Source organism: Microbacterium sp. MMO-10 (assembly GCF_037148715.1).
In the GTDB taxonomy this organism is placed as follows: Bacteria; Actinomycetota; Actinomycetes; order Actinomycetales; family Microbacteriaceae; genus Microbacterium.
Window position 1 is genome coordinate 732,754 of the sequence record NZ_JBBCSV010000003.1, and the last position, 55,108, is coordinate 787,861.

The 55,108-nt window shown below is 72.3% G+C and carries 51 protein-coding genes and 1 pseudogene (2 of these 52 running past the window's edge); 25 read left to right on the plus strand and 27 right to left on the minus strand.

The window, feature by feature from the left end; translation table 11 throughout:
* The 4 genes from WFJ17_RS12190 to WFJ17_RS12205 form a co-directional block, all read left to right on the plus strand.
* Positions 1–882: the 3' portion of an ABC transporter permease gene (locus tag WFJ17_RS12190; protein WP_336648554.1), read on the plus strand. The gene continues 120 nt to the left of window position 1, outside the view; the window shows 882 of its 1,002 coding nt (coding positions 121–1,002); its start codon lies beyond the left edge, outside the window; the stop codon is at positions 880–882.
* Between the two features lies 1 nt (position 883).
* The gene (locus WFJ17_RS12195; RefSeq protein WP_251438586.1) at positions 884–1,783 is read left to right on the plus strand and encodes an ABC transporter permease; all 900 of its coding nucleotides are present in this window, start codon (positions 884–886) and stop codon (positions 1,781–1,783) included.
* Positions 1,780–3,549, plus strand: a complete 1,770-nt coding sequence (locus WFJ17_RS12200) for an ABC transporter ATP-binding protein (protein WP_336648555.1) — start codon at positions 1,780–1,782, stop codon at positions 3,547–3,549. Before WFJ17_RS12195 ends, WFJ17_RS12200 begins: the two co-directional genes overlap by 4 nt.
* A gap of 80 nt (positions 3,550–3,629) precedes the next feature.
* Positions 3,630–4,088 carry a cupin domain-containing protein gene (locus tag WFJ17_RS12205; RefSeq protein WP_336648556.1) on the plus strand — a complete coding sequence of 153 codons (459 nt, stop codon included), beginning with the start codon at positions 3,630–3,632 and terminating at the stop codon, positions 4,086–4,088.
* Positions 4,089–4,118: 30 nt separating this feature from the next.
* Here WFJ17_RS12205 and WFJ17_RS12210 read toward each other — a convergent pair whose 3' ends face one another.
* A complete protein-coding gene (locus WFJ17_RS12210) occupies positions 4,119–5,066 on the minus strand; it encodes a GNAT family N-acetyltransferase (protein WP_336648557.1) in 948 nt (315 codons plus the stop codon).
* 162 nt (positions 5,067–5,228) lie between these two features.
* On the opposite strand from WFJ17_RS12210, the gene WFJ17_RS12215 reads away from it, so the two are divergent.
* Positions 5,229–5,738, plus strand: coding sequence for a phosphoribosyltransferase (locus WFJ17_RS12215; protein ID WP_251438582.1), 510 nt, complete (start codon positions 5,229–5,231; stop codon positions 5,736–5,738).
* A 41-nt stretch (positions 5,739–5,779) separates the two neighbouring features.
* On the opposite strand, the gene WFJ17_RS12220 is transcribed toward WFJ17_RS12215, so the two are convergent.
* A complete protein-coding gene (locus tag WFJ17_RS12220; RefSeq protein ID WP_336648558.1) occupies positions 5,780–6,568 on the minus strand; it encodes an IclR family transcriptional regulator in 789 nt (262 codons plus the stop codon).
* Positions 6,569–6,847: 279 nt separating this feature from the next.
* On the opposite strand from WFJ17_RS12220, the gene dhaK reads away from it, so the two are divergent.
* Genes dhaK through ptsP form a run of 3 tightly spaced genes read left to right on the plus strand, consistent with a single transcriptional unit; the run spans position 6,848 to position 11,277 of the window.
* Positions 6,848–7,843, plus strand: coding sequence for a dihydroxyacetone kinase subunit DhaK (gene dhaK, locus WFJ17_RS12225; protein ID WP_251438580.1), 996 nt, complete (start codon positions 6,848–6,850; stop codon positions 7,841–7,843).
* A gap of 43 nt (positions 7,844–7,886) precedes the next feature.
* Positions 7,887–8,525, plus strand: a complete 639-nt coding sequence (dhaL, locus tag WFJ17_RS12230) for a dihydroxyacetone kinase subunit DhaL (RefSeq protein ID WP_251438579.1) — start codon at positions 7,887–7,889, stop codon at positions 8,523–8,525.
* Positions 8,526–8,553: 28 nt separating this feature from the next.
* The gene (gene ptsP / locus WFJ17_RS12235) at positions 8,554–11,277 is read left to right on the plus strand and encodes a phosphoenolpyruvate--protein phosphotransferase (protein ID WP_336648559.1); all 2,724 of its coding nucleotides are present in this window, start codon (positions 8,554–8,556) and stop codon (positions 11,275–11,277) included.
* Here ptsP and WFJ17_RS12240 read toward each other — a convergent pair.
* Positions 11,264–12,610: an MFS transporter gene (locus WFJ17_RS12240; RefSeq protein ID WP_251438577.1), complete on the minus strand. Its 1,347-nt coding sequence runs from the start codon at positions 12,608–12,610 to the stop codon at positions 11,264–11,266. The genes ptsP and WFJ17_RS12240 overlap by 14 nt on opposite strands.
* Before the next feature lie 21 nt (positions 12,611–12,631).
* Entirely contained in the window at positions 12,632–13,711 is a 1,080-nt protein-coding gene (locus WFJ17_RS12245; protein ID WP_336648560.1) for a C45 family peptidase, read from the minus strand.
* Between the two features lie 157 nt (positions 13,712–13,868).
* Between WFJ17_RS12245 and WFJ17_RS12250 the strand changes: the two genes are divergently transcribed.
* Positions 13,869–14,897, plus strand: coding sequence for a LacI family DNA-binding transcriptional regulator (locus tag WFJ17_RS12250; RefSeq protein WP_336648561.1), 1,029 nt, complete (start codon positions 13,869–13,871; stop codon positions 14,895–14,897).
* On the opposite strand, the gene WFJ17_RS12255 is transcribed toward WFJ17_RS12250, so the two are convergent.
* Positions 14,884–15,534, minus strand: coding sequence for an HAD-IA family hydrolase (locus tag WFJ17_RS12255; protein ID WP_251438574.1), 651 nt, complete (start codon positions 15,532–15,534; stop codon positions 14,884–14,886). The two genes, WFJ17_RS12250 and WFJ17_RS12255, sit on opposite strands and share 14 nt — an antisense overlap.
* Positions 15,535–15,644: 110 nt before the next feature.
* Between WFJ17_RS12255 and WFJ17_RS12260 the strand changes: the two genes are divergently transcribed.
* Positions 15,645–16,757, plus strand: a complete 1,113-nt coding sequence (locus WFJ17_RS12260; protein WP_251438573.1) for a DUF998 domain-containing protein — start codon at positions 15,645–15,647, stop codon at positions 16,755–16,757.
* 64 nt (positions 16,758–16,821) lie between these two features.
* Here the strand turns inward: WFJ17_RS12260 and WFJ17_RS12265 are convergent, their stop codons facing one another.
* The 4 genes from WFJ17_RS12265 to WFJ17_RS12280 all read right to left on the minus strand — a co-directional run bounded on the left by WFJ17_RS12265 (position 16,822) and on the right by WFJ17_RS12280 (position 19,621).
* Complete coding sequence (locus WFJ17_RS12265; RefSeq protein WP_336648562.1) at positions 16,822–17,376, minus strand: hypothetical protein; 555 nt, start codon at positions 17,374–17,376, stop codon at positions 16,822–16,824.
* Positions 17,377–17,641: 265 nt separating this feature from the next.
* Positions 17,642–17,869: an HNH endonuclease gene (locus tag WFJ17_RS12270; RefSeq protein WP_336648563.1), complete on the minus strand. Its 228-nt coding sequence runs from the start codon at positions 17,867–17,869 to the stop codon at positions 17,642–17,644.
* Positions 17,866–18,978 carry a DUF222 domain-containing protein gene (locus WFJ17_RS12275; RefSeq protein WP_336648564.1) on the minus strand — a complete coding sequence of 371 codons (1,113 nt, stop codon included), beginning with the start codon at positions 18,976–18,978 and terminating at the stop codon, positions 17,866–17,868. Before WFJ17_RS12275 ends, WFJ17_RS12270 begins: the two co-directional genes overlap by 4 nt.
* Positions 18,979–19,318: 340 nt before the next feature.
* Positions 19,319–19,621: a hypothetical protein gene (locus tag WFJ17_RS12280; protein ID WP_336648565.1), complete on the minus strand. Its 303-nt coding sequence runs from the start codon at positions 19,619–19,621 to the stop codon at positions 19,319–19,321.
* 172 nt (positions 19,622–19,793) lie between these two features.
* On the opposite strand from WFJ17_RS12280, the gene WFJ17_RS12285 reads away from it, so the two are divergent.
* On the plus strand, positions 19,794–21,218 hold the full coding sequence (locus tag WFJ17_RS12285) for an aldehyde dehydrogenase family protein (RefSeq protein WP_251439358.1): 1,425 nt from the start codon (positions 19,794–19,796) through the stop codon (positions 21,216–21,218).
* 3 nt (positions 21,219–21,221) lie between these two features.
* Positions 21,222–22,706, plus strand: a pseudogene (locus tag WFJ17_RS12290) (GMC family oxidoreductase).
* Here the strand turns inward: WFJ17_RS12290 and WFJ17_RS12295 are convergent.
* Complete coding sequence (locus WFJ17_RS12295; protein WP_251438568.1) at positions 22,703–23,326, minus strand: TetR/AcrR family transcriptional regulator; 624 nt, start codon at positions 23,324–23,326, stop codon at positions 22,703–22,705. The pseudogene WFJ17_RS12290 and the gene WFJ17_RS12295 sit on opposite strands and share 4 nt — an antisense overlap.
* Positions 23,327–23,545: 219 nt before the next feature.
* On the opposite strand from WFJ17_RS12295, the gene WFJ17_RS12300 reads away from it, so the two are divergent.
* The 5 genes from WFJ17_RS12300 to WFJ17_RS12320 are packed head-to-tail and all read left to right on the plus strand — an operon-like array spanning position 23,546 to position 29,260.
* On the plus strand, positions 23,546–24,550 hold the full coding sequence (locus WFJ17_RS12300; protein ID WP_251438567.1) for an ABC transporter substrate-binding protein: 1,005 nt from the start codon (positions 23,546–23,548) through the stop codon (positions 24,548–24,550).
* A complete protein-coding gene (locus tag WFJ17_RS12305) occupies positions 24,547–25,338 on the plus strand; it encodes an ABC transporter permease (protein ID WP_251438566.1) in 792 nt (263 codons plus the stop codon). Before WFJ17_RS12300 ends, WFJ17_RS12305 begins: the two co-directional genes overlap by 4 nt.
* Entirely contained in the window at positions 25,335–26,171 is an 837-nt protein-coding gene (locus tag WFJ17_RS12310; RefSeq protein ID WP_292881826.1) for an ABC transporter permease, read from the plus strand. The genes WFJ17_RS12305 and WFJ17_RS12310 overlap by 4 nt, the downstream gene beginning before the upstream one ends.
* The gene (locus WFJ17_RS12315) at positions 26,168–26,950 is read left to right on the plus strand and encodes an ABC transporter ATP-binding protein (RefSeq protein WP_336648566.1); all 783 of its coding nucleotides are present in this window, start codon (positions 26,168–26,170) and stop codon (positions 26,948–26,950) included. The genes WFJ17_RS12310 and WFJ17_RS12315 overlap by 4 nt, the downstream gene beginning before the upstream one ends.
* Positions 26,951–29,260, plus strand: coding sequence for an arylsulfatase (locus WFJ17_RS12320; RefSeq protein ID WP_336648567.1), 2,310 nt, complete (start codon positions 26,951–26,953; stop codon positions 29,258–29,260).
* Between the two features lie 48 nt (positions 29,261–29,308).
* On the opposite strand, the gene WFJ17_RS12325 is transcribed toward WFJ17_RS12320, so the two are convergent.
* A complete protein-coding gene (locus tag WFJ17_RS12325) occupies positions 29,309–29,983 on the minus strand; it encodes a winged helix-turn-helix transcriptional regulator (RefSeq protein ID WP_336648568.1) in 675 nt (224 codons plus the stop codon).
* 93 nt (positions 29,984–30,076) lie between these two features.
* On the opposite strand from WFJ17_RS12325, the gene WFJ17_RS12330 reads away from it, so the two are divergent.
* The gene (locus tag WFJ17_RS12330) at positions 30,077–31,570 is read left to right on the plus strand and encodes a DHA2 family efflux MFS transporter permease subunit (protein WP_336648569.1); all 1,494 of its coding nucleotides are present in this window, start codon (positions 30,077–30,079) and stop codon (positions 31,568–31,570) included.
* A gap of 114 nt (positions 31,571–31,684) precedes the next feature.
* On the opposite strand, the gene WFJ17_RS12335 is transcribed toward WFJ17_RS12330, so the two are convergent.
* The 4 genes from WFJ17_RS12335 to WFJ17_RS12350 form a co-directional block, all read right to left on the minus strand.
* Entirely contained in the window at positions 31,685–32,857 is a 1,173-nt protein-coding gene (locus WFJ17_RS12335; protein WP_336648570.1) for an acyl-CoA dehydrogenase family protein, read from the minus strand.
* The gene (locus tag WFJ17_RS12340) at positions 32,854–34,134 is read right to left on the minus strand and encodes a beta-ketoacyl-[acyl-carrier-protein] synthase family protein (RefSeq protein ID WP_251438559.1); all 1,281 of its coding nucleotides are present in this window, start codon (positions 34,132–34,134) and stop codon (positions 32,854–32,856) included. Before WFJ17_RS12340 ends, WFJ17_RS12335 begins: the two co-directional genes overlap by 4 nt.
* Positions 34,131–35,642: a class I adenylate-forming enzyme family protein gene (locus WFJ17_RS12345; RefSeq protein WP_336648571.1), complete on the minus strand. Its 1,512-nt coding sequence runs from the start codon at positions 35,640–35,642 to the stop codon at positions 34,131–34,133. Before WFJ17_RS12345 ends, WFJ17_RS12340 begins: the two co-directional genes overlap by 4 nt.
* Before the next feature lie 93 nt (positions 35,643–35,735).
* The gene (locus tag WFJ17_RS12350) at positions 35,736–36,317 is read right to left on the minus strand and encodes a TetR/AcrR family transcriptional regulator (protein WP_336648572.1); all 582 of its coding nucleotides are present in this window, start codon (positions 36,315–36,317) and stop codon (positions 35,736–35,738) included.
* Positions 36,318–36,426: 109 nt separating this feature from the next.
* On the opposite strand from WFJ17_RS12350, the gene WFJ17_RS12355 reads away from it, so the two are divergent.
* From WFJ17_RS12355 to WFJ17_RS12370, 4 genes are all read left to right on the plus strand, one after another.
* Positions 36,427–37,674, plus strand: coding sequence for an FAD-dependent monooxygenase (locus WFJ17_RS12355; protein WP_336648573.1), 1,248 nt, complete (start codon positions 36,427–36,429; stop codon positions 37,672–37,674).
* A 137-nt stretch (positions 37,675–37,811) separates the two neighbouring features.
* Positions 37,812–38,174, plus strand: coding sequence for a PadR family transcriptional regulator (locus WFJ17_RS12360; RefSeq protein ID WP_251438555.1), 363 nt, complete (start codon positions 37,812–37,814; stop codon positions 38,172–38,174).
* A complete protein-coding gene (locus WFJ17_RS12365; RefSeq protein ID WP_336648574.1) occupies positions 38,171–38,812 on the plus strand; it encodes a hypothetical protein in 642 nt (213 codons plus the stop codon). The genes WFJ17_RS12360 and WFJ17_RS12365 overlap by 4 nt, the downstream gene beginning before the upstream one ends.
* Positions 38,813–38,942: 130 nt before the next feature.
* Positions 38,943–39,389 carry an NUDIX hydrolase gene (locus WFJ17_RS12370; protein ID WP_336648575.1) on the plus strand — a complete coding sequence of 149 codons (447 nt, stop codon included), beginning with the start codon at positions 38,943–38,945 and terminating at the stop codon, positions 39,387–39,389.
* A 78-nt stretch (positions 39,390–39,467) separates the two neighbouring features.
* Here the strand turns inward: WFJ17_RS12370 and WFJ17_RS12375 are convergent, their stop codons facing one another.
* Genes WFJ17_RS12375 through WFJ17_RS12385 form a run of 3 tightly spaced genes read right to left on the minus strand, consistent with a single transcriptional unit; the run spans position 39,468 to position 43,467 of the window.
* Entirely contained in the window at positions 39,468–41,117 is a 1,650-nt protein-coding gene (locus WFJ17_RS12375; RefSeq protein ID WP_336648576.1) for an amidohydrolase, read from the minus strand.
* Position 41,118: 1 nt separating this feature from the next.
* Positions 41,119–41,979: a MoaF C-terminal domain-containing protein gene (locus WFJ17_RS12380; RefSeq protein WP_336648577.1), complete on the minus strand. Its 861-nt coding sequence runs from the start codon at positions 41,977–41,979 to the stop codon at positions 41,119–41,121.
* 42 nt (positions 41,980–42,021) lie between these two features.
* Positions 42,022–43,467: an APC family permease gene (locus WFJ17_RS12385; protein ID WP_336648578.1), complete on the minus strand. Its 1,446-nt coding sequence runs from the start codon at positions 43,465–43,467 to the stop codon at positions 42,022–42,024.
* 264 nt (positions 43,468–43,731) lie between these two features.
* Here WFJ17_RS12385 and WFJ17_RS12390 point away from each other — a divergent pair, with 264 nt between their 5' ends.
* Positions 43,732–44,478 (plus strand): SDR family NAD(P)-dependent oxidoreductase, encoded by a 747-nt coding sequence (locus WFJ17_RS12390; protein ID WP_336648579.1) that lies wholly within the window; start codon positions 43,732–43,734, stop codon positions 44,476–44,478.
* A 37-nt stretch (positions 44,479–44,515) separates the two neighbouring features.
* The gene (locus WFJ17_RS12395) at positions 44,516–45,322 is read left to right on the plus strand and encodes an SDR family NAD(P)-dependent oxidoreductase (RefSeq protein WP_251438548.1); all 807 of its coding nucleotides are present in this window, start codon (positions 44,516–44,518) and stop codon (positions 45,320–45,322) included.
* A gap of 71 nt (positions 45,323–45,393) precedes the next feature.
* On the opposite strand, the gene WFJ17_RS12400 is transcribed toward WFJ17_RS12395, so the two are convergent.
* Positions 45,394–46,173, minus strand: coding sequence for a potassium channel family protein (locus WFJ17_RS12400; RefSeq protein ID WP_336648580.1), 780 nt, complete (start codon positions 46,171–46,173; stop codon positions 45,394–45,396).
* A 92-nt stretch (positions 46,174–46,265) separates the two neighbouring features.
* Between WFJ17_RS12400 and WFJ17_RS12405 the strand changes: the two genes are divergently transcribed.
* On the plus strand, positions 46,266–46,784 hold the full coding sequence (locus WFJ17_RS12405; RefSeq protein WP_336648610.1) for a DUF3465 domain-containing protein: 519 nt from the start codon (positions 46,266–46,268) through the stop codon (positions 46,782–46,784).
* Positions 46,785–46,943: 159 nt separating this feature from the next.
* Here the strand turns inward: WFJ17_RS12405 and WFJ17_RS12410 are convergent, their stop codons facing one another.
* The 8 genes from WFJ17_RS12410 to WFJ17_RS12445 form a co-directional block, all read right to left on the minus strand.
* A complete protein-coding gene (locus WFJ17_RS12410) occupies positions 46,944–47,636 on the minus strand; it encodes an ABC transporter ATP-binding protein (protein WP_251438545.1) in 693 nt (230 codons plus the stop codon).
* Positions 47,633–49,444, minus strand: a complete 1,812-nt coding sequence (locus WFJ17_RS12415) for a branched-chain amino acid ABC transporter ATP-binding protein/permease (RefSeq protein ID WP_336648581.1) — start codon at positions 49,442–49,444, stop codon at positions 47,633–47,635. The genes WFJ17_RS12410 and WFJ17_RS12415 overlap by 4 nt, the downstream gene beginning before the upstream one ends.
* Positions 49,431–50,291 carry a branched-chain amino acid ABC transporter permease gene (locus WFJ17_RS12420; RefSeq protein WP_292881769.1) on the minus strand — a complete coding sequence of 287 codons (861 nt, stop codon included), beginning with the start codon at positions 50,289–50,291 and terminating at the stop codon, positions 49,431–49,433. The genes WFJ17_RS12415 and WFJ17_RS12420 overlap by 14 nt, the downstream gene beginning before the upstream one ends.
* A gap of 225 nt (positions 50,292–50,516) precedes the next feature.
* On the minus strand, positions 50,517–51,689 hold the full coding sequence (locus WFJ17_RS12425; RefSeq protein ID WP_292881766.1) for an ABC transporter substrate-binding protein: 1,173 nt from the start codon (positions 51,687–51,689) through the stop codon (positions 50,517–50,519).
* Positions 51,690–51,756: 67 nt separating this feature from the next.
* The gene (locus WFJ17_RS12430; RefSeq protein WP_251438541.1) at positions 51,757–52,146 is read right to left on the minus strand and encodes a nuclear transport factor 2 family protein; all 390 of its coding nucleotides are present in this window, start codon (positions 52,144–52,146) and stop codon (positions 51,757–51,759) included.
* Positions 52,147–52,220: 74 nt separating this feature from the next.
* Entirely contained in the window at positions 52,221–53,015 is a 795-nt protein-coding gene (locus tag WFJ17_RS12435) for a MoaF C-terminal domain-containing protein (RefSeq protein ID WP_251438540.1), read from the minus strand.
* Positions 53,016–53,418: 403 nt separating this feature from the next.
* Positions 53,419–54,375, minus strand: coding sequence for a helix-turn-helix domain-containing protein (locus WFJ17_RS12440; protein WP_251438539.1), 957 nt, complete (start codon positions 54,373–54,375; stop codon positions 53,419–53,421).
* Positions 54,376–54,622: 247 nt separating this feature from the next.
* Positions 54,623–55,108, minus strand: the end of a protein-coding gene (locus WFJ17_RS12445) for an FAD-binding protein (protein WP_251438538.1). It continues 1,281 nt past the right edge of the window; 486 of the gene's 1,767 nt are visible here — the last part of the coding sequence; its start codon lies off the right edge, out of view; it ends in the stop codon at positions 54,623–54,625.

Here is a 55,108-nt window from a genome sequence, read left to right on the forward strand (position 1 = left end):
CTGGTGGCGGTGTGCGTCTTCTTCGCGACGCAGATCATGCCCGGCAACGCCGCAACGGTGCTGCTCGGCACGCACGCCACCCCCGAGCGGGTGCACGCGCTGTCGCAGCAGCTGGGCCTGAACGACCCGGTGCTCGTGCAGTTCGGCCGCTGGTTCGGCGGCGTGCTGCACGGCGACTTCGGCATGTCGCTGGCCGGCGACCGGCCGGTCGTGCAGATCCTCGCCGCGCCGCTCGGCAACAGCCTGTTCCTCGCCGCCGTCGCGGTGGCGATCATCCTGCCGCTGTCGCTGCTGGTCGGCGTGCTCGCCGCCCGGTACCGCGACGGGTGGTTCGACCGCGCCTTCCTCGGCGGATCCATGGTCGCCAACGCGCTGCCCGACTTCATCATCGGCACGCTTCTGGTCTTCCTGTTCGGCACGACCGTGTTCCGGATCCTCCCCGCCGTCTCGATCATCCCGATCGGCTCGCACCCCTGGGATCAGCCCGCCAAGCTCGTGCTCCCGGTGCTCACGCTCGTGATCGGCGGGGTGATGTACCTCGGCCGGCTCGTGCGCGCGGCGGTGATCGACGTGCTCGGCAGCGAGTACGTCGAGATGGCCGAGCTCAAGGGCGTGGGACGCTGGCGGATCCTGCTGGTGCACGCCCTGCCCAATGCGCTCGCGCCCGCGATCCCGGCCGCGAGCCTGGTCGCCGCGTTCACGGTCGGTGGCGTCGTGGTCACCGAGTACGTCTTCAACTACCCGGGGATGGGCGTGCTGCTGCTGCGCTCGATCGGGGCGCGCGACATCCCCATGATCCAGGCGATCGTGCTGATCATCGCCGCGATCTACTTCGTGTTCAACTTCGTCGCGGATCTGGTCCGCGTGGGCGGGAGGGGCTGACATGGCCATCGAGATCCCGATCGCGGCCGCCGCGGCGGAGGCGGCCGCGGCCGTCGTGCCGCAGCGCCGGGCGCGCCGTGGGCCGCGCCTGCTGCGCTCCGGCCAGGTGCGGGCCGGCCTCGTGCTCATCGTGGCCATGCTGCTCGTGGCGCTGCTCGGCCCGCTCGTGGCGCCGAACGATCCGGCGCGCACGATCGCGCGTCCGTTCGCACCGTCCGGCGCCGGCCTCCCGTTCGGCGCGGACTACCTCGGCCGCGACGTGCTCTCGCGGGTGCTCGCCGGCGGTGTGAACCTGGCCTGGATGGCGCCGAGCGCCGCCCTGCTCGCGGTGCTCCTCGGCGCGCTCGTCGGGGTCGGCGCCGCCTACGCGGGCGGCGCGGTCGACGTGGTGCTGATGCGCTTCATGGACGTGCTGCTGGCCTTCCCCGCGCTGCTGTTCACCCTGCTGTTCGTCTCGGTGATCGGGCCGGAGCCGTGGCTGCTGGTCGCGCTCGTCGCGATCGGGCTCACCCCGGGCGTCTCCCGCGTGCTGCGGGGAGCCGCGATCCCGCTCGTCGATCGCGAGTTCGTGCGCTGGTCGCGGGCGACGGGAGTGCCGACCCGGCACATCCTGGCGCGCGAGATCGTGCCCAACCTCGTCTCGCCGCTCATGGTCGAGCTCGGCATGCGCCTGATGTGGGCGGTCGGGATCCTCGCCTCGATGAGCTTCATCGGCTACGGGATCCAGCCGCCGACCCCCGACTGGGGTCTCATGATCAGCGAGAACCGCAACGGGCTCGCAGGCCAGCCGTGGGCGGTCGTCGCGCCCGTGCTCTGCGTGGTGCTGTTCACGGTCGGCGGCAACCTCATCGCCGAAGGCGCCGCCCGCGTCGTGGCGCGCACGGAAGGAGCCGCGCGATGAGCGCACTCGTGGTGCAGGACCTCCGGGTCGAGCTCTCCGACGGCAGTCGTCTCGTCGACGACGCCTCGCTGCGGGTCGAGCCGGGCCGGGTGCTCGGCGTCGTCGGCGAGTCCGGCTCGGGCAAGAGCACGCTCTCGCTTGCCCTGCTCGGGCATGCGCGTCCCGGCGCCCGGATCACGGGCGGCTCGGTGCGGATCGGCGACGTGGACATGCTCGCGCTCGGCGACCGCGAGCGCCGCCGTGCCCGCGGCGGTCTCATCGCCTACGTGCCGCAGGATCCGGCCGCGGCCCTCAACCCGGCGCTGGCACTGCGCACCCAGCTCGAGGAGGCGATCACCGCCGGTGCCGAGGAGCGTCGGGAGCGCATCGCGGAGGTGCTCCGGGCCGTGGACCTGCCCGCCGACGCGGCGTTCCTGAAGCGCCGGCCGGGGCAGCTGTCCGGCGGGCAGAAGCAGCGGGTCGGCATCGCGATGGCGATCGTGGGCCGGCCCGACGTGCTCGTGCTCGACGAGCCGACCACCGGCCTCGACGTCACGACCCAGGCGAAGGTGCTCGCCCTCGTCGCCGAGCTGTGCCGCAGCCGGGACATGGCCGCGGTGTACATCTCGCACGACCTGGCGGTGATCGCCGACGTGGCGGACGAGGTCGCGGTGATGTACGCCGGGCAGGTCGTCGAGACCGGATCCGCGGCGCGGCTCGTGCTCGCGCCGCGGCACCCCTACACCCGCGCCCTGCTCGGGTCGGTGCCGGACAGCCGGGTGCGCCTGCGGCTGCAGGCGATCCCGGGCCGCGCGCCGGCCCCCGCCCCTCCCCGGCAGAGCTGCCGGTTCGCAGATCGCTGCGGCTTCGCGACCGACGCCTGCCGCAGCGCGGCGCCGCGGCTCGTCGCCCTCGACGCCCCCGGCGGGCGCACGGCCGTGCGCTGCCTGCGCGCCGAGGAGCTCGGCGCCGCCGGGACCGTGCGCGTCGCGGCGCCGCGTGCCGAGGCTGCGCCCGGGGATGCCGCGCTGCTGGCCGTACGCGGCCTCACCGCCGCGTACGGGCGCCGCCCCGTGCTCTTCGACGTGGACCTGCGGGTGCGCCCCGGCGAGTGCGTCGCCGTCGTGGGGGAGTCGGGATCGGGCAAGAGCACGCTGTCGCAGTGCATCGCCGGCCTCCGGGAGCGCACCGGCGGAGAGGTGCTGCTGGACGGCGCCGCCCTCGCTCCCGCGGCGCGACGGCGCGACGCCCTGCAGCGGCGCGAGGTGCAGTACGTGTTCCAGAACCCGTACGCCTCGCTCAACCCGAGGGCCACGGTGGGCCGGAGCATCGGCGTGCCGTTGCGGTACTTCGCCGGGCTCGGCGCCCGCGCCCGGCGCGGCAGGGTCGCCGAGCTGCTGGAGCGGGTCGAGCTGCCGGCGGCGGTCGCCGACCGCTACCCCGGGGAGCTCTCCGGCGGGCAGCGCCAGCGCGTGGCCATCGCCCGCGCCCTCGCGAGCGATCCGAGGCTGCTGATCTGCGACGAGGTGACCTCCGCGCTCGATGTCAGCGTGCAGGCCGCGATCGTCGAGCTGCTGCGCGGCCTGCAGGCCGACGGGCTCAGCATGCTCTTCGTCACGCACAACTTCGCCGTGGTGCGCAGCCTCGCCGACTCGGTGACCGTGCTGCGCGGCGGCACGGTCGTGGAACAGGGCGCGACGGATCGCGTGCTCGACCACCCGGAGCACGAGTACACCGCGGCGCTGCTCGCCGACGTGCTCGATGTGCCGCTCGCCGCTGCGGGCTGAGACGCAGGACTTCCGGATCCGATCGGCGCCAGCGGATCGGATCCGGAGGAGGAAGACCCGACCAGGAGAAGGAGAACAGCATGGGTGCGCACGACAGGCTCTTCGTGAAGGAGCTCTGGGACAGCAGCGAGTCGTTCACGTACGAGGGCGACGCGGTACGGGACAAGGCCGACGTGCCCGCGAACCTCGGGCATCCGTACGGCCTGATGCGACCGGCGGAGGTGCCGGAGTCGCAGGTGCACATGGGCTACTGCTGGATCACCCCCAGCGACGAGGCCGCGACCTGGGTGCATCCGCACGTGCACCGCGACCACGACGAGGTGCTCATCTGGATGGGGAACGATCCCGAGAACCCCAGGGATCTCGGCGCCCGGCTCGTGATGGAGATCGACGGCGAGCGGCACGTGCTCACCACGACGGGGTCGGTTTTCATCCCGCGCGGCACCGTGCACTGCCCGCTGGGCTGGGAGAGCGTCGAGCGCCCGTTCCGGTTCATCTCGCTGTTCCTCGGGCCCGAGTACGAGGCCGACGACGAGTGAGCCGCGCGGGCCGATCGTGACCGAGGCGGCTCAGACCGCGAGCACCGCGGGACGGCGCTGCCACTCGGTCACGATCGGCCGGTAGCCCATGCGCGACCAGAACGGCCCGGAGCGGGGGTTGGCGACCGCGTAGCTGAGCAGCGTGTACGGGGACCCGGACGCGTCGAGCAGCGCATGCGCGATCTCGCAGAACGCCGCACCGGTGCCGGAGCCGCGCTCGGACTCGTCGAGGTACATCACCACGAGGTACTGGCCGCCCGAGTCGGCGAGGGCCAGGGTGCCCGGCTCGGGCGATGCCGCGTCGGGCATGACGTGCACGAAGCCGGTGATCCTGCCCGGGCGCTCCAGCACCCAGGTGGTGTCGGGAGCCGCGCGCAGCCGGCTGCGGTAGGCCTCGGCGAACATGCCGGCCGCACCCGGGCGCTCCGTCACGCTCGCGAAGTGCGCGTCGAGCGCGAGCAGCCGCGCATCGAGGGCGCCCAGCGCCGGCGCGTCGTCGACGGTGGCGATGCGCACCCGGCCGCCGTCGAGCGCGATCGGCAGGACGGGAGCTGCGGCCGCGGTCCCGCGGGGCCGAGGCCGCACGGCCCTGATCCCGTTGGGCGAGAAGCCGCGCTCGGTCAGCGCCCGCACCAGCGCGATGTCCCGCGAGGGCACGTTCACCCGGGCCGAGCTGTCCGCATCTCCCGGGCGCTCCCGCTCGGCGAGGCCCTGCAGCCACTGATCCAGGATCCGGCCGAGTGCGGGGGCCGGATCCTCGCCCGCCACCCGCAGATCGAGCTCGTGACGGCGCAGGGCGCCCCAGACCGCGTCGGGGGACGCGGCGTCGAACGCGGCGAAGCGGGCCACGCCGGCGGCTGCGCCCCGCTCGTCGACGGCCTCGAGGTAGGCGGGATCGGCGGCGTCCAGGGCCGGGGCATCGGCGAGCAGCGGATCGAAGCGGCGCTGCCGGGCGTTGTGTCCGATCGTGATGTCCATGCGCGGATCCTCTCGGCGTCGAGTCGCTCCCAGCCTAGGAACGCCGCTGCCGGAGCAGTTGACCCACCGTGCGGCGCCGTTGCGCACCGCCGCACGCCTGCGGGACGGGGCGGCGGTGCGGCCGGGGCGCGGATCCGGGCCGGGGCACGGCAGAATGGATCCATGACGGATGCGGCGATCGAGCGCGAAGTGCTCACGTGGGACGGTTTCGGCGAGGCGATGCGGGATCTGGCCCGCAACATCCTGGACTCGGGGTTCGAGACCGAGGTGGTCGTCGCGATCGCCCGCGGCGGGCTGCTGCCGGCCGGCGCCATCGCGTACGGCCTCGGCGCGAAGAACTGCGGCGCGATCAACGTCGAGTTCTACACGGGCATCGGCACGGTGCTCGACGCCCCCGAGGTGCTGCCTCCGGCCCTCGACATGGACTACCTGAACGGCCGCCGCGTGCTCCTCGTCGACGACGTCGCCGACTCGGGCCGCACGCTCGCCCTCGCGGTCCAGCTGCTCAAGGACAAGGGCGCCGACGTGCGCTCGGTCACGATCTACACCAAGCCCACCACGATCATCCAGCCCGACTACGCCTGGAAGGACACCGATCGCTGGATCGACTTCCCGTGGTCGGCGAAGGGCACGGTGCGCGAAGAGGACCTGGGCCTGCCGCCCACGGCCTGATCCCTCGAGTCGTCCCCCTGAGCACGAGCCAGAGGCCGTGCTCAGGGGGACGACTCGGTTGTGGGGTCGTCTGGGGGTGCGATCGGGGGCGGCCAGGTGGTGGCGCCGAGCTCGCGGGAGATGTTGCGCGCCGTGTCGCGCAGGGCGTGCAGCGCGGCGTCGGGGGCGGGCCCCTCGGCCGTGGGGAACACGATCGCCACGGCGGCGACGATGTCGCCGCGCGCGTCCGCGACCGGCGATGCCAGCGAGGACTCGCCCAGCACGGCCTCATCCGTCTCGGTCGCGAAGCCGTGCTCCGCGATCCCGGGAAGGGTCGCGGCCAGCACCGCCGGGTCGGTGACGGTGTCGCCGGTGAGGCTCGCGAGCGGCTCGGCGAACACCGCGCTCTGCAGGCCCAGATCGTGCGCGAGCAGCACCTTGCCCATCGCCGAGGCGTGCGCGGGCAGGGCGACACCGGTCTCCAGCATCTGCGGGCTGTCGTCGGGGCGCAGCGTGTGGTGGACCACGAGCACCTCGGTGAAGTGCGGGACGCCCAGGCGCACGGCCATGCCGGTGCGGCGCGCGAGCTCCTGTGTCCAGCGCAGCGACCGCGCCCGTACGTCGAGCGAGTCGAGGTAGACGCTCGAGAGCTTGAGCAGCGTCGGGCCCAGCATGTACCGCTGGCCGCCGCGCTCCTTCGCGACGAGGCCGTGCTCGCGCAACGACGACACGATCCCGTGCACCGTCGAGGGCGGCAGCTGCAGCGCGGTCGCGAGGTCGGTGATGCCGAGGTGGTGCGAGCCCTGCAGCAGCTCGAGCACCTTCGCGGCGCGATCGATCGCCTGGATCATCGGTGCGGCTCCTCCTCGACGGCTGTGGCGACGGCGGCGCGATTCGGCCGGCGGATCCTTGACAATCCGACATCCTCATCGCATATTCGACATTAACGAAATGTATTCCGATTCTGGAGTGCGGTCGTGCGGCACGCAAGGGGTTTCCCGACCCGGCCGCCGCCGCAGGAGGACGGAGTGCGGATCGGACACGGATCCACCCGTCCGGTGCCACCGGGCGGTGACGGCGCCGATTGCACGGCAACGGTGCTGCGTGAACTGCAACGAGGAGGTCGCAGGATGAAGAAGCTCATCAACGCCCCGGAGGACGTGCTCGCAGAGTCGCTGCGAGGGCTCGCGCTCTCGCATCCGGAGCTCGAGGTCGATCTGGCGAACCGCGTGATCCTGCGCGCGACGCCGAAGGCGCAGGGCAAGGTCGGTCTGCTCAGCGGAGGCGGATCGGGCCATGAACCGCTGCACGGCGGCTTCGTCGGCACCGGCATGCTCGACGCCGCCTGCGCGGGAGAGGTGTTCACCTCGCCCACCCCCGACCAGATGCAGGTGGCGACGAAGGCGATCGACCGCGGCGCCGGCGTGCTGCACATCGTGAAGAACTACACGGGCGACGTCATGAACTTCGAGATGGGCGCCGAGCTGGCGGCGATGGACGGCATCGAGGTGCGCTCGGTCGTGGTGGACGACGACGTCGCGGTGCAGGACTCGCTCTACACGGCGGGCCGTCGCGGTGTGGGGCTCACCGTGCTGCTCGAGAAGATCGTCGGGGCCGCCGCCGAGGAGGGGCAGGACCTCGCCGCCGTCGCCGATCTCGCCGCCCGCGTGAACGGGCAGGGGCGGTCGATGGGCATGGCCCTGACGAGCTGCACGGTGCCCTCAGCGGGCAAGCCGACGTTCGACCTTCCCGACGACCAGATGGAGATCGGGATCGGCATCCATGGCGAGCCGGGCCGGCACCGCGTGCCGCTCGCCCCCGCGAAGGACATCGCCGCCCAGCTCGTCGAGCCGATCCTCGCCGACCGGGACTTCACCGGATCCCCGGCGATCGTGATGCTCAACGGCATGGGCGGCTCGCCGCTCATCGAGCTCTACCTCATGTACGGCGAGGTGGCCGCCCTGCTGGAGAAGGCCGGCGTGACCGTCGCCCGCAATCTGGTCGGCAACTACATCACCTCCCTCGACATGGCCGGCTGCTCCGTGACCGTGCTCGGCGCCGACGACGAGCTCATCCGGCTGTGGGACGCGCCGGTCGTGACCCCCGGCCTGCGCTGGGGCGCCTGACCCTCATCCGCTGACGCGCTCCCGAACGAAGGAGATCACCTGCATGTCGAACACCATCCCGCTCACCGTCCTCGTCGACTGGCTCGACCGCTTCCGCGACGCGGTCGTGGCCCAGCGCGACTGGCTCACCGAGCTCGACTCCGCGATCGGCGACGCCGACCACGGCGCCAACATGGCGCGCGGCATGACCGCGGCGGCGGAGAAGGCGGCGCAGACGGCGCCCACGACCGCGGACGAGCTCTTCAAGACCGTGGGGATGACCCTCGTTTCGACCGTCGGCGGCGCCAGCGGTCCGCTCTACGGCACGTTCTTCCTGCGTCTGGGGGCGACGCTCGGCGCCGTGTCGGAGGTGGAGCCGGCGTCGCTCGCGGCGGGACTCCGCGCGGGCCTGGAGGGCATCGTGGCACGCGGCAAGGCGGAGGCGGGGGACAAGACGCTGTTCGACGCGGCGGCCCCGGCGATCGACGCGATGGACCGGGCGCTGGCCGCAGGAGACTCGGCCGCGGCGGCTGCCGCGGCTGCGGCGACGGCGGCCGCCGCGGGCCGCGACGCGACGATCGACCTCGTCGCCCGCAAGGGCAGGGCCAGCTATCTCGGGGAGCGCAGCGCCGGGCACATGGATCCGGGGTCGGCGTCGATGACCCTGCTGTTCGAGACGCTGGCCGCGGCCCTCGCCGGGTGATCGAGGCCGGCGGGGGAGGGATGCGCTGATGGGGATCGGGATCGTCGCCGTATCGCACAGCCTGCGCCTGGCTGAGGCGGCGAGAGAGCTGGCCGTGCAGATGGTGCCCGGTGGTGCGGTGGCCGTCGAGCTGGCCGCGGGAGCGGGCGAGGACGCCGATGGCTCGCCCATCCTGGGCACCGACGCGACGCGCGTGGCCGGTGCGATCGATCGGCTGGCCGCGTCCTGCGACGGCGTGCTGGTGCTGATGGATCTGGGATCCGCCGTGATGAGCGCCGAGTTCGCGCTCGAGCTGCGGTCCAGTGATGTACCCGTGCGGCTCGCCTCCGCCCCGTTCGTGGAGGGGCTGCTCGCGGCGGTCGTGACCGCGGCGCAGGGGGCGTCGCTGGACGAGGTCGCCGGGGAGGCGGACGACGCGCTGGTCGCCAAGGCGGCGCAGCTGCAGGACGAGCCGCAGGCTCCGGCCGGGTCGGGGGGCCCCGAGCGCGAGGGGAGCACGCCCGAGGCGGGCGGGCTCGACGCGAGCGCGCCGGCGTCTGCGGTCTCGCGGCCCGAGGGGGCCGTGGTGCGCGTCGTCCCGGTGCGCAACCCCGCCGGGATGCACGCGCGTCCGGCCGCCATGATCGCCCAGGCGGCGGGGAACTCCGGGCTGCTGCTGCGGCTGCTGCCCGACGGAGATCCCGTCCCGGCATCGAGCATGATGCGCCTGCTGGCCTTCGGGGCGCGGCGCGGGGACGAAGTCGAGCTCGTCGGATCCCCGGGTGCGGTCGAGCGCGTCGCCGCGCTGTTCGACGACGGCTTCGGCGAGATGGACGGCGCGCCGGAGCCGGCCGTGTCCGTTCTTCCCCTTCCGCGGCCGTCGAGCGAGGACGCGCGGAGCGCGACCGAGACGAGATCTTCTCCGGGGCCGTCGAGCGAGGACGCGCGGAGCGGGACGGAGACGAGATCTTCTCCGGGGCCGTCGAGCGAGGACGCGCGGAGCGCGACCGAGACGAAACGCGGTGATCTCGCGGGGGACGGCGTTTCGTCTCGCTCCGGCTCCGCCGGCGCTCGCTCAACGACCCCGGAGGGGAGCGCTCGGGTGGTCCCGGAGGAGGGTGCGCCGGGGATCCTCCGCGGGCTCGGCGTGAGTCCGGGGCGCGCGATCGGCCCGGTCGCGCAGCTCGGCGCGGCGATCGCGGAACCGGGTGCGGCAGAAAGACTGCCCGACGATGAGCGGGAGGCGCAGGCGGCGCGGATCCCTTCCGCGGCCGCGGACGTCGCCGCCGCTCTGCGGGCTGCCGCCGCCCATGCCGACGGCGAGGCGGCGCAGATCCTCGAGGCGACCGCGCTGCTGGCGGCGGATCCCGAGCTCGCGAGCGCGTCCGCGGCGCGCGTCAGGACCGACGGGGTGCCCCCGGCCCGTGCGGTGTGGGACGAGGCCGAGGCGCAGTCGGCCGTGCTGCGCGGGCTCGGCGGACGCATGGCCGAGCGCGTCGCGGACCTGCACAGCGTGCGCGATCGCATCGTCGCGCGGCTCACGGGTCACGAGATCCCGGGGATCCCTGACCGCGCCGACCCGTTCGTCCTCGTCGCCCGGGATCTCGCCCCCGCCGAGACCGCCGCGCTCGGGCGCAGCGCGTGCGTCGCGCTCGTCACGGAGGAGGGCGGCCCCACCTCGCACACGGCGATCCTGGCGCGGGCGCTGGGCATCCCCGCCGTGGTCGCCGCCGCGGGCGCGACGCGGATCGCCGCGGGGACCATCGTGCTCGTCGACGGCGAGGCGGGAACGGTGCTGCCGGACCCGTCCGCGGCGCAGCGCGGGGCCGTCGTGGACGAGGAGGCGCCGACGTTCGACGGCGCCGGCGCGCTCGCCGACGGGACGCGCCTTCCCCTGCTGGCCAACGTCGGCGGCGCCGCCGACGCCCGCGCCGCGGCGGAGGCGCATGCGGAGGGGATCGGGTTGTTCCGCACCGAGTTCTGCTTCCTGGATCGTGCCGCAGAGCCGACCGTCGCCGAGCAGGTCGACGCGTACCGCGGGGTGCTGGCGCCGTTCGCCGGACGGAAGGTCGTGGTGCGCACGCTCGATGCCGGATCCGACAAGCCGCTCCCGTTCGCGACCGCCGCGGACGAGGAGAACCCTGCCCTCGGCGTGCGCGGGCTGAGGACGGCGTGGGCGCACCCCGCCCTGCTGGCTCATCAGCTCACTGCCATCGCGGAGGCCGCGGCCGCGGAACGCGCCGAGGTCGAGGTGATGGCGCCGATGGTCGCCACGGTCGATGAGGCCCGCGATTTCGTCGCGGCCTGCCGGGCGGCCGGGATCGCACGGGCGGGCATCATGATCGAGACCCCCTCCGCGGCGCTGCTCGCGGCCGAGCTGCTCGCCGTGGTCGACTTCGTGAGTCTCGGCACCAACGACCTCACGCAGTACACGATGGCGGCTGACCGGCTGTCGGCGCCGCTCGGTGCGCTCAACGATCCCTGGCAGCCGGCGGTGCTGCGCCTCATCGGCACGGTGGGAGCCGCGGGTCGCGCCCTGGGCAAGCCGGTCGGGGTGTGCGGCGAGGCCGGGGGCGATCCGGCGATCGCCCCCGTGCTCGTCGGCCTCGGCGTCACGAGCCTGTCGATGACCGCGCGCTCGCTCGCGCGCGTGGCGGCGCGGCTGCGGACGGTGACGGCCGAGGACTGCGCACGCGCCGCGACGGCGGCGCTCGGGGCGGGCACCGCCGCCGAGTCGCGCGCCGCCGCGGCTGCGGCGCTCACGCGGCGCTGAGCACGGCCCCCTCGCCCGACGCGGTGGAGCGCGCGACGGGTGCGCCGAGCTCGGCGGTCGGCGTGCGGAACGTCTCCCGCAGCCCCAGGGCGCACAGCGCGAGGATCAGGCACGCCGCCGCCGAGTACAGGCCCACGCCGATCGGATTGCCGCCGAAGGCGATGAACATCGCCGTGGCGACGGTCGCGGCCGTGCCGCCGCCGATCGCGGCGCCCGTCTGGTAGGTCACCGAGATCGCCGAGTAGCGCGACTCCTTCGAGAACTGCTCGCCGAGGAAGGCGGGGATCGTGCTCTGCGGCATCGCCATGAAGACGTTCACGCCGATGTAGCCGAGCACCACGAGGAACATGACGTGCCCCTCCGCCATCGGGAAGAACGCGAAGAAGAACGCGCCGTAGACGAGCGCGCCCCAGCCGACGAGCTTCTTGCGGCCGATCCGGTCGGACAGCAGGCCCAGGAAGGGGACCGCGATCATGAAGGCGGCGGATCCGACCAGCTGCAGCACGAGCGACTCGGTCGAGGTGTAGCCGATCTGCTCGGCGTAGGTGATGGTGAAGATGGATCCGATGTACGCGATCGTGTTGTAGCCGAACGAGACGCCGATGGCGAGCAGGATCGCACGCGGGTGCTGACGGATCGCGGCGAAGAGCGGCACCTTCGGCGCCTTCTCGACGGCGATGGTCTCCTGAGGCATGCGCAGGCGGGCGATCAGGCCGATGATCACGAGCGCCCCGCCGAGCCAGAACGGGATCCGCCAGCCCCAGGCCAGCAGCTGCGGCTCGGGGAAGATCGAGATCGCGAGGAACACCAGGGTGCCCAGCAGCGAGCCGATGCCGATGCCGGTGCTCGTGAAGCTGCCCCACAGGCCGCGGCGGTTCTCGGGAGCGTTCTCGATGCCGAACAGCGATGCGCCGCCCCACTCGCCGCCCGCGGCGAAGCCCTGGATGAGGCGCAGCGCGACGAGGAGGATCGGCGCCAGCGCGCCGACGGCGGCGTAGGTCGGCAGGCAGCCGATGAGGAAGGTGCTCGAGCCCATCACGAGCAGGGTGAGCACCAGCATGGACTTGCGGCCGACGCGGTCGCCGAAATGGCCGATCACGATGCCGCCGAGCGGGCGGGCGACGAAGCCCACCCCGAAGGCCGCGAAGGCGATCAGGGTGCCGGTGAGGTGGTCGACCGAGGGGAAGAACAGCGTCGGGAAGACCAGCGCCGCGGCGAAGCCGTAGATGATGAAGTCGTAGAACTCCAGCGCGGTGCCGAAGCCGGAGATGAAGAAGGTGCGCATCGCCGTCGCGGCGTGCTGCGCGAGGGCTCGGGTGTCGAGGGAAGCCATGATCGTCCTTGAGGATGGGGTCTAGAAGCGGGTCATGCCGTGACGGGCGGCGTCGGCGGGGGTGCCGGGGTGGACGTCGAGGTGGAGGGAATCGGCATCGATGCCGATCGTGAGGAGCGTCTCCCACTGCTCGTGGGAGGGCTTGTCGAGCTCGGGACGCATGCACACGGCCGCGTCGGGTCCGTCGCCGCCGCACATCGCTGCGGCGCGCTCGAGGGGGTCGAGGCCGGTCATGCCGGAGCGCACGGCGGCGAGGTGCGCGTAGCGCTCGGCCGTGGTCGAGTCGGCGGGCATGGTGTCGCCCGCCGCGAGGCCCTCATCGAGGAAGTGGTTGGTGTGCAGCAGCCAGCCGTCGACGGCGGGGGCCACGACCGCGACACCCGCGGGGGAGACCTCGATGGAGGCCGCCCGCGGCGCGCGGCGGTCGTCGCCGCGCTCGGTCACCGTGAACACCGTGGAAGCGCTCACGGCCGCCGAGGAGGCGAGGGCGATCGCGTCGTCGACGGAATCGGCCTCGTCGATGATGCGACGGGCGATCGCGTGCACGGGCACGCCCCCCGCCGCGGAGTCCTGCCGGTGGCTGAGGATGTTGAAGTGCAGGCCGAGACCGGCGCTGTTGGCGCCGATCTTCGCCGCCGTGCCGAACTCGGTGAACAGCTTGGCGCGCCGTCCCGCTGCCGGGGCGTAGTCCAGGAGCAGACCGAACGGCACCAGCGCCGCATGCCAGTCCCAGGTCTGGATGGTCTCGGCCGCGCCCGTCGCGGGGACGTGCACCGCGGTGGAGCACTCGCCCTCGCGCTGCGGCTCGGCGGCGGCGAGGATCTCGGTGCGTGCGCCGACCGCCGCGACGAGGAGGCGGTCGACGCCTGCGGCATCGGCCATCGCGTCGGACTCCTCGGCGAGCGGGGCGTGCCAGCCGCGCAGCAGGTCGTGGCTGCGGCGCGCGATCTCATCGGCGCGGTCGAGGTCGATGCCCAGCGCGGCGAAGTGCGCACGGTACAGCTCGGCGCTGCGCCGGACGGCGTCGGGGTGCGCGCCGCCGATCTGCCGCCCGCGCTCGCGGGGGTCGGTGGTGCTGCTGGTGAGCGTGAGAAGCCGCATCGGTCTCCAATGTCCATGCTGTGCGGTGCGCGGGGCCGTCTTCGGCCGCCGGCGGGTGCTACCGCAGCACGTTAGGTACGTAAAACGTTTTATGCAAGGCCATTGCGCCTTGCGAGGCGGTTCCGCATCGCGGGTCGGGTTCGCGTAGCATCCGAGCATGGTCCACGGGCACGGCATCACGATCCGCGACGTCGCCCGTCGCGCCGGCGTCTCGATCACCGCCGTCTCGCACGCGCTCAACGGCAAGGGCACCCTCTCCGAGGCCACGCGCGCGCGGATCGTCGGGGTGGCGGAGGAGCTCGGCTACCAGGCCGACGCGATGGCGCGGGGGCTGCGCAGCTCGTCGATCGGGGCGATCGGCCTGGTCTTCCGCTCGCTCGACGCGCTCGCCGACTACCGGCCCAGCGGAGTGGACGTGTTCATGCGCTTCGCCGGAGAGCTCTCCGCCCAGGCGCTCGCTCGAGGGCTCAGCGTGGTGCTCGTGCCGGATCTCACCCGTACGCCGATCCCGCCGCTGGCGTTCTCCCTGGACGGCTACATCGTGTCCAACCCGCATCGCGACGACGCCGTGGTGGCGCTGCTCGAACGACGGGGCATCCCCTGCGTCGCCCAGGGCAGCGTGCCGGGGCGTCCCGACTTCGTCGACTGGGTGTCGGAGGACGACGCCGGGGCGATGCGGCGCCTGCTGGATCACCTCGGGAGGGCGGGGGCCCGCACGGTCGTGCTCGCGCACGGCACGGATCCGAACTCGTGGAATCTCGACAGCATCGACGAGTACACGGCGTGGTGCGCGGAGCGCGGCGCGGCGCCGCGGCTCATCGCCCAGCCGGAGCGGACCGGGCTCGACGGCGGCGCCGAGATCGCCGCGCGGCTGATGACCGAAGGCCTGCCCGATGCGCTCGTGTGCATGACGGGGCGGCACGCGGCGGGGGCCGAGCAGGCGCTGCTGGATGCGGGCGTTGCCGTGCCCGGGCAGGTGATGATCGCGACCGGATCCGACTCCGCACAGGCCCGCAGCGCGCGGCCGGCGATCACGGCGATCGAGATGACGCCGCGGGAGACGGGGATCGCGCTGCTGGACGCCCTGGAGGCGCTGATGGCGGGGCGCCCCGCGGAGACGCCGCGGCGCACCGCGAGCGTGCTGCGCACGCGCGGGTCGACCGCGCGTTCTGTCAGTCGACCGTGACCGCGAACCCGTCGCCGTCCGCGGTGACCGTCACGTGCGTGAGGTCGGCGACGACGGCGTCGGGGGAGTGCGCGGCAGAGCCGGCCCCCACGCCGATGACCCGCATCCCCGCGGCGCGGGCGGCCTCGATCCCGGCCCCGGAGTCCTCGAAGACGAGGCAGTCGGCCGGGTCGACGCCGAGCCGCCTGGCACCCAGGAGGAAGCCCTCCGGGTCGGGCTTGGAGGCGGAGACGTGCTCCGCGGTGACGGGCCCGGCCGGCACGTCGAGCTCGGCGGCGCCCATGCGCACGCGCATCAGCCGGTCGTCCGCCGACGTGACGATCGCGTGCGGGTACGCGGTCAGGGCCGCCAGCAGACCGGCGGCGCCCGGCACCTCCACGACGCCGTCGACGTCGCCGCTCTCGCGGGCCAGCATCTCGCGGTTCTCCGCGAGGTTCTCCTCGTGCGGGCGATCGGGCAGCATGATCGCCATGCTCTGGTGCCCCTGGCGCCCGTGCACCACGCTGAGGACGAACTCGGGGTCGAGGCCGTGGGGCTGCGCCCAGGCCAGCCACAGGCGCTCGACGACGGCGGTCGAGTCGACGAGGGTGCCGTCCATGTCGAGCAGGGCGGCGCGGGCGCGGAAGGTCTGAGGCATGCTCCCAGGGTATCGGCGGGCAGACGCGGCCGGCTCCGGTCGGCCCTTAGGGTGGACACGACACGGGAGGTGCTCGGATGCGGACCGAGTGGGATCGACTGATCAGGCGGATGCGCGACGCGCGCGCCACGGCGACGCTGCGTCAGATGCGCGAGACGGACGCCCTGCTGACCGGCGCGGTCGCGCTCGTCCTCGGCTTCCTCGTGGCCTTCGTGATCTTCTGGCACCGCACGCTGTCGATCACCGGGCCGTGGTCGGTCGGGATGGTCGCCGCGATCGGCGGCGCCGCCGTCGCCGTGCTGGCCTTCACCGCGGGGCGCATCGGGCTGCGGATGGAGGCGGCCGAGGCGCCGGAGAAGCAGGATCCGGATGCGGCGAACGACGGGTTCGCGACGCCGGGCCAGCGACTGCGCTGGTACGAGCTGACGGCGATCGCGCTCGCACACGGCGCCGTCGCGCTGCTGGCGCTGTTCGGGCTTGCCGCCCTCCTCGAGGCGGGCTTCCGGGATGCGCCCGTGTTCCCGTTCCCGGGGGCCGTGCTGGTCGGGGTCGCGCTCGCCCTCACCGCCTATGTCTGCTACCTCAGCGCGGCCGCGCTGAGCCCCACCTCGATCTCGCTGATCCTGGCGATCTTCCTCGTGATCGGCGCGCTCACGGCGATGCTCGAGGCGACGGACCCACACTGGTGGCGCGACAACCTCTCCGCCCTGGGCATGGCGAGCAACGCCTCGTCCCCGGCGTTCAACACGACCCTCATCGTCGCGGGGGTGATGGTGACCACGATCGCCCGCTACGCGACGGCGGCGCTGCCGGTGCCCGAACCCCGGGATGAGCGCGGGCGCACGATCGTCCGGGTGGGGCTCATCCTGATCGGGATCCTGCTCGCGTGCGTCGGGATCTTCCCCGTTGACCGCTTCTTCCTCCTGCACAACACGGTCGCGACCGGCATGGCCGTGTGCTTCGCCGTGGTCGTGGTCGGGTTGCCGTGGTTCCTGCGCCGGATCTCGCGCGTGTTCGTCGCACTGGGCTGGATCTACGTGCTCGTGATCGCCCTGCTCGGCGTGTTCTTCGCGACCGGGTACTACAACCTGACGGCGGTCGAGCTGATCGCCGCCGTGCTGATCTTCAGCTGGATCATCGTGTTCCTGCGCACGGCGGGCGCCGACCACGGAGCGTGGGATCAGCAGCGCGCCGGCCGTGCCGAGGCGGCCGCGCGGAGCTGAGCAATGCCGCTCAGGCGGGCGGCGTCTGCGCCGCTTTCGGGCGTCAGCCTGTGGCTTCCGGGGGTCAGGCGCCTGGCGTCCACTCGACGTTCATGTCGGGGCGGATCACCACGGTCTCGCCGGGCTGGAGGGTGTGCTCCCCAGGGTCCGAGCCGACGTGGTTGTACCGGCCGATCATGAGCGGGTTCGTGCAGAGCCGGTCGCCGATGGACCAGATGTCGTCACCGGGAGCGGCCGTGTAACTGAGGATGTCTCCGCCGGCGTCGCGGTTCACGGTGCCGGTCGCGCCCGCCGAGGGGCCGCGGTCGTCGGGGTCTCCGACGAGCCGGCCGTAGCTGTGCGCGCCCACGTCGAAGATCTGGATCTTCGAGTAGGTCGTGCATCCGTTCGGGAGGTCCCCGGCCTTCACGCTGATCCCGTCGCCGAGCCAGATGACGCGATCCGGGTCGGGCGTCGGCGTGGACGTGCCGCCCGGCGTCGGGCCGGCCGTGCTCGACGCCGATGATCTGACAGGGTGTGCCGCCGTCGCGGGGGAGACCCGCGGCGAGGCGATGAGCGCCACGATCCCGACCGCAGCGACCCCCGCGGTCGCCCAGGCGATCGTCGCGGCGCGTTTCATGATTCAGAACCTAACCCGGCCGGAGGACGGGCGCCAGCGCTCGCCGTAGGGCGCCGTTGATCCGGAGGAGACCGGCGTTTCGCCTCGGTCGCCTTCGGCGTCCTCGCTCGACGACGCCGGGAGGGCGGTGGTGTTCGGCGTCCTCGCTCGACGAGCCCGGGAGGGCGGTGGTGTTCGGTGTCTTCGCTCGACGACGCCGGGAGGGCGGTGGTGTTCGACGTCTTCGCTCGACGACCCCACAGGGACGCCACCCCGGGCTCGTGTTTCAGGCGAGTTTTTCGGTGCGTGCTCTGCCGCCGGGGCGGGGTGGGGCACTGGTGCCGGGTGGGGGCAGGAACCAGACCTTCGCGTGGATGCCGGTGCCGTCGACGCGGATGCTCCAGTCGTTGTCGTGGACAAGGTGGTGGCAGGTCTCGCACAGCAGGACCCCGTTGTTGAGGTCGGTTTCGCCGTGGTCGCGGGCCCACCACGCGATGTGGTGCGCTTTCGTCATTGCGGGTGGGAGCCCGCAGAACGCGCATCCGCCGTCGCGTTCGACCAGGGCGAGGCGCTGCGCGCGACTGAACAACCGCCGATCCCGCCCCAGTGCAGGATCTCCCCGTCCTCCCCGCACACCCACCGGCTCACCCCGCCCCCGCCGGCCATGCGGCGGACCGTGTCGATGCTGACGGGCTGGTCGAGCCCGTCGATGAGCCCGAACCCGGTCCCTGCCTCCAGGTCGGTCGCGTTCACGCGGACGATCACCGTCGCCCCGTTCAGGGTCCCCTTGCCCTCACAGGTCAGGGCGTGCTCGGCGAGATGCACGAGCGCGTCGGCCTGGATCTGCGGGACGGTGCGCCGGTCCGCGTCCGGCGTGTTCGGGTCGCGGCCGTCGCGTTTCGCGGCGAACTCGGCCGACACGAACCCTCCGATCGCGGTCTTCACCGCCGCACCCCGCACAGGGTCCAGGACCGCGTTCACATGCAGCATCCCCTCCCGCTCGAACAGGGTCACCGACGCCCGGGCCCGCAGCTCCTCCTCCCGGGGTGCCACCCCGTCCGGGTCCAGGTGTGCCTCCAACCGGGTGAGCATCCGCCGCACCTCATCGTGCGACAGCCCCGGCGCCTTCTCGGTGAGGAACTTCTCCGCCTCCCCGGCGACCCCGCGTCCCACCTTCACGATCATCCGATCGAGGAAGGACACGATCACCCCGGCCGCCGCCGCCCCGATCCGTCCCGCGACCAGCGCCTCCCGCACGGCCGGGAACTTCGCCGGCAGATGCTCCCCGACCAGGTTCGCCCGCGGCGCCGTCGCCTCCCCGACCTTGACCAGCCGGGCCGCATCACCCGTGGACGCCCCGGTGGTCGTCGCGATCAACTGGGCCGTGTTCCGAAACCCCTGCTGCCTCGCCAACGACTGCGGCCCCAGCTCCGGCCGCGACTCCTCCGCCAAGCGGGCAGCCACTTCCGCATGCACCCCATCCGCGGTGCGCTTCACCCGCCCGATCGCCTCATTCACCGCCACCAGCCGCGCCCGCGACAGACCCGCACCAGAGGAAGCATCACCCCACGCATCCACCAGAAGCTGAGTGGCCTCCAGGAGCGGATCAAGGGTGCTGGACATACCCCGATTCTACCGAGAATCGATGATCCGTTCGAAAGTTATCCACAGCCAAGAAGATCGCCTGACCTGGGAATTTCCTTGTGATGAAGGCGAGGGGTGGATCAGCAGGAGCCGGATCTCCGATCGGCCCGGCTGGGTAGGGCTCGGCTGCCCAGGTACCCGGCGGCCGGCCCTGGGTAATCGTGCCCCCGGACCTGGGCACCTCGCGCCCGAGCGCGTGCTTCCTCCGCCCGAGAGGCTCGTCCTCTGCAGGCGCGTGAGGGACGGACCGGTTCTGGGCAGCCGGCCCCTCGCGTCGTACGCATCGCCCCGCGCTGCGGACTGCGGACTGCGGGCGTCCTCAGCCGGCCGCGCCGGACTGCTGCTCCGCCAGCACAGCGGCGAGCGCCTCGACCTGCGCCTTGCCCGCCTCGTCGACGGTCAGCGACATGATCGACGACATCGCCAGGAGCACCTCGAACTCGCGGGGATCGCGCGTCTTGCCGAAGAGCGAGGTGCGCTCCTTGATGCGCACCTCCCGGTACGTCGAGACCGGATTGCGGGCTGTCTCGAGCTTGCCGTGGTGCTTGAACTTCGTGACCGTCGCGCCGTCGTACACGATCGACTCGCCGTCGGCCCCCGTCACTTCGATGCTGCTCGTCATGCGCAGATTCTAGGGCCGGGGATCCGGGGCGGAAACGGACGGATCGGATCCGGATCCCTTCGCGGCTGGACGAGCGCCGTGCACTGGATGACAAGCCCCGGCACCCCGCACGCGCCCACAATGGGAGGACGCATCGTCGTCCGCATACTCGAAGGAGAGACCGATGACCGACATGTCCGCCGCGTCCGCGCTGCTCGACCGCATCCAGGCCCCGGAAGGCAGCGGGCGGGACATCCCCGACGCCGCCACGCGCGAGGTCATCGGCCGCGCCCCCGTGCAGACCGTCGCCGATCTGGACGACGCCATCGCCCGCGCCAAGGCCGCGCAGCCGGGCTGGGAGGCGCTCGGCCACGCGAAGCGCAGCGAGCTGCTGCTCGCCGCCGCCGACGCGATCGACGCGAACGCGGAGGCGCTCGCGCTCCTGCTCTCGCGGGAGCAGGGCAAGCCCCTGAACGGTCCGAACGCGCGGTTCGAGCTGGGCGCGTGCTCTGCCTGGCTGCGCACGAACGCGACCACGGTGCTCGAGCCCGAGGTGCTCGTGGACGACGAGAACCTGCACGCGGAGCTCGTCTACAAGCCGGCCGGCGTGGTCGGTGCGATCGGCCCGTGGAACTGGCCGCTGATGATCACGATCTGGCAGATCGGCCCCTCCCTGCGGATGGGCAACACGGTGGTCGTCAAGCCCAGCGAGTACACCCCGCTCAGCGTGCTGGCGATGCTCGCCGTGATGAACGACGTGCTGCCCGCCGACGTGCTGATCGGGATCTCCGGCGATCGCGAGGTCGGCGCGCGGATCGCCGCGCACCCCGACATCGACAAGATCATGTTCACCGGATCCACGGCCACCGGCCGCAAGATCATCGAGAGCTCGGCCGGCAACCTCGCCCGCCTGACGCTCGAGCTCGGCGGCAACGACGCGGGCATCGTGCTGCCGGGCACCGACCCGGCCGCGATCGCCGAGGACCTGTTCTGGGGCGCGTTTATCAACACGGGCCAGACCTGCGCGGCGATGAAGCGGCTCTACGTGCACGACTCGCTCTACGACCAGGTCGTGGATGCGCTCGCCGGCATCGCCGCGAACGTGCCGATCGGCAACGGGCTGGATGAGAACAACGTCCTCGGCCCGCTGCAGAACAAGCAGCAGTTCGACATCGTCTCGCGCCTCGTCGAGGACGCGAAGGCCCGGGGCGCCCGCGTCGTGACCGGCGGCGAGGCCGCCCCCGAGCTCGGCGAGCTGTTCTACCGGCCGACGATCGTGGCCGACATCGACAACGACGCCGCGCTCGTGCAGGAGGAGCAGTTCGGGCCGGCGCTGCCGATCATCCGCTACTCCGACGTGGACGAGGCGTTCGCGCTCGCCAACGCGGTCGACGTGGGCCTCGGCGCCTCGGTGTGGTCGAGCGACCCCGAGGCGGCACGTGAGGCCGCGACCCGCATGCAGTCCGGCACCGTATGGATCAACTCGCACGGCGGGCTGCACCCGATGGTGCCGTTCGGAGGCGTGAAGAGCTCGGGCTACGGGCTCGAGTTCGGCGTGGCGGGCCTCAAGTCCGTCGCCGTGCCCCAGGTCGTCTCCGGACCCGGCCGGAAGGCCTGAGCCATGGCCCGCTCCGCGATCGTCGTCGGAGCCGGCACCTCGGGGAGCATCGTCACCCGGCGTCTCGTCGACGCCGGGTACGACGTGACGCTCATCGAGGCCGGCGGCTACGACACCAACCCCGCGATCCACGACCCCTCCCGTGCGGGCGAGCTCTGGCACGCCGCCGAGGACTGGGACTACTTCACGGTGCCGCAGGAGCACGCGGCCGGCCGCCGGCTGCACCTGCCGCGCGGGAAGGTGACCGGCGGATCCCACGCGCTGAACGCGATGATCTGGGTGCGCTGCGCCGCCTCCGACTTCGACGGCTGGGAGCGCTCCGGCGCCACCGGCTGGGGCTGGGCCGAGGTCGAACCGGTCTACGACGCGATCGAGAACGACCTGCTCCCGGTGACCGACGACTACGCGCTCGTCCCGATCCAGCAGTCGATCATCGACGCGGCCGTCGAGGAGGGGCTGGAGCACAACCCCGACTACAACGGCGGCACGCTCGACGGCGTCTCCCAGGAGCAGGTCACGATGCGCGACGGACGTCGTGTCAACACGTGAATGGCGTATGTGCGCCCGGTCGAGGATGCGGCGAACCTGCGGATCGTCACGGATGCCGAGGTGCAGTCCGTGATCGTCGAGGACGGCGCGGCCGTGGGCGTGCGGCTGAGCGATGGATCCGAGCTCCGTGCGGACGAGGTGATCCTCGCCGCCGGTGCGCTGGGCAGCCCCGCGATCCTGCTGCGCAGCGGCATCGGCCCGCGCGAGGACCTCGAGGCGCTGGGGATCGAGGTGCTCCGGGACGTCCCCGCGGTCGGCGCGAACCTGCACGACCATCTGCTGTCCCCGGTGATCTTCACGACCGCGCAGCCCGTCGGTGCACCGCAGCCGGGGGTGTCCGTCACGCAGACGCACCTGTTCTGGCGCTCGCGCGACGGCCTCGCCGAGCCCGACACCCAGCCGATCCACTTCTCGGTGCCGATGTGGGGCGAGCTCGAGCCGCGTCCCGGCGCGCACGGTCCGGGCGACGGCTTCACGCTCATGGCGGGCCTCGTGACGCCGCACAGCAGAGGCGCGCTGCGCCTGTCCGGCGCCGGCGTCGAGGATCCGCTCCTCATCGACCTCGCGGCCCTGGAAGACGACCGCGACGTGGCGGCACTCGCCGCCTCCGTGCGCCAGGCGCGCCGGATCGGCGCCCGGCCCGCGCTCGCGGGGGAGTGGGGCGCGACCGAGGCCTACCCCGGCGCGGAGGTGACGGATGCCGATGTCGAGGACTGGGTGCGCCGCACCGCGATCACGTACCACCACCAGGTCGGCACCTGCCGGATGGGCACGGATCCGGACGCCGTCGTGGATCCGCGCCTGCGGGTGAACGGCGTCGCCGGGCTCCGCGTGATCGACGCCTCGGTCATGCCGACGATCACCACGGGCAACACGAACGCCCCCGCCGCCGTGATCGGCGAGCGCGGTGCGCGGTTCCTGCTCGAGGACGCGGACTAGGAGTCTGCGGGGCCGGGCCCGTCCGGGGTCCGGCCCCGCAGCTCCGCGAGCAGGGCCTGCAGCCCCGCCTCGATGCGCTCGTCGCCTGCGACCTCGGGCAGCAGCACCGACACCATCTGCCAGCCGGCGTTGCGCGAGGCGACCTCGCCGACCGCCGTGTCGATGTCGATATGCGCGGCGAGCTCGCCGTCCTCCCGCGCCTCGACGAGGAAGCGGCGGAACTGGTCCCGCCAGCGCTGGTTGTTCTCGCGGTGGATCTGGGTGACCCGGGTGTCCTGCGAGGCGTGGTCCCAGAAGGCGATCACGACGCGGGCGTACTTGGGGCCGAGGTCTCCGAACGGCAGGATCTCGCGGCACATCTGCTCGAGGGCGTCGAGGCCGCGCTTGCCCGCGACCTCGGTGAGGATCCGTCCGTTGGCCTGCACGTGGAGGCGGACGAAGGACGCGGTGAGCAGGCTCTCCTTGGTCGGGAAGTAGCGCGCGATCGCTCCGTGCGTGTAGCCGGCTTCGGCGGCGATCTGGCGCATCGTGACGCGCTCGAAGCCCTCTCGGGCGATCACCTTCGTGGCCGCATCCGCGATGTGGTCCCGCCGTTCGTCGTGGTCAACGATCTTGGGCACGTCAGTCCTCCTCCGATCCTGATGATCCTAGGGGCGCGGCGCCGGGGCGCCGGGTCATCTTTCGTGTCCACCTGGACACGTAAGATTCCGAAACATCTTGACAACACTAACGCCTTGCTGGATATTTAAGTGACCAAGTGGTGATTAAAGACGATGAAGTCGCACCGCAGCGACGCCTCCGCTCCGAGATCCCATCCCTCGTTCTGACAGGAAGCACACATGCACATCACGCGCGCACTCCGTGTCGCCGCCGCGGTCGTCGCCGTCGGCGCGGCCGCCGCCCTCGCCGGCTGCTCGTCCTCTTCCGGCAGCGCCGAACCGGGGAAGAAGGGCGATCTCACCACGGTCAAGGTCGCCACGATCGGGCTCACCTCCGACGGCAGCCTGCTGACCGGGATGGCGAAGGGGTTCTTCGCCGATGAAGGGCTCAAGATCGAGACCTCGATCGTCGCGAACCCGCCCGCCGGCCTCGCCGCCGCCCAGAGCGGCCAGGTCGACATCGCGTACTCGCCCAGCATCCCGCTGCTCAACGCTCTCAGCCAGGGCGTGAAGATGAAGGTCGTCGCCCCCGCCGACGGCTACCCGGATGCGGCGACGAGCGCCTCCGACCCCGCGGCGTTCGACGACACCGGCCTGTTCGCGAGCGCGTCCAGCGGCATCACCTCGGTGAAGGAACTGGCGGGCAAGACGATCGCGATCCCGGCCCGCAAGGCCCAGCTCGAGGTGGTCATCGCGGAGCAGCTCAAGAAGAACGGCATCGACCCGGCGACGGGCGTCAAATGGGTCGTGCTCGACTTCACCTCGGCCGTCGCCGCCCTGAAGAGCGGCAACGTCGACGCGGCGGGGCTGGTCAGCCCCTTCACCGCGCAGGCGCTCTCGGCGGGCAACCCCCAGCTCGCCGCGCCGTCGATCGGCTTCTTCGAGACCGGTGCGACCGGGCTGTGGACGGCGGGCGACGCGACCGTGACCTCGAAGAAGGACGTCGTCAGCGCCTTCCAGCGCGCGATCGCGAAGTCCAACGAGTACGCGACCGCGCATCCCGAGGAGGCCATCAAGGCCGGCCTCGCCTACACGAAGTCGACGCTTTCGGTCGACGAGGTCAAGGTTCCGGTCTGGCCCGCCACGGTGACCGAGCAGGATCTGCAGCGCCCGAACGACAAGATGGTGGATCTCGGGTTCCTGAAGAAGCCGGTCGACCTCACGGGCGTCATCCTCACGAAGTGACGACCGTGACCCGCTCCCGCATCCTCCCTGCGCTGCTCGGCGCGGCCGGCGCCCTGACCGCACTCGTGGTGTGGCAGCTGGCCGCGACGGTCGGCCCGCTCGCCGGTGCGCCGCTGCCCTCCGCCCTCGAGGCGCTGGGCGCGGCGGGCCGGCTGCTGGGCACGCCGCAGCTCTGGCAGGCGACGGCGGACACCCTGGTCATGGCCCTCACCGGGCTCATCGCCGCCGCGATCGTCGGCGTGCTGCTGGGCATCGCGATCGGATCCTCTCCGCTCGCGATGCACGCGACCAGGGTGCCGCTGGAGTTCCTCAAGCCGATCCCGCCCATCGTGATCCTCCCGGTCGTGGTGCTCGTGCTCGGCCCCACGTCGGGGATGGGGACCTTCCTCGTCTTCTTCGGCTCCTTCATCGCCATCGCCGTGCAGTCCTCCGCGGGCGTCTTCGACACCGACCCGGTGGCCCGCGCGACGGGGGCGTCCTACGGGATGAGCCGGGGCGAGATCCTCACCCGGATCGTGATCCCGAGCGCGCTGCCGTACATCGGCACCGCGCTCCGGGTCGCGGCGCCCACCTCGCTCGTCATCGCCGTCGTCGCGGGCCTCCTCGGAGGAGGACCGGGGCTGGGCCAGAGCCTGCTCATGTCGCAGATCTCCGGCAACCAGCCCGAGCTGTTCGGCTACGTGCTGATCCTCGGCGTGCTCGGCCTGCTCATCCAGGGGCTCAGCCAGTGGGGCGAGCGCCGGCTCCTGCACTGGCACCCGCAGTACCGGAAGGCGGAACACGCATGACCCTCACCACCTCCGTGCAGACCAGCGCGCGGCTCCGGCGCGGGCGCCGGCTGAGCTCCGCGCCGCGCTGGCTGCTGATCCTCGTCGAGATCGCGGTCCCCGTGGTCCTCATCGCGCTGTGGTGGATCGCCTCGGCGGGATCCACGAACACGTTCTTCCCGCCGCTGTCCGCGATCCTCACCCGCCTCGGCGAGCTCATCGGAACCCCCGCGTTCCTCGGCGACATCGGCATCTCGGTGCTGAACCTCGTCGTGTCGTTCCTCATCGCGACGGTCGTCGGCGTGCTGCTGGGGTGCGCGCTGGGGCTCATCGCCCCGCTCAGCTGGTTCGTCGAGCCGACGATCCACTTCTTCCGGGCGATCCCGCCGGTCGCACTCGTGCCGATCTTCGTCTCGCTCATCGGCTTCGGCAACGGCACGCGCATCCTCTCGATCTCGCTCGCGGCGCTCTTCCCGATCCTCATCTCCACGATCGACGGAGTGCGGGCGGGAGAGCCCACGCTGCAGATGGTGGGGCGGGTCTATCGGCTCACCCGCACCGAGCGGCTGTTCCAGGTGACGCTGCCGGCCGCGAGCCCGCGGATCCTCTCCGGCATGCAGGTGAGCCTCATCACCGCGTTCGTCGTGATGATCGCGAGCGAGATGCTCGGATCCTCCGCGGGCCTGGGGGCCGCGACCCTGCTCGCGCAGCAGTCCTTCGCGATCGCCGACATGTGGGCGGGCATCATCGTGCTCGGCGTGCTCGGCTACCTGTCCACCGCCCTGTTCGTCCTATTCCGCCGCGCCGTCCTGCGCTGGTACATCGCCTCACAACAACTGGAGAAGAGCGAATGAGCCTTACCACCAGCCCCCGGCTCAGCGTCCAGGGCCTCGCCAAGACCTATCGCACCAAGAGCGGTGACGTGCCGGTCATCGCCGACCTCACCTTCGACGTGCAGGCCGGCGAGGTGGCCTGCATCGTCGGGCCGTCCGGCATCGGCAAGACCACGCTGCTGAAGTGCCTCACCGGCCTGCAGCCGATCACGGCCGGATCCGCCCGCATCGACGGGAAGGAGATCGACGGGCCGCCCGAGGAGATGGCCCTCGTCTTCCAGGAGTACACGCGCTCGCTCATGCCGTGGCTCACGGTCGAGAAGAACGTGCGACTGCCCCTCCGCCACCTCCGGCTGAGCGCCGCGGAACGGGAGGAGCGCATCACGTCGGCGCTCGCCGCGGTCGGGCTCGCCGGCGCGGGCGCGAAGTACCCGTGGCAGCTCTCCGGCGGCATGCAGCAGCGCGTCGCGATCGCCCGCGCGATCGCCTACCGTCCCGAGGTGCTCGTGATGGACGAGCCCTTCGCCTCCGTCGACGCGCAGACCCGGTTCGAGCTCGAGGATCTGTGTCTGCGGATCCGCGAGCAGTTCGGCATGACGATCCTCGTCGTGACCCACGACATCGACGAGGCCGTGTACCTCTCGGATCGGGTCATCGTGCTCGGCGAGCGGCCCGCCCGGGTGACCGAGATCATCGAGATCGACTTCGGCGGTCCTCGCGACCAGCTGGAGACGCGGGCGACGGCGAAGTTCGCCGAGCTCCGCACCCGCATCTTCGGCCTCATCCGGAAGGCGGGCTGAATGGACCGCGCTGCTCGCGGCTACGAGGGCTTCCCCGGGCGGATCGGCGAGTTCACCTCCGAATCGGATCCCGCCTGGCGGGCGCGGCCGACCGCGCCCGAGGGGGCGCCGAACATCGTCGTCATGCTCGTCGACGACCTCGGCTTCAGCGACCTCGGGCCGTTCGGCGGCGAGATCCGGACGCCCGTCATCGACGGCCTGGCCGCCGACGGCTGGTTGTTCACGAACTACCGCACGGCGCCCATGTGCTCCCCGGCCCGGGCTGCGCTGCTCACCGGACTGAACCCGCACCGGGCCGGGTTCGGCTTCGTCGCCCACATCGATCCCGGCTACCCCGGGTTCGCCTGCGAGCTGCCGGCGGATGCGCCGACGCTCGCGGAGTCGCTGCGCGCCGGCGGCTACGCGACCTTCATGGTCGGCAAGTGGCACCTGACGGTCGAGTCGCGGCTGCACGACGGCGCGGACCGGTCGTCGTGGCCGCTGCAGCGCGGCTTCGACCGCTACTTCGGGTCGATGGACGGCTTCACCTCGCTGCATCACCCGCACCGGCTCGTCCAGGACAACTCGGTGGTCGACGTCGCCGAGTTCCCGGAGGGCTTCTTCCTCACCGACGAGCTGACCGATCGCGCGATCGGGATGATCGACGAGCTCCGCGTGAACGAGCGCCGCAAGCCCTTCTTCCTCTACTACGCGCACACCTCGGTGCACGGGCCGATCCAGGCCAAAGAGGAGGACATCGAGCGCTATCGCGGCCACTACGAGCGCGGCTGGAACGCCGTGCGGGAGGAGCGCTTCGCGCGTCAGCGCGCCCGCGGCATCGTGCCCGCGCATGCCGAGCTGCCCGGGGATCCGCTCGCGGACGGCGACCGGATCCCGCACTGGGACGACCTCGGCCCCGACGAGCGGGCGCTCTTCGCCCGCCACATGGAGGTCTACGCCGCCGCCGTCGACGAGATCGATCAGAGCGTCGGGCGCCTGCTCGCCCGGCTCGACGAGCTGGGCGAGCGCGAGAACACGATCATCGTGATCGCGAGCGACAACGGGGGGACGGCCGAGGGCGGCCCGACCGGCACGCGCAGCTACTTCTCCCAGTTCGGGCTGCACGGGGCGGTGCCCGAGGGATGGGTGAACGACGTGCCCCGCGAACTCTCCGAGATCGGCGGTCCCCGGCTCTACGGGCAGTACCCGACGGGCTGGGCCCGGGTGTCGAACACCCCGTTCCGGTCGTTCAAGTCGAGCACCTACGAGGGCGGAGTGCATGCCCCGCTCGTGATCTCCTGGCCCGCCGGCGCGGCCTCGCCCGGACTCAGGGACCAGTTCGTCTTCGTCTCCGATCTCGCCCCGACGCTGCTCGAGCTCGCGGGCGTCGCGCGTCCGGAGCGATGGAACGGCGCGGAGGCCCCCGAGGTCGACGGCGACAGCATCGCCGGAATACTCGCGGATCCGGCCGCGCCGGGGCGCGAGCAGCAGTACTTCGAGTGCGTCGGCCGGCGGGCGCTGGTCGAGGGGGAGTGGAAGGCGGTCTCGCCGATCCCGCCGACGCGCGCCCAGGGCGCCGCCGGGGGCACGTGGGAGCTCTACCACCTGCCGAGCGACCCGACCGAGACGCGCGATCGTGCGGCGACGGAGCCCTCGAAGGTGCGGGCGCTCGCGGAGCGCTGGCGCGAGGAGGCCTGGCGCAACACCGTGTTCCCGCTGGACGACGACGGCACCCTGCACGCGGTGCGCCCCGGGACCGAGGCCCCGCTCTCGGAGCCGGTCGAGCTCGTGCCGTTCCGTCCGCCGCTCGAGCGGTTCCGCTCGGCGCGGCTCACCGTGCTGCGTTCCTTCGAGGTTCACGCCGAGCTCGACCTCGGCCCCGGCGCGGAGGGCGTCCTGCTCGCGCACGGCGACCAGGGCGGCGGGTACCTCCTCGCCCTGGACGGCGACGAGCTGCTGCTCTCCTACAACGCTTACGGCGCGATGCGCCGCGTGCGCACGAGCGCTCCGGGATCCGGCCGTCACCGCATCGTCCTGCGGGTGCGGGCCGACCTCGGTCTGCGCTGGAGCCTCGCGCTCGATGTGGACGGCGTCGAGCGCATCAGCCTCGACGACGTGCCGATGCTCGTCGGCATGGCCCCGTTCACCGGCATCAGCGTGGGCTACGACTACGGCGGCCCGGTGGACTGGGAGATCTACGAGCGGCACCGCTCCTTCCGCTTCTCCGGCGGCCGGATCCTCTCCCTGCGCTACGTGCCGGGGGAGTCGTCACCCGAGGACGCGACCGTGCTCCGCGCGATCGAGCAGGAGATGCGCGACCTCGTGGACTGAGGTGCGCGGGGTCTTCGTCGGCAGGCAAGGCCGCATCCGCGCCCGGAGTCAGGACGGTGCGAGGAGGTTCGCGCTGTAGGGGACGCGCAGGGTCTCGGCGAAACGCTCGAAGAGCGCGGGGTCGCCTGCGAGCTCGACCGCGCCGGTGGCGACCGCGTCTTGTGCGCTCAGTGTCCCGGCGAGCACATCGCGGATCCCCGGCCCTGCGGTGATTTCGAGGTCGGCGTGCTCGACGAACCCGGGGTCGGCGGTGATGGCGCCGCCGCGCATCACGACGTGCGACTCCACCTCGCCGACCCGCACGTTGTACGTCGTGTCCCAGTCCGCGGGCACGACCGTGTCACCCGCCGCCACCCGGAGCGCCGCGGTGATCGACGCCGTCGTCACGATCTCCCCCTCACGGGGCAGGCGCATCCCGCCCGCGCCCCAGCGCGACAGCGCCTCCAGGGCCGGTCCGAGCTCCTGGCCGCGCGGCGTGAGGCCGTAGACGACGGAGCGCTCCGCGCCGACCGGGGCCGCCCGCTCGACGATGCCCTCGTCCTCGAGCTCTTTGAGCCGGGTCGCCAGGGTGTTGGTGGGGATGCCCGGGAGGCCGGCGGCGAGATCCGAGTAGCGTCGCGGCCCCACGCTGAGGTCGCGCAGGATCAGCAGCGTCCAGCGCTGCCCCACGATCTCCGCCGCGCGGGCCAGGCCGCAGAACTGGCCGTAGTGCTGATTCGTCATGGATCTCAGATTACCACTTGACTTCATTATTTGTAGTGTGCTTTATTTTTTGCAGTAACCCGGATTCGGGCTCCCCAGGAGAAGGAGAAGGACATGACCGCCACCATCGCCCCGCCCGAGGTCGACGCCTCGTCGGATGCCGGCTCCGCCCGGGAGGCGCGCAACCGCACCGCGCTGCGGCTGCTCCTCGCCGCCGTGTTCGTCGTGTTCCTGAACGAGACGATGATGGCCGTCGCGCTGCCTCGCATCCAGGAGTCCCTGCACATCGATGCGACGCGCGGGCAGTGGCTCACCACGGCGTTCGCCTTGACCATGGCCGTCGTCATCCCGACCACCGGATGGCTGATGCAGCGCCTGCGCACCCGTACCGTGTTCGCTCTCGCGATGTCGAGCTTCGTCGTCGGCACGGTGATCGCCGCCCTGTCGCCGGTCTTCGAGATGCTCGTCGTCGGACGGGTCGTCCAGGCCACGGGCACGGCGGTGATGATGCCCCTCATGATGACGACCGTGATGACGATCGTTCCCGCCCACGAGCGCGGCCGGGTGATGGGGCGCGTCTCGATCGTCATGTCGGTGGCTCCGGCCGTCGGCCCCATCGTCTCCGGCGCCCTCATCCAGGTGCTGCCGTGGCAGGGGCTGTTCTGGGTGATGCTGCCGATCGCGCTCGCGATGCTCGCCATCGGGATCCGTCGGATCCCGAACGTGTCGGAGACCCGCGCCGTCCCGCTGGACGTGCTCTCGGTGGTGCTCGCTGCGCTCGCCTTCTCGGCCCTGGTGTTCGGTCTCAGCCAGATCGGCGCGGCGGCGGTCGGCCAGGCGGCGCTGCAGCCGTGGATCCCGATCGTGGTCGGGCTCCTGACGCTCGGCCTCTTCGGCTGGCGGCAGGCCGTCCTGCAGCGCACCGATGCGGCCCTCCTGGATCTGCGGACCTTCCGCTCGCGGGACTTCGCCGTAGCGGTGGCGATGATGACGGTCGGCATGGTCTCGCTGTTCGGCGCCTTCATCGTGCTGCCCCAGTTCGCGCGCTACACGCTCGGTCTCGATCCGCTGTGGGTGGGCGCGATCCTGCTCCCCGGAGGACTGCTGATGGGGCTCGCGGGGCCCTCCGTCGGGCGGCTCTACGATCGGTTCGGGCCGCGTCCGCTCGTGATCCCGGGGTCGCTCGGGCTGGCCGCGTCGCTGTGGACCCTCGCGCTGGGTCTCGGCGAGTACTCGTCCTGGGTGGTTCTGCTCGGCGCGCACATCGTCCTGATGCTCTCGCTCGCCTTCCTGTTCACCCCGGCGTTCAGCTCCTCGCTCGGCTCTCTCGCTCCGCACCTCTACTCCCACGGCAGCGCCACGATCGCGACGCTGCAGCAGGTCGCCGGCGCGGCCGGCACCGCGATCTTCGTGGCCCTCTACGCCACCGGCGTCGCTACCACGGGGGCGGCGAACCTCGAGCTGCCCTCGCCGGCCGCCGCCGCGCACGGCTCGCACCTCGCGTTCCTCGCCGGAGCGATCCTCTCGTTCGTCGTCATCGCACTCGCCCTGTGCGTGCGCCGGCCCGCGGCCGCCGAAGCGCCGGATGCGCCGGAGGCGGTTGCCTGAACCGTCGACGCCCCCTCGGAGAACCCGGGCCCCCTCGCACAGACGTCTCTGCGAGGGGGCCCGGATGCTGCGAGGGGGCCTCGACGGAGGAGGGCGCGCAAGCGCGCGCGGGGGTCAGTCGTCCAGCAGGGCGGCGGCGTACATCGGGCGGGCGGCGTCGGCGCTCGGCGGATGGAACAGCCCCGCCGTCGCGTCGCGGTACAGCCGGCTCAGCTCGTGGCCGTTGTCGAAGCCGGCCCCGCCCGTGCACATCAGGGCGGCCTCCGCCGTGCGACGGGCGGCGGTCGAGGCGTTCAGGCGTGCGCTCACGAGCAGCAGCGGCCAGCGCGCGCCGTGATCGACGCGCTCGTCGAAGTCGCGGCAGTACGCCTCCAGCTGCGCGGGGACCGCCAGGTAATCGAGGTGGGCGTCGGCGAGCCGGGTGCGCGACTCGGGCACCTCGGCGTAGGTCGCGCCCGCCTTGGCCGACCGGCGCTTCTTCAGGCCCGCCGCTCCCAGATCGAGCGCGCGGCGCGCGACGCCCGCATAGACGGATCCGATCAGCAGCTGGAAGTTGCTCGTGATCGCGAACGTGAGCAGATCCGGCACACGGCCGACGGCGATGCGGCGGTTCACCCGCTCCGGTTCCATGCGCACGTCGGTGAGGATCGTGGCCCGGCTCTGCGAGGCGCGCATGCCCATCACGTCCCACTGGTCGGACACGGCGATGCCCTCTGCTCCGCGCTCGAGGAAGCCGTAGACGAGCATCGGCTCCTCCGGATCCGTGTCGTCCCTGCCGTGCGTGATCAGGCGCGTCCAGACGGGGGAGAGCGAGGTGAAGATCTTGACGCCGGTGAGTGTGTAGCCGCCGTCGGGCTGCGGGACCGCGACGGTCTTCGAGTCCTGCATGACCCAGTCGTTGGACGGCTCGCTGATCCCGAACGCGAAGACCTCGCCCGCCATCGCCTCGGTGAACACGACGTCGAGGGAGTGGTCGCCGCGGTCGGCCAGGGCCTTCGCGACGCCGGTGCACATGAGATGCATGTTCACCGCGAGCGCGGTCGCGGGGGCCGCGGTCGCAAGGCGCTGCTGCAGGTGGGAGACCTCGTCGAGGCTCAGTCCGGGCCCTCCGTGCTCCTCGGGCACGAACAGCAGCAGATAGCCGCGATCGGCGAGCTCGGCGAAGTCCTCGTCGAAGAACCGGTTCTCGCGGTCATACACCGCCGCGCGCTCGCGGAACCGCTCCAGGAGATCGTCCGGGAGATACCGCTCGGCGAGCTCGGCGTGGCGGGTGAGACGGTCAGTCATCGTGCCTCCAGGTGTTCGAAGATGAGGGCGCCGTTGTGGCCGCCGAAGCCGAACGACGGCGACAGCACCCGGCGCAGCGCGACGGAACGGGCCTCGCGGACGATGTCCCAGTCCGCGAACTCGGGGTCGTCGAGGTTGATCGTGGGCGGGATCAGGCCGGTCCGCAGCGACTGGATCGCGAGGACCGCCTCGACGGCCCCGGACGCGCCGAGCAGGTGCCCCGTGCTCGACTTCGTCGCCGTGATCGGGATCCGCCGCGCGCGGTCGCCGAAGACGGCGTGGAGCCCCGCGAGCTCGGCCGCGTCGCCGACCGGAGTGCCGGTGCCGTGCGCGTTGACGTGGTCTATGCCGTCCGCGGCATGCGGATCCAGTCCGGCGTCGGCGAGAGCCGCGGCGACGGCCGCCGCGGCTCCGCGGCCCTGCGGATGCGGGGCCGTGGGGTGGTGCGCGTCGCTCGACTCGCCGAACCCGGAGAGAACGGCGAGGGGCTCGGCGCGCCGGGCGAGGGCCGAGTCCTCGGCCTCGAGCAGCAGCGCGGCGGCGCCCTGGGCCATCACGAAGCCGCGGCGCCCGCGGTCGAACGGACGGCTGGCCGCGGCCGGATCCGCCTCATAGCCGCTCGCGAGCGCGCGCAGGTTCGCGTTCGCGGCGAGGTTGACCGGGTTCAGGCAGTCCTCCATGCCGACCACGAGCACGGCGTCGGCATAGCCGTGGCGGATGCGGCGCAGCGCGTCGCCGAGGGCGATCGCGCTGGACGCGCAGGTCGCCGTCACCCCGTGCGCCGTGCCGCGCGCGCCGTAGCGCTCGCTGAGCAGGGCGGCCGCTGCGTCGGGGGCGCCGTGAACGACCAGGCTCAGGGGCACGCCGCGCGGGCCGCGCGCGTCGATCGCGCGGGTGGCGGCCTGCATCTGGTCGATGGGACCGGATCCCGTCGCGGCGAGGACGGCGGTGCGGGTCGCGTCCCAGGGGAGCGGAGCACCGGCGCGCAGGGCGGCGGTGTCGACACCGGCCTGGGCGAGGGCCTGATCCGCGGCGGCGATCGCCCAGAGCTGGGCGGGGCTGAGGCGGCGGCTCAGCGGCGGCTCCACGAGGCCGGTCGCATCGAAGCCGCGCACGGCGCCCCCGATCCGCACGGCCAGGCCCTCGAACTCCGGGGCGTCGAGCGCCGTGATCGCACTGCGGCCCGCGACGACCGCCTCCCAGAGCGAGGGCACGTCGAGCCCGCTCGGCGTGAGGGCGCCGAGGCCGGTGACGACGACGCGCCGGCCGGCCGTCACAGCCGGACCCCTTCGCCGCGCTCGATGAGCGCGGTGGTCTCGGGGCGGCGGATCTTGCCGCCCGCGGTGCGGGGGATCCGATCGAGCCGGTACCAGCGACGCGGCACGAACTGCGGGGCCAGGCGGTCGCGCGCCCAGGCCTGCAGGTCTGCCTTCGACGGGGTAGACGCGCCCTCGACCACGAGCGCCACGACGGCGCCGAGGCGCGGATCGGGAAGCGCGATCGCGCACACCGCGCCGAGCCCCGGCATGCCGTCGAAGGCGCGCTCGATCTCGGGCAGCGAGACCTTGTGACCGCCGGTGGCGACGATGTCGCCCGCGCGTCCGGCCAGTTGCAGCCGCCCCTCCGTCATCCGGCCCATGTCGTGCACCGTCGCCCAGCCGTCGGGGCCGCGCAGCACGGCGTCCGTCGTGGCGGCGAGGTAGCCGTCCGAGCAGGCGGCGGCGCGGATCCACAGCGTGCCGAGCTCACCGTCGGGCACGGGCTGTCCGGAATCGTCGCGGATCTCGGCCGCCACCTCCTCGTACACGTCCAGCAGCGTGCCGTCGCCTCCCCGGCTGTCGCCGATGAAGCCGATCTCGGCGGCGCCGTAGTAGCTGATCAGGCGCACGTGCGGCAGCGCGGCGGCGAGGCCGTCGCGCAGCGCCGCGGGGAGGTTCGCCCCGCCGGTCACGACGAGGTCCAGCCCGGCGAACGCGTGCGGGTCGCGGCGGGCCGCATCGATGAGCACCTGCACCACGGCCGGCACGGCGACGATCCGGGTGATCCCCTCGGTCGCGACGCGGTCCGCCAGGCGTGCGGCGTCGAACGCGTCGGCGAGGTGGGCGCCGCCGCCGGTCGCGAGGCATTCGATGAGCGCGTACAGCGTGAGACTGTACGACAGGGGTCCGGGGGCGAGCGTCTCGACGCCGGGGCGCGGCTCGAGGTGCGCGCTCGAGACGGCGACGTTCTCGCGGTACTGGCGCCGGGTCTTCAGGAACGCCTTCGGGTCGCTCGTGGTGCCCGAGGAGAACAGCAGCAGGAACGCCTCGTCGCCGTCGCGGGCCGTCGGGGGATCCGCAGGGATCGCCGCCTGCTCGCGGTCAAGGAACTCGGCGAGGGGGAGCACCGTGCCGCTCCATCCGGCGTCGCCGAGCGCCGACGCGAAGGCGGCGTCGTCGCTGATCACGAGCCCGATCCCCGCGGCGGTCACGACGTGCACGCGGTGCGCGAGCGGCCATTGCGGGTCGATCGTCGCGGACACCGCGCGGTATCCGGCGAGCCCCGCGACGATCCGGGCGGCGTGGAACGCGCTCGCGATGCTGACCGCGGTGATCGGGATGCCCGCGGTCTCCGGGGCGGGCGCCGGAGGGGCGGCCTGGTCGCGATGCGCCGCGTCCACGACGGCGAACACGCGACGCGAGTCCTCGACGAGGCCGGCGTAGTCGAGGACGCCGTCGGCGCCCACGATGGCGGGCTGCGCAGGATGCCGCGCGGCGGTGGAGAGCACGGTCGTGGTGATCGGCATGACCCACCCTTCCCGTGACGCGGGCGCGGCCGGCCCGGGTCCGGCTTCCCGATCCAGTGTAGGACCGGGCGGCGGGCGCAGGACCGCCGCGAGTCAGTCCGCGCCGGCCCCGTCGTGCAGGAGGGCGACCGCCGACGCGAGCGTGTCGCCGTCCGGGATCCGTCCCTCGGGGCTCAGCAGCCAGAGGATCCCGAGGCCCTGGGAGAGCACGAACTCCAGCTGCCCGAGCGCCAGCGCCTGCTCGGGCGTGAGGTCGGGGTAGGCCGCGACGAGGCCTTCGGCGACGCCCCGGTACCCCTCCTCGACGGCGGCCTGCATGCGGGTCAGCGCGGACGGGTCCCGCATCATGCGCACGGCGTTCTCCATGCTGGCCAGCAGGGTCTCGCGGTTGGCCGCGAACACGTCGGGCATGCGGTTCCACAGGGCGGCGAAACCGGCGAGGCGGGGGAGGTCCTTCGCCTCGACGATGGCGGCCTCCATGCCGTCCCCGATCCCGGTGCCCAGCGTGTCCAGGAGCGCCTCGGTGACGAGCTGATCCTTCGAGCCGAAGTGATACCCGATCGCCGCGAGGCTCACCCCCGCGGCCTGGGCGATGTCGCGGGCGGTGGCGTTCGCGACGCCCCGCTCGACGATGACGCGGCGGGCTCCGGCGAGCAGATCCTCACGATTTCCCATGCCGTCATCCTAGGCAGGATTTAGACGCTTGTACTAGACACGCGTCTCAGGCTCGTGTAGACATATGTCTTAGACAAACGTCTAAATCACTCGTACCGAGGAGAACGTCATGTCCGCACCCCACGTCCTCATCTCCGGCGCCGGCATCGCCGGGATCGCCACGGCCCTGCAGCTCGTCCGCAGCGGGATCAGCACGACGGTCGTCGAGCGCGCGCCCGGGCCGCGCCCGGGTGGCCAGGCCGTCGATCTGCGCGGCGCGAGCCGCGAGGCTGCGGAGCGCATGGGGCTCATGCCCGGCATCGGCGCCCGCCGGCTGCACGAGAAGGGGATGGTCTACGTCGACGGACGCGGGCGCTCCTACGGACGCATGCCGGTCGAGCTCTTCGACGGGCGCGGCGCGGTCGCCGACGTCGAGATCGCCCGCGGAGATCTGAACCAGGTGCTCCTGGATGCGCTCGCCGAGGCCGCCGCAGCGTCTCCGGGGCTCCTCTCGCTGCGCTACGGCGACCGGATCGAGGCGCTCATGCAGGACGACGCCGGTGTCGAGGTGCGCTTCGGGTCGGGAGGAACGGAGCGCTTCGACGCCGTCCTCGGCGCCGACGGGGTGCACTCGGCGACGCGGCGGCTGGCCTTCGGGCCGGAGGGGGGCTTCGCCACGCGGCTCGGCGGCTACGCGGCGTTCTTCACGATGCCCACTCCGGCCGGCATCGAGGACGGCTGGTTCTCGATGCGGATCGTGCCGGGCGCGATGCTCGGGATCCGCCCCGACCGGGATCCGGCGACGTCGAAGGCGATGCTCACGCTGCGCGTCGGTCACGATGCCGCGCTGCGCGGCGATCGCGCCGCGCAGGAGGCGCTGATCCGCCGGCTCATCGAGGGTGCCGGGTGGCAGGCGCCCGCCGTGCTCGCGGCGATGGGCGACGCGGAGGACTTCTACTTCGACGAGCTCGCGAGGGTCGACGTGCCGGACGTCGCGAACGGCCGCGTCGCGCTCGTGGGCGACGCCGGATACTGCGGAACGCCCCTCAGCGGCATGGGCACGGCGATGGCGCTCGTGGGGGCGTACGTGCTCGCCGGCGAGCTCTCCGATGCGTGCGCGGAGGACGTGCCCGCGGCGCTCGCCCGCTACGCGCGGCGGATCGAGCCCTTCATCGCCGACGGCAAGAAGATCCCGTTCGGCAGTCTCGAGCGCGCGGTCCCGGCGTCGCGCGCGGGAGCGGTGCTGGGCCGGCTCACGACCCGCGTGATGCTGTCCCGGCCGTTGCGTCCGCTGATGAAGCGCGCCTTCGCCGAGAACGCGACCGATGCTCTCCCGCTGCCGGTGGCCGGGGCGGACGCCGCCCGCGCCGCCGGGTGAGACGGCCCGCACTCGCGCCGCCGCCTGAGACGGCCCGGGCGCGGCCCGCATTCGGCCCGCACTCGGGGCGCACTCGGCCTGCGACCGGCGCTCCGTGCGCCTTGCATCCTCTTGCGATGCAAGATAGCTTGTCAGGCATGACAGCGGACGTCGGGGCGCAGATGCGCAAGGGCGTGGTGGAGTACTGCGTGCTCGGCCTGCTCGCGCGCGGCCCGATGTACGGCTGGGAGCTCTCGGAGCGGCTGATCGCCGAGGGCCTCATCGCCAGCATCGGCACGCTCTATCCCCTGCTGTCGCGGCTGCGGCAGAGCGGCTGGGTGCGCACGTTCGAGCGCCCCTCGGAGTCGGGTCCCGTGAGGCGCTACTACGAGCTCACCGAGGACGGCGTGCGGCAGCTGGCGCAGTTCCGGACATCCTGGACGCCGTTCGCGCGCAGCGTGGCGGGTCTGATCGCAGAGAGCCCGCCGGCGGCGCGGGCGACCGCAGAGGGGGAAGCATGACCGAGGCCGAGGCGCAGAGCCTGCGCGAGGACTACCTGGGACGACTCGACACCGCGATCGCGGATCTGCCGTGGCGGGTCGCGAACGAGCTGCGCAGCGGCGTCGCGGAGGAGCTCGACGGGCTCGACGCCGCGGAGACGCGGCGGAGGATCGCGCAGCTCGGGGATCCGGCGCGGATCGCCGCAGCCGCGAAGGAGGAGACGGGATCCGCCCCGCCCGCACCGGTCGTCGTCGTGTCCCCGGCACCCGCCCCGCCGGTGAAGTCGGCCATGGTCGACACCAAGTGGTTCGCGATCGTCGGCGCCCTCGTGCTCGGCATCGGCACCTTCCTGTTCCCGGTCGGCGGATGGGTGATCGGGGTGGCGCTGGTCACGTCGAGCCGGTTCTGGTGGCGGTGGGAGAAGGCGGTGGCGATCCTGCTGCCGCTCGCGGTCGGCGTCGTCATCGGGCTGGTCTCGCTCCTCGGCGCGCTCTGGCAGGTCGGCGGGTCGGCCTCGGGTCCCGGCGCCGTGAATCCGCTGCTGCCCTCGGGGCTCGCGATGTGGCACAGCGGGATCCTGCTCGGGTTCTTCACGATCCCGGTCGGCGCCGCCTGGCTGCTCTGGCGCCTGCGAGGGCGGGACGTCCCGCGCCGCTGACGGCGCGCCGCTCCCTGCCGGAACCCGGGCGCCAGGCTCGGAGTCGTACGCCTGCGTCGGAGGGATCCGCGAAAAGGATCCGAAGATCGCGTACATCTCCGAGTCAGGCGTGCACCGCTACGCTCGCGAGGTGAGCGCCGAGACCGTCATCCATGTCACGGCGAACGCACCCTGGCTGCCGCCCGGCGGCCGCGCCGAGGTGATCCGATGCGCCGCGCCGCCGCGGCCCCTGTGCGTCGTGCGGCTGCTGCTGCGTCGGGCCGATCTGGTCTTCTGCACTCCCCGGGCGGACGGAGGCCGGCTCGATCTGCCGATGCGGATCGTGCCCGACGAGGATCAGGACGGGACCGGCACCATCCGCGCACTCGCGGAGGAGATCGTCGGCGCGGATGCCGGCATCCGGTTCGTCGGCGCGGTGCGCAACGTCGTGGGTCGGCCGGTCTCCGGCTATGCCTGGCCTGCACCGCTTGCGCACTTCGGCGTGTGGGAGTCGTCCGCCGCGCCGCGCGGAGACGGCTCCTGGATCGACGTCGCCGACCTGCAGGACCGCCACTGGCACCCCCTCGCCGCGGACTGAGAGACCACTGTCCTCAGGAGGGGCCGCGTGTGCACGCGGGTCTCCTGCGGACGGTGGTCTCTCGTCGGGCGGCCGGGCTCAGTCCGCCGCGTACACCTCGCGTCCGGCGAACCAGGTCGCGAGCACCTGGGCGTCGATGATGGCGTCGGCGGGGCCCGCGATCGCATCGCGGTCCAGCACGACGAAGTCCGCCGACTTCCCGACCTCGAGGGATCCGGTCTCCGCGCCGAGGCCCATCGCGACGGCGGCGTTGCGGGTGAACACCTGCAGCGCCTCCTCGGCGGTGATCGCCTGCTCGGGCCAGAGCGTGCCGGGCGCGCGGCGCAGCGGATCCGCCCGGGTGACGAGTCCCTGTATGCCCTCGAGCGGGTTCGGCGACTCGCTCACGGGCCAGTCGGATCCGCCGGCCACGAGGGCTCCGGCGTCGATGAGGGCGCGGTTCGGCTGGGAATGCTCCGCGCGCTCGCCGAGCACCTCGGTGAGCATCTGCGGGATGATGCCGGGGAACCAGATGAACGGCGAGATGTCGGCAACCACGTCGAGCGCGGCGAGGCGCGGGATGTCGCTGTCCGCGAGGAACTGCCCGTGCGCGATCTGGATCGGCGTGGTGAAGCCGTCGGCGCGCAGCCGCTCGGCGACGTCGAGCACGAGCCGGGCGGAGCCGTCGCCCGTGCAGTGCACCTTGGCGCCGAGGCCCCGCTCGGCGACCTGGCGCAGCCAGCCGTGCAGCTCGTCGAAGGTCATCGTGGTCTCGCCGTGGAAGTGCGCGCCGTGCACCGCGTCCGCGACGTAGGGCTCCAGGAACGAGGCGGTGCGCGCCGGCGGCACCCCGTCCAGGAAGATCTTCACGAAGTCGGGGCGGTGGTGCGCGGTGCGGAACTCCTCGCCGCGCGCGATGAGCGGGGATCCGACCGGGTCGAATCCGAAGATCTCGTCGTTGACGAGCAGCGACGACACCACCCACGCGTCGAGCTCGCCGTCTGCGTCGAGGTCGCGGAGGGCGCCGAGGATGTCGATGGAGACGCCCGCGTCCTGGAACGCGGTGATCCCGTAGCGGTTCGCGAGGTGCACGCCGTGCGCCGACGCCGCCCGGTGCTGCGCGGTGGTGAGTCCGCCGGAACGGTCGTAGGCCTCCTGCACGGGGATCCCGGCCGCTTCGAGCAGCACACCCGTCGGGGTGCCGTCGGCGGGGTCGAGGATCGTGACGCCGCCGGCCGGGATCGTGTCGGGGGTGATGCCGGCGAGCTCGAGCGCGCGCGAGCTCGCCCACCGGTTGTGCCGTGAGTCCTCCGCGATGACGACGGGGCGGCCCCCCGCCGCCTCGTCCAGCCGGAGCCGCACGGCCGTGCTCTGCAGCGACGGCAGCAGGGTTGAGGCGACCACGCCGCCGATGATCCAGGCGTCCTCGGGCAGAGTGGCCGCCTTCTCGCGCACCCGGTCGAGGATCTCGTCCAGAGTGAGCGAGGGCGGCAGGGTGAGTTCGAACAGCTCCGTGCGCCCGGCGAGCGCGTGGTGGTTGTGCACGTCGACGAAGCCGGGGTAGACCGCCGCCCCGCCGAGCTCGAGCACCCGGGTGCCGTCGCCGCGCAGGGCGTCGACCTCGGCGCGGGAGCCGATCGCGGCGATGCGCCCTTCGCGCACGGCGAAGGCCTCGGCGGTCGGGTGGGTCGCGTCCAGGGTGCGGATGACGTCGGCTGCGACGATGAGCTCGGCGGGGGCGGTCGTCATGTCAGGCCCCGGCCGCGGCGGCGTCCTGCGCGCCGAAGTTCGCCGGCTCGAGCTCGGGCGAGTGGTGGGTCACCGAGATCAGGCGGCCCCACGCGCCGAAGGTGAAGTGCGTGGGCACCTCGCCGGTCTCATCGAGGCCGAACAGCACGCCGTGCGAGCGGATCTTCGTGACGTCGCGATGGTCAGCGATCGTGACCGAGGCGCACGGGATGACCTTCTCGCGCCACGCGAACACGTAGATGCCGGGACGGATCTCCCACACGCTGTTCTCGTCGGTGTCGGCGAGCCCGCGCTCGGGACCGGCGAGGCACTGCCAGCTGTACCAGCGCTCCGAGAGGTAGACGTGCTCGTAGGCGTGCTCGGTGCTGTACACCCACTCGACGCGGCGGCCGATCAGCGCGGTCGTGGGGTGCGGCTCGTCGCCGGCGACCTCGGCGCCGTCGATGGTCGCGGTACCGAAGTGGTGCACCACGCGGGTGCGTCCGGGCTCGAGCGTCGGCAGGATCTCGCTGATGATCGACAGCACGCGTCTCGCGCGCAGGTCGATCACGAGGGAGACGGCCTCGTTCGGCAGGTAGCGGTGGTGGAACTGCACGTAGAACAGGTCCTCGTCGACCTCGATCGCCTCGTACGCGTCGGTGTCGGTGGCGGGCGCCGTCGGGTCGCCCTCGCCGGGGGTGTAGGTCCAGGTGACCTCGTCATCGGCGAACCGGTGCGCGATGCGGGTGCCGTTGGGGGCGGTCACGTCGATCTCGCGGCCGGACAGGGCCGTGGTGTGCGGCGCCTTGTTCGCGTCGAAGCCGGGGGCGAGGCCGTCCAGCGGCAGCCAGGTCGAGGTGTCTGCGGGGTTCATGGTGGACATGATGCTCCTTGATGGTGGGTGCGGGGGCTGGTCGGGGGGAGATCAGCGCGTGCTGAACTGCTCCAGGTCGGCGGCGAGGCCGTCGTAGACGACGGGCTTCGCGCGCTTCAGATACTGCGCGTAGACGATGCCGCCGATCACGGCGAGCACGAGCAGCAGCGGCAGCAGGTTGATCCAGAGCTCCTCGGATCCGGCGACGATGTTGAAGTTGAACATCGCGAGGATCGCGATCGCGGCGATGCCGAGGAAGCCGATGCCGGGGGCGATGAACGTGCTCCACCAGCGGCCGTCGCCCTTGCGGCGGAAGTAGACCACGATCGACAGCGCGGCGAGGCCCTGCAGGATCAGCACGCTGAGCGTGCCGAAGCCGAGCATCGCCGGCACGATCTGGGTGATCGGGTTGGCTCCGGCGAGGAAGAAGACCACGGCCACGATCGCGGCGAACCCGGCCTGGACGATGCCGGCGATCTGCGGAGTACCCGTCGCGCGGGTGCGGGCGAAGGCGTGCGGGAGGATCCGGGCACGGCCGAGCGCGTAGAGGTAGCGGGTGGCCGAGTTGTGGAACGCGAGCATCGCCGCGAACAGGCTCACCAGCAGCAGGATCTCCATGACGGTGGTCAGCGGGCCGCCGAGGTAGGTCTGCGCGATGGAGAAGATGAGGTCGCCGTCCGCGAGGTGGTCGACCGCGGTCTTCTGTGCCTTCGCGACGCCGATCGCGCTGACGACCGCCCAGGTGGTGACGCCGAGGATGATGCCGATCGCGGTGATCGCCGTGTAGGTGGCGCGCGGGATGGTGCGCAGCGGCTTCTTGGCCTCCTCGCTGAACAGCGCGGTCGCCTCGAAGCCGAGGAAGCCGGTCGCCGCGAGCAGCAGGCCGATGGGCAGGGATCCGGAGAACACGGCGGCCGGGCTGAACGCCTCGAAGCTGTAGCCGGTGCGGACGAGCACGGAGATGTCGAAGACGACGAGCATGCTCACCTCGAGCACCAGGCAGACGCCGAGCACCTTCGAGGAGAAGTCCACGCCGATCCGGGCGAGCACGAAGCACACGGCGATCGAGAGCAGGCCCCATACCAGCCAGTGGATGTCGAGGCCGGTGAGCTGGGCGATGATCGTCTGCATGAAGAAGCCGCTGGTGCCGATCGTGCCGACGACGAAGAAGTTGTAGCCGAGGGTCGCGATGAGACCCGCGATCATGCCGCCGGTGCGCCCGAGACCCTTGACCACGAACGCGTAGAACCCGCCGGCGTTGACGAGCTGCTTCGACATCTGCGCGTAGCCGACGGCGAAGAGCAGCAGGATCACGGCCACGAGGAAGAACGACACGGGGGCACCGCCGCCGTTGCCGAACGCGATGACCAGCGAGGCGACGACGACGATCCCGGTCAGCGGCGCGACGGCCGCGAGCACCAGGAAGACGATGCCGGCGACGCCGAGGGCGCCCTGTCTCAGGGCGGTATGGGTCTGCGGGGTGGTTTCAGCGGTCACGTCGGCTCCTTCGCTCGGTGACGGCGCGATCTTCCGGCCAGGGTGGGCTTCGCAGCGCGGACGGTGTGCTGCGGGGAAGACGGCAGTATCGGACTCTGCCGAGTCTGCCGCGGTCGGGCGCGGCGGGCTTGCCCATGAGCGAAGGACGATGGTGCCAGCGCGCACAGCCGCCTCCGCGCCCCTCGCTCGTGCCCCGCCCCGCGGAGCAGGATGGCGGAGCGGAGGCGATCTTCTCGCCCGTCTCCGGCACCGAAGGGAGCGGCGATGGAGCTGCAGCTGCAGGGCAGGACCGCCCTGGTCACCGGCGCCGCCGGGGGGATCGGCCGCGCCGTGGCGCAGGCGCTCACCGCGGAGGGCGTGCGGGTCGCGCTGCTGGACCGCTCCGCGGAGGGGCTCGCCGAGACGGCGGCGCTGTGCGCGGGATCCGTCCCGGTGGTCGCCGACGTGACCGACGAGGTCGCGGTCGACGCGGCGATGCGCGAGGCCGTGGCCTCCCTCGGCGGGCTGCACACCGTCGTGTGCTGCGCCGGGATCTCCGGTCCCGTCGGATCCGGGATCGAGGCGACGTCGCTCGCCGAATGGCAGGCGGTGTTCGCCGTGAACGTGACCGGCGCCTTCCTCGTGCTGCGGTCCGCGCTGCCGGCGCTGCGCGCGGCGCCCGCGGCCTCGGTCGTGCTCGTGGCGAGCGACTCCGCGTTCGTGGCCTCGCCCGGGATGGCGCCGTACTGCGCCTCGAAGGCGGCCCTCGTGCAGTTCGGCCGCGCGCTCAGCGTCGACCTCGCCGACGACGACGTGCGCGTCACCACGGTGTCGCCGTCGATCGTCGACACCCCGATGAGCCGCGGCGACCTCGGCGACGACGTGTTCTCGGCGCCGGCCTTCCCCGTGCAGGGGGCGGACGAGATCGCCGCCCACGTCGTCTATCTCGCCTCGCCGATCGCCCGCGCCGTGAACGGATCCGGGATCCTCAGCGATTTCGGCTACTCCGCCCGCTCCGGCTTCCCCGCCTGAACTCCCCCCGCATCCCCTTTCCACGACAGGAGAACCCATGAGCACCAACGGATCCACCGGACGCGTCGTCGTCATCACCGGCGGCGGCACCGGCATCGGCGCCGCGATCGCGGCCCGCTACGCCGCGGAGGGCGCGCACGTCGTCGTCGTCGGCCGGCGCGAGGAGCCGTTGCGCGAGGTCGAGCGCGCGGTCGGCGCGCACCCGGTGATCGCCGACGCCGCGTCGACCGAGGACGCGAAGCGCGCCGTCGCCGAGGTGCTGTCGACGTTCGGTCGCATCGACGTCCTCGTCGCGAACGCGGGCGGGCACGGCTTCGCTCCGGTGGGGGAGACCGACGACGCCGGGTGGGAGGCCGCGATCCGCGCGAACCTCACCACGGCGTTCGTGATGGCGCGCGAGGCCCTGCCCGCGCTCATCGAGGCCAAGGGGCAGATCGTGGTGATCTCCTCGCTCGCCGGGCTCTTCGCCGGGCCCTCGGTCGCCGGGTACACCGTCGGCAAGCACGCCCTGATCGGCCTCACCCGCACGCTCGCGCGCGACTACGGCAAGCACGGCGTGCGCGTGAACGCCGTCTGCCCGGGCTGGGTGCAGACGCCGATGGCCGACGAGGAGATGGACGAGTTCGCCGCCCACGCGGGCCTGGACTCCCGGGAGGAGGCGTATGCCACGGTCACCGCGGACGTGCCGCTGCACCGTGCCGCCCAGCCCGCCGAGATCGCGGCCGTGGTGCGCTTCCTCGGATCCAGCGAGTCGTCGTACATGACCGGATCCGTCCTCGTCGTCGACGGCGGCGCGCACATCGTCGACCTGCCCACGACCGCGTTCGAGCACGCGGGGATGTAGGCATCCGGGGATCCGGTTCCCCGAGACCCCGCGAATGCCGGTCCTGAGCCTCCGAGCGGCCGGATCCGCCCTCAGCGCGTCGAGGGGAGCGGATCCGGGCCGTCCGGCGGGGTCGCGGTCTGCGCCGTCTCGGTGCTCGGGATCCGCGGCTCGATCGTCGCGAGCACGGCGCGCAGCTCGGCGATCTCGGACCGCAGCGCGTCGACGTGCGCGACGGTGGCCGCCTGGCGGCTGGTGTTCTCCGCCGACACCTGCTCGACGATCCACGAGGCGAACGTCGCGCTGATGACACCGAGCAGGGCGATGCCGCTGAGCATGAGGCCGACGGCGATGACCCGTCCCTCGAGCGTGACCGGGGCCAGATCGCCGTAGCCGACCGTCGTGATGGTCGCGAACGCCCACCAGATCGCGTCGCCGAAGGTCGTGATGCTCCCGCCGCCGGCGCGCTCGGCATCGAGCACCGCGAGGGAGGCGACGTAGACGAGGAGCAGGGTCGCGCTGGTCACGTAGATGACGATCTGCCCGCGGACGGCGCGTCCCGCCGTGCGCTGCAGCACCGCCAGCAGGGTGATCACGCGCAGCACCCGCAGCGGGCGGAGCATCGGCAGCACGACGGTGGCGAGGTTGAACAGGTGCGTGAGGAACCAGTGCCAGCGCCGCGGGGCGAGCACGAGGCTCACGATGTAGTCGAGGAGGAACGTGCCCCAGGAGACCCAGAGCAGGTCTTCCAGGAATGCGCCGATCGCCCCTCGCGGATCCACGATCACCTGGATCGAGTAGGCGACGAGGAACAGCACCGACGCGACGATGAGCGGCCACTCGGTGATCCGCCGCCAGCGCTCCAACGTCATGCGCGCATCGTACGCCCGAGTCGTCCCCCTCAGCACGACCTCCGGCTCGTGCTGAGGGAGACGACTCGGGGCGCAGATAGGCTGGCGCGGTGATGCAGAGGGGGACGGCGAGGGCCAGGTGGACCGCGATCGCCATCGCGCTCGTGCTGGGCGCGCTCGCGGTCGTGGCTGTGGGGAGGGGATGGATCCCCGGCGATCCTCCCGCCGCCGTCGCCCCGTCGACGCCGGCCGCGGGATCGACGGCGGCCGGATCCGCGTCCGCACCGGCGCACGCATCGGCCGACGACCCCGTGCGCGCGCTGTTCGACGGGCACCGCAGCGGGGTCGAGGTGCAGGGCACCGGCACCGTCTCCCGGATCCTGCCTGACGACCTGGACGGCTCGCGGCATCAGAAGTTCCTGCTGACGACGCCGAGCGGCGTCTCGATCCTCATCGCGCACAACATCGACCTCGCCCCGCGCCTCGACGGCCTGGCGAAGGGCGACCGCGTCGATTTCCTCGGCGACTACGAGTGGAGCGACAAGGGCGGCACGGTGCACTGGACGCATCGGGATCCGTCCGGGCAGCACCAGGCGGGCTGGCTCCGCTGGAACGGACGCACGTTCTCCTGAGGCGGGCTGTTCGCACTCCGGCCGCGTCAGCGTTGCGCACCGAGCGCACGGCATCTTGTCGGGCGCACGGCATCGTCGCGCCAACCCGCCGTGCGCTCGGCAATACCCCATGCACTCGGCCCTGTCCCCGGGCGCTCGGATCCCGGTCCCGCGGCAGGGTCAGCCGCCCAGGTAGGCCCGGTGCAGCAGCTGCGGATCCGCCTGGAGGTCTTCGGCGGTGCCCTGGAACGACACGTGCCCGCCGGCGACGACCACGGCTTCGCGGGCGATGCCGAGCGCGAGCTGCGTGAACTGCTCCACGAGCAGCACGCCGACGCCGGACTCGGCGATCGACTGCACGATTGGCACCAGCCGCATGAACACGACGGGGGCCAGGCCGAGCGACATCTCGTCGATGAGGAGGATCTTCGGCTTCGCGGCGAAGGCGCGCGCGAGCACCACCATCTGCTGCTCGCCGCCGGAGAGCAGGGCCGTCGCGGAGTCGATGCGCTTCTCGAGCTCGGGGAAGGGGGCGAGCGCCGCCTCGAGCTCGGCGGGCGTGCGCGCGGTGAGCGACAGGTTCTCCCGCACCGTCAGCGACGGGAACACCGCCCTGCCCTGCTCGATGTGCACGATGCCCTTGCGCGCCCGCGACACCCGGGAGAGCTTGTCGATGCGCTCGCCGTCGAGGCTGAGCTCTCCGGCGGAGTGGCCGACGACCCCCGAGATCGATTCGATGAGGCTCGTCTTGCCCGCGCCGTTGGGGCCGACCAGGGCGAGCACCTCGCCGCCGCGCACCGTGAGCGAGACGTCGGAGATCACCGGTCCCGCGCCGCGGCTGACGGTGACGCCGTCCAGCACCAGTTCGCTCATGACAGCAGCTCCGTCTCTCCCATGTAGGCCTTGACGACGTCGGGGTTCGCGAGCACCTCGTCCTGCGGACCGGTGGCGAGCACCTTCCCGAAGTTCAGCACGGTGAGCACCGGGCACACCGAGCGGACGAGGTCGAGGTCGTGCTCGATGATGATGAGCGCCACGCCGAACCGCTGCGGCAGCTCCCGCAGCCGTGCCGCGAGCGCGAGGTGCTCGTCGTGCGAGAGGCCCGCGGCGGGCTCGTCGAGGATCAGCAGCCGGGGGCTGGAGAGCAGGGCCGCGGCCACCTCGACGAGGCGCCGGGTGCCGACGTCCATGCTCGACAGCCGCGCCCGTGCGGGCGGGCAGCCGAAGAACGCGAGCGTCTCCTCGATGTCCGCCGCGGACAGCCGCCGCCGGGCGACGAAGCGCACGTACCCGCCCACCGTGAGCAGCGGGGGGACGCGGTCCTGCTGGAACGTGCGGCGCAGGCCCAGCCGCGCGCGACGCGTGGGGGAGAGGCCGGCGAGGTCGCGCCCGCCCAGCAGCACCCGTCCGCCGTGCTTCGGCAGGAACCCGCTGATCGCGTCGACGAAGGTCGACTTGCCGGCGCCGTTCGGCCCGATGAGGCCCATGATCGAGGCCTCCGGCACGGAGAACGACACGTCGTCGAGCGCCTTCAGCGCGCCGAACTCCACCGTCAGGTGCTCCACGGTCAGCACGGGCTCGCCGCTCAGCAGAGCGGGATCCACCGTGGCGGTGGTCGTGGTGCGGATCTGCTCGGCGTCGTCCGCCGCATCCGGCGGTAGCGCGGTGAGCGCGGCGTTGGCCGTGCGGCGATCCTGCCGCTTCCAGAGCAGGTTGCGGATGCCCTGGCCCAGGCTCGTGCCGCTCGTGAGGGCCTGCACGCCCAGCACGCCGAAGATCACGAAGCCCCAGTCCTGCGGGATGTGCCAGCGCTTGAGCAGCTCCGGCACGAGCACCCAGAGGATGCCGCCGAACACCGCCATGTCGATGAGGTGCGCGCCGCTCATGATCGCCAGCACGTACAGCGCGAGCGACTGCAGCGGCGTGAAGCTCGCCGCGAAGGGCAGCTGCACCTGACCGGCCAGCAGGCCTCCGGCGACCCCGCCGAGAGCGGCGGACACGGCGAACGCGGTGAGCTTGGCGGCCTGCACGCTCTGCCCGGCGGCGGCGGTGCCGCGCTCGGAGAAGGCGACGGCCTTCCAGCTCGCGCCCCACCGGCTGCGCTGCAGGAAGAACACGATCAGCGCGCACACGACGAGCACGATGATCGACAGGAAGAAGAACTTCTTGTCGTTCGAGAACATCGCGGGGCGGTCGATCGAGATGGCCTGGGCGGATCCCGGGAACTGGATCTGCACGAGCGTGACGTCCGCCGCGGCGGCGAAGCCCAGGGTGACGACGGCGAGGTTGACGCCCCGCAGACGCAGGGCGGGCAGGCCGACCAGGATCCCGGCGACGCCGGCGACGAGGGCCCCGAGCACGAGCCACACGATGAAGCCGCCGGGGGCGTGCCAGATGTTCATGAGCGCCACGATCCAGGCGCCGATCGCGGCGAAGGTGAGCTGGCACAGCGCGATCATCCCCGCGGATCCGGTGACGACCCCGAGGCCCATGATCGCGATGGCCGCGATGACCGCGCTGATCGCGAGGTAGACGAAGTAGCCCGGGAGGGCGTTGGAGAGCAGGAGCCCGACGAGGATCGCGAGCGCGCCGACGACGAACGGCCAGACGATGCGGACGACCGGCTTCTGCAGCAGCGGAACGGACGGACGGGCGGGCGAGAGCGGCTCAGCGTGCGGCATCCCACACCTCCTTGCGCTGGGTCCACAGCAGCAGGACCACGATGAACAGGAACGGGAGGAAGTTGCGCACGAGCGAGATCTCGTTGATCTGCGCGACGAGTCCCCCCAGCACGCCGAGCACCAGGCCGCCGACGACGGTGAGGTCGAGGCGCTTGAAGCCCCCGAGCAGGGCGGCGGCCGCGGCCGGGATGATGAGCAGCGACAGGCTCGTCGCGTCGTTGGACTGCGAGGGGGCGACGATCACGATCGCGATCGCGCTGATCACGCCGGTCACGAACCACACCGCGATCGACAGCGGACGGGAGCGGATCCCCAGCAGCTCGGCGGTGGTGGGGCGCTCGGAGAGCGCGCGCAGCTGCGTGCCGATCCGCGTGCGGGTGAGCAGGAAGTGCACCCCGACGGCGACGACGACGGCCATGCCGACCGTCCACACGGTCACCTGGCTGATCACGACCCCGCCGATCGAGAACGCCGGGCCCGCGATGATCGGCGTGAAGGGCTGCGGCTTGTTGCCGAACAGGATGAAGGAAAGCGAGATCAGCAGCAGCAGCGGCCCCACTGTCATCGCGGAACGGGTGGTGGTGGACGCCTCGGACAGCCAGGTCGCGGCGATCCAGCCGATCGCGGCGGCGAGCACGCCGCCGATCAGCACCCCCAGCACGGATCCGATCCACACGGGCATGCCCGCCTTGGTGACCAGCCACACGGCGCAGAAGCCGCCGAACATGCCGGTCGCCGCCTGGGCGAAGTTGACGACCCGGACCAGCCGGGCCATGAGGGTCAGGCAGACCCCGAGCACGGCGTACAGGCCGCCGGCCGCGAGCCCTGACAGGGCGCCTTCGATCATCGTGGTTCCTTCGTTCTGAGCCGGGTCGTCGAGCGGGGTTCTCCGGGGTCGTTCAGCCGGTTCTCCCCGGCGTTGAGCGGGTTCTCCCCGGGGGCGTTGAGCGAGGACGCCGAAGGCGACCGAGACGAAACGCGGTGCCGTGCCGGTGACCGCGTCTCGTCTCGCGCCGGCTCCGCCGGTGCTCGACGCCCCCGGGGAAGTCCGCTCAACGCCCCCGGAGGTGGATCACTTCTTGGGGATCCGGTACCAGTCGTCGGCGACCTTCTCCCAGGCGTGGGTGCCGCTCTTGAGCTCGATCGGCCAGCCCGCGGTGGGGATCGTGCCGAACTTGTACGGGTCGCCGATCATCTTGTTGTCGACGGCCGGCATGCTCTTGATCGCCTCGGAGACGGATTCGCGGGTGATGTCGCCCTTGACCGACTTCAGCGCCTCGATGAAGTAGGTCGCAGCCAGGTAGCCTCCCTGGCTGAACGAGGTGAGCGGGATCTTGTTCTTCGTCATCAGGTCGCGCCAGTCCTTGTTCACGGCGTTCTCATCCGTGAACGGGTAGAACTCGGCCGGGACGTAGATGCCCGCGCCGGCGTCGTCGATCGCCTTGGCGAAGTTCTCGCTGTAGACGCTGGTCAGGTAGAGCCAGGTGACGTCGTTCCAGCCCTGGGCGTTGGCGGCCTTGACCTGGCCGATCGCGTCCGGCTCGACCGGGTTGATCGCGAGGGCCTTGCAGCCGGCCTGCTTCGCCTTGACGATGTAGGGCGTGTAGTCGCTCGCGCCGTAGGGCACGGTGTCGTCGACGTAGAGCGGCTTCTTGCCGGTGATCTGGGTCCACTTGTCGATCGCGGCCTGATAGGTCGGACGCGTGGAGCCGGCGATCTCGAGCAGCACGCAGATGTTGTCGAGCTTGAGCTGCTCGGATCCGTAGAGCAGCGTGAGCGTCATGTCGTTGTACGGTCCGACGTTGGCCGGGGAGATGTTCTTGCTGTCGAAGCAGCCGGTGTCGACGCCGATGCCGGGGATCGAGAGGATCCCCTCCTGCTCGTAGTACTTCTTGTTCAGGTCGCACTCGATGAGGCTCGCGGAGCCGATCATCGCGACGGCGTTGTCGGATCCGACGATCTCGCGGGCGTTCGCGGTCGCGGTGGCCGGGTCGCCCTTGTCGTCCAGCGCCTTGTAGTCGATCTTGCGGCCGTTGAGGCCGCCGTCGGCGTTGAACTTGTCGAACACGGCCTTCGCGGCCTGGGACGCCTCCGGGAAGGTCGCGGGGCCGGAGATGGTGTTGACGGACCCGACGACGATCGGGTCGGACGAGCCGGATCCGGATCCGCCGTCGCCGGAGCAGCCGGCCAGGGCCAGCATGCCCGCGGCGAGCAGCGCTGCTGCGGCGGTGATGCGCTTGTTCATGTGATTCCTGTCTTCTCGGGTGCGGGACGGATCCCGCGGTGTGGTGCAGGTCTGGGCGGGACGGAGGTCAGTCGCGCAGCGCGCGGGCCACCATCTCGGTGTCGGTGAACTGCTCGAAGGCGACGACCTCGCCGTTCTCGAGCCGCCACACGTGCGCGACGCGGGCCGCGAAGAACCGGCCGGTGCGCTTGTACGTGCCGGAGTAGGTGCCGATGCCGATCACGGTGTCGCCGCCATCGACGACCTCGTCCACGGCGAGGGTGTAGTCGTCCCAGTCGTCCTGGATGCGGGCGAACACATTCGCGGCCACGGCGTCGGGGCCGACGTAGGTGCCGGCGTAGGGGAAGCCCGCCGCCTCGGTCCAGCGCACATCGGCGGCGAGCGGCGCGAGCATGCCGTCGAGGTCGCCGCGATCGCTCGCGTCGTAGTGGGTGCGGATGATGTCGGCGTTGCTCATGGCGGGGCTCCTCGAGGTCGGGGTCGACGGACGCCGCTCGACCGCCGTGCGGCGGTCTCCCGGTGCCGGGCGGTTCAGACGGGCTGCGCGTCGGGGTAGGACACCGAGCCGAGCGGGTAGATGTGGCCTCCGGCGCGGGAGTGCTCCGCCGCCCCCTCGCCGTTGAGGCCGAGGAAGATCCCGGTGGTCATCAGCTGATAGCCGAGATCGTGCAGCCAGACGCTCGCGACCGCGATCCTGAACTCGCGGAAGCAGAACAGGTAGAGCCCGTCGGCGAACTTCCAGACCGTGGAGAGGTCCATGTCGCCGTGCCCGCGCTGCACGCCCTCGAGGCACTGCCAGGCGTAGCGCTGGCTGGAGACGTAGACGTGCTCGTACAGGTGGTACGGGCTGTAGCGGTAGACGTTGCGCTTGCCGATGAGGTCGCGGCTCGGCCCCGGCTGCTCCCCGGTCGGCGCGCCGCCGTCGGTCGTCGCGGCCCAGAACTCCTGCGCGACCTGCGGGGTGCCCTCCACGGCCTCCGCCGCGATGCGGGAGCGGATCACGGTCGCGCGGTGCGAGGTGGTGGAGTAGACGACGGTGAGCGCCTCGCGCTCGCGCGAGACGAGCGGGAGGTTCACGAAGACGACGTCGTCGCGCACGGCGACCGCGTCGTAGGGATCCGTGCCGGACGCGCCGAGCCCGGACCAGTCGACCGTGCCGGCGCCGAAGTCGAGGCTCAGCGACGATCCGTCGTCCAGCGTGAGCACGAGCGCCGTGCCGGCCAGGTCGGTGTTCGGCAGGCGGAAGGTGTCGATCCCCGCGGCGAACTCGTCATAGGTGCGCCACTCGTCGAGCGCGGGATCGGCAACGGTCACTTCATCGGACACTCGGGGACTCCTTCGACCCTGACCCCGCCGGACTACGGGGCGTGGAACCATGCTGTTCCGGGCCAGGATCCCGCTCAACGGTCCGCGTCCGATCGCGCGCCGAGAGTCAACCGGCGTGCCCCCACGGGCAAGTGCCGGGGAGGCGCCGTCGCGGGGCGTGCGGATCCGCCGGGGGAACCGCGGGGGGAACCGCCGGGGGAACCGCGAGACCGAACCTGTCACCCGAAACCGCGGGAACAGAGCGCGGTCTCGGGACGCAAGTTCGGTCTCGCGGTGGGGCGGGCAGGCGGACGGGGCGGGCTCGCGGACGGACGGTCCCGCAGACGGGCGGGCGCGCGGGTGGGGGCACGCGGACGGGCAGACGGACGGACGGGCAGGCGGACGGGCCGCGCGCCCAGCGGCGTCAGTGCGTGGAGCGGTACTCGCTGGGGGAGACGCCGTAGGCGGTCTTGAAGGCGCGGCTGAAGTGCGCGGCGTCGACGAAGCCCCAGCGGGCGGCGATCGCGGCGACGGGACGGTCGGCGAGCACCGGATCCAGCAGATCCCTGCGGCACTGCTCGAGCCGGCGGGTGCGGATCCACGTCGACACGGTCGTGCCCTGCTCCTGGAACAGGCCGTGCAGATGCCGGGTCGAGATGAAGTGCGCGCTCGCGATCGACGCGGGGCCGAGATCGGTCGACGCGAGGTTGCGGTCGATGTGCCCGCGGATGCGCTGCATGAGCGCGCGATGCGGGTCGGCGGCGGACTCGTCGAGCCCGAGCTCCCGGGTGAACACGGTCGAGACGAGGTCGAGGGCGCTGTGCGCGAGGCGGGCGCCGGTCGCGCCCGCGAGCTGGTCGAGGTTCGTGGCGAGCTGGCGCAGGTACGGCACCACCATGCCGCCGAGCCCCTCCTGGCCGGAGATCCGCACGGCGGTGAGCTGGCCCACCATCTCCGGCGGCAGGCTCAGCAGGTGCTTCGGGAACATGACCACCATGGTGCGGAAGTCCTCGTCGAACACCAGGGAATAGGGGCGGTCGGTGTCGTAGACGGCGAGGTCGCCGGGGGTCAGCACGGCCTCGCGGTCGTCTTGGATGAGGAGCCCGGTGCCGGCGAGCATCAGGCTCACCTTGAAGTACGAGCGGTCGCCCCGCGCGATGAGCTCGGGAGTGCGCTCGACGACGTGGCGGGAGGCGCGGAGGTCGGTGACGTGCACCTCGTCGACGGCGGCCCCGCGGATCAGGCCGCGGAAGGGCGCGGGCCCCTCGCCGCTGACCTGCAGCGGCACGAACGAGTCGGAGACGGCCGAGCGGAACTCGCTGATGTTGCGCGCGACGAGCGTCGAGACGGACTCTGCGGGAGCGACGGGAGCTGCGGCCACGACTGATCACCTCGGGAAGATGCAGGGGTGGATCGACGACTTTGTATACGATCCGTTGAGGCACTCTACCACCGCGGACGGGGCGACGGGGAGGATCCGGCGATCGCCCGCAGGAGCCGGCTCACCGCGAGACCGCATCCGCATCCGCATCGCGAGACAGCGCGATCGTGCTGCCGTCTCGCGACGCGGATGCGGTCTCGCAACCGAGATGCCTTCTCGCGGTGAGGCCCGAAGGGCGGTGACCGCGCTACTCGACGAGCTTGCCGGCCGTGTCCACGTCGCGGATCAGGGCATCGATCTCCGCCGGGATCGGCGGGATCTCCTCGCGCACGACGCCGGTGGACGGCGACCAGACGAGATTGACCTGCAGCGCCGGATCCATCCCGGGGTAGTCGCTGCGGTTGTGGCAGCCGCGGGTCTCGCGCCGCTCCAGGGCGGCCGCCAGCGTCGCCCGGGCGGCCAGCGCCGAGGAGCGCAGATCGAAGGCGTGCGCCAGATCCTGGAACCCGGCGATGTCGGGGTGGATCCCGATCCGGGTCATCCTCTCCTCGATCGCGTCGAGCTCGGCGAGGCCGGTGCGCAGGCCCTCCTCGTCGCGGACGACGCCCGCGTGCGCGGTCATGGTGTCGCGGATCGCGCGCTGCAGGGCGCGCACGTTCTCCGGGCCGTCGGCCGCCAGCAGGTCGTCGAGCTCGGCCCTGGCCCGCCGCACCGCCTCCGTCGAGCGGCGCTG

Excerpts from the sequence above, each read along its gene's own strand:
- WFJ17_RS12195 (WP_251438586.1), top strand. The coding sequence starts at position 884 with ATGGCCATCGAGATCCCGATCGCGGCCGCCGCGGCGGAGGCGGCCGCG.
- WFJ17_RS12200 (WP_336648555.1), top strand. The coding sequence starts at position 1,780 with ATGAGCGCACTCGTGGTGCAGGACCTCCGGGTCGAGCTCTCCGACGGC.
- WFJ17_RS12205 (WP_336648556.1), top strand. The coding sequence starts at position 3,630 with ATGGGTGCGCACGACAGGCTCTTCGTGAAGGAGCTCTGGGACAGCAGC.
- WFJ17_RS12210 (WP_336648557.1), bottom strand. The coding sequence starts at position 5,066 with ATGGACATCACGATCGGACACAACGCCCGGCAGCGCCGCTTCGATCCG.
- WFJ17_RS12215 (WP_251438582.1), top strand. The coding sequence starts at position 5,229 with ATGACGGATGCGGCGATCGAGCGCGAAGTGCTCACGTGGGACGGTTTC.
- WFJ17_RS12220 (WP_336648558.1), bottom strand. The coding sequence starts at position 6,568 with ATGATCCAGGCGATCGATCGCGCCGCGAAGGTGCTCGAGCTGCTGCAG.
- dhaK (WP_251438580.1), top strand. The coding sequence starts at position 6,848 with ATGAAGAAGCTCATCAACGCCCCGGAGGACGTGCTCGCAGAGTCGCTG.
- dhaL (WP_251438579.1), top strand. The coding sequence starts at position 7,887 with ATGTCGAACACCATCCCGCTCACCGTCCTCGTCGACTGGCTCGACCGC.
- ptsP (WP_336648559.1), top strand. The coding sequence starts at position 8,554 with ATGGGGATCGGGATCGTCGCCGTATCGCACAGCCTGCGCCTGGCTGAG.
- WFJ17_RS12240 (WP_251438577.1), bottom strand. The coding sequence starts at position 12,610 with ATGGCTTCCCTCGACACCCGAGCCCTCGCGCAGCACGCCGCGACGGCG.
- WFJ17_RS12245 (WP_336648560.1), bottom strand. The coding sequence starts at position 13,711 with ATGCGGCTTCTCACGCTCACCAGCAGCACCACCGACCCCCGCGAGCGC.
- WFJ17_RS12250 (WP_336648561.1), top strand. The coding sequence starts at position 13,869 with ATGGTCCACGGGCACGGCATCACGATCCGCGACGTCGCCCGTCGCGCC.
- WFJ17_RS12255 (WP_251438574.1), bottom strand. The coding sequence starts at position 15,534 with ATGCCTCAGACCTTCCGCGCCCGCGCCGCCCTGCTCGACATGGACGGC.
- WFJ17_RS12260 (WP_251438573.1), top strand. The coding sequence starts at position 15,645 with ATGCGCGACGCGCGCGCCACGGCGACGCTGCGTCAGATGCGCGAGACG.
- WFJ17_RS12265 (WP_336648562.1), bottom strand. The coding sequence starts at position 17,376 with ATGAAACGCGCCGCGACGATCGCCTGGGCGACCGCGGGGGTCGCTGCG.
- WFJ17_RS12270 (WP_336648563.1), bottom strand. The coding sequence starts at position 17,869 with ATGACGAAAGCGCACCACATCGCGTGGTGGGCCCGCGACCACGGCGAA.
- WFJ17_RS12275 (WP_336648564.1), bottom strand. The coding sequence starts at position 18,978 with ATGTCCAGCACCCTTGATCCGCTCCTGGAGGCCACTCAGCTTCTGGTG.
- WFJ17_RS12280 (WP_336648565.1), bottom strand. The coding sequence starts at position 19,621 with ATGACGAGCAGCATCGAAGTGACGGGGGCCGACGGCGAGTCGATCGTG.
- WFJ17_RS12285 (WP_251439358.1), top strand. The coding sequence starts at position 19,794 with ATGTCCGCCGCGTCCGCGCTGCTCGACCGCATCCAGGCCCCGGAAGGC.
- WFJ17_RS12300 (WP_251438567.1), top strand. The coding sequence starts at position 23,546 with ATGCACATCACGCGCGCACTCCGTGTCGCCGCCGCGGTCGTCGCCGTC.
- WFJ17_RS12310 (WP_292881826.1), top strand. The coding sequence starts at position 25,335 with ATGACCCTCACCACCTCCGTGCAGACCAGCGCGCGGCTCCGGCGCGGG.
- WFJ17_RS12315 (WP_336648566.1), top strand. The coding sequence starts at position 26,168 with ATGAGCCTTACCACCAGCCCCCGGCTCAGCGTCCAGGGCCTCGCCAAG.
- WFJ17_RS12320 (WP_336648567.1), top strand. The coding sequence starts at position 26,951 with ATGGACCGCGCTGCTCGCGGCTACGAGGGCTTCCCCGGGCGGATCGGC.
- WFJ17_RS12325 (WP_336648568.1), bottom strand. The coding sequence starts at position 29,983 with ATGACGAATCAGCACTACGGCCAGTTCTGCGGCCTGGCCCGCGCGGCG.
- WFJ17_RS12330 (WP_336648569.1), top strand. The coding sequence starts at position 30,077 with ATGACCGCCACCATCGCCCCGCCCGAGGTCGACGCCTCGTCGGATGCC.
- WFJ17_RS12335 (WP_336648570.1), bottom strand. The coding sequence starts at position 32,857 with ATGACTGACCGTCTCACCCGCCACGCCGAGCTCGCCGAGCGGTATCTC.
- WFJ17_RS12345 (WP_336648571.1), bottom strand. The coding sequence starts at position 35,642 with ATGCCGATCACCACGACCGTGCTCTCCACCGCCGCGCGGCATCCTGCG.
- WFJ17_RS12350 (WP_336648572.1), bottom strand. The coding sequence starts at position 36,317 with ATGGGAAATCGTGAGGATCTGCTCGCCGGAGCCCGCCGCGTCATCGTC.
- WFJ17_RS12355 (WP_336648573.1), top strand. The coding sequence starts at position 36,427 with ATGTCCGCACCCCACGTCCTCATCTCCGGCGCCGGCATCGCCGGGATC.
- WFJ17_RS12360 (WP_251438555.1), top strand. The coding sequence starts at position 37,812 with ATGACAGCGGACGTCGGGGCGCAGATGCGCAAGGGCGTGGTGGAGTAC.
- WFJ17_RS12365 (WP_336648574.1), top strand. The coding sequence starts at position 38,171 with ATGACCGAGGCCGAGGCGCAGAGCCTGCGCGAGGACTACCTGGGACGA.
- WFJ17_RS12375 (WP_336648576.1), bottom strand. The coding sequence starts at position 41,117 with ATGACGACCGCCCCCGCCGAGCTCATCGTCGCAGCCGACGTCATCCGC.
- WFJ17_RS12380 (WP_336648577.1), bottom strand. The coding sequence starts at position 41,979 with ATGTCCACCATGAACCCCGCAGACACCTCGACCTGGCTGCCGCTGGAC.
- WFJ17_RS12390 (WP_336648579.1), top strand. The coding sequence starts at position 43,732 with ATGGAGCTGCAGCTGCAGGGCAGGACCGCCCTGGTCACCGGCGCCGCC.
- WFJ17_RS12395 (WP_251438548.1), top strand. The coding sequence starts at position 44,516 with ATGAGCACCAACGGATCCACCGGACGCGTCGTCGTCATCACCGGCGGC.
- WFJ17_RS12400 (WP_336648580.1), bottom strand. The coding sequence starts at position 46,173 with ATGACGTTGGAGCGCTGGCGGCGGATCACCGAGTGGCCGCTCATCGTC.
- WFJ17_RS12405 (WP_336648610.1), top strand. The coding sequence starts at position 46,266 with ATGCAGAGGGGGACGGCGAGGGCCAGGTGGACCGCGATCGCCATCGCG.
- WFJ17_RS12410 (WP_251438545.1), bottom strand. The coding sequence starts at position 47,636 with ATGAGCGAACTGGTGCTGGACGGCGTCACCGTCAGCCGCGGCGCGGGA.
- WFJ17_RS12415 (WP_336648581.1), bottom strand. The coding sequence starts at position 49,444 with ATGCCGCACGCTGAGCCGCTCTCGCCCGCCCGTCCGTCCGTTCCGCTG.
- WFJ17_RS12420 (WP_292881769.1), bottom strand. The coding sequence starts at position 50,291 with ATGATCGAAGGCGCCCTGTCAGGGCTCGCGGCCGGCGGCCTGTACGCC.
- WFJ17_RS12425 (WP_292881766.1), bottom strand. The coding sequence starts at position 51,689 with ATGAACAAGCGCATCACCGCCGCAGCAGCGCTGCTCGCCGCGGGCATG.
- WFJ17_RS12430 (WP_251438541.1), bottom strand. The coding sequence starts at position 52,146 with ATGAGCAACGCCGACATCATCCGCACCCACTACGACGCGAGCGATCGC.